The sequence below is a fragment of the Streptomyces sp. NPDC059816 genome (genome assembly GCF_042732055.1).
In the GTDB taxonomy this organism is placed as follows: Bacteria; Actinomycetota; Actinomycetes; order Streptomycetales; family Streptomycetaceae; genus Streptomyces.
On record NZ_JBHWIQ010000037.1, the window covers coordinates 6,019 to 61,286 of the forward strand.

A 55,268-nucleotide genomic window follows, 5' to 3' on the forward strand; every position below is an offset into this window, starting at 1 on the left:
GCTCCTGCGCGACGCACTGACCCGCCACGGCGTCACCAGCGTCCGCGTGGACAAGCCGTGGCCGTCGCTGCCGAACGAGTACCTTGTGGCCGAGGTGCCCGGCCGGGCACCGGTGTGGATACACGCCGCCTCGTGTAACGGCGCCACCCACTACGACATCCCGCGCGGTGAGCTGATGGCCGTGGCCGCCGTCGTCACCGACGAGACGAGCACCCGCTTCGTGTACGACGGGTTCTCCGACAAGAACCCGCGGCCGGCGGCACAGGCCGAGACGTGCGCGGAAGCCGTCGCCGCATTCCTGGGCATCCAGACCCCAGAGCCGGCCCGCGAGTGCCTGCACTGCGAACGCCGCATCGAGTGGATCGAGGCCGACGGCCAGGGCGCCTGGTACGACGCGTCGAACGCGACCGGATGCGTGGACAGCACACACCTGCACGCCCCGGCGCCACTGTGCTGGTCCTGCGAGGACACCGGCGTCATCGAGATCTTCCACGCGTCCACCGACCTGACCGGTCACCGGCCGTGCGAGGACCAGCCGTGTGCGAAGCGGCGCACGAAGGCGGCAGCCAAGGCCGAGGCCGAGCGGGCCCGCGCCGACGCCGAGGCGGAAGCACACGCGGCCCTCTGCACGCCGCAGTGCTGCCCGCCCTTCTAGAGCATCACTCACCCCCCAGCTGGTGTGCGGCCCGATCAAGTCGGGCCGCGGAGCACTCAACCGCACGCACTCGCAAGATCACCTCACCACCTGGAAGGAACGACCGGTGACCGACCCCACTGGCCCCACGCTCACGAAGAAGACCCGCGCGTTCGTCACGCCAGGCTGCCCCTTCGACACCACCGAGGACGTCACCGGACACGACTTCGAAGCCCACGGCGTCACCCTGTTCGTTCACACGATGCTGTCTCTTCCTCTGTCCGGCGGGGGGATGCGGCGCCGCTGGGTCGTCCGCTACGCCAAGACCACGGCCACCACGAAGGCCGGGACGTTCCTCGTGCTCCGCGCCGACAACGTCACCAGCCGTACGGAAGCGGTCGCGGTGGCCGTGCGGAGGATCAAGGTGCAGCAGGAGGCCGAGGCGGCGCCCGCCCCGCGCACGGCCGCCGAACAGGCGGAAGACCAGGCGTGCGAGCGGGACCGCAAGGCGGAGGAGCGTACGCGACCGACCAGCGCGCACGTGCACGTTTCCCCCCTCTCGGGGCGCGCGACCCTGCATCTGATCGGCACCGACGGGGGCCAGAACCACGCGCCCATCAAGCTGGACGGCAACCACCGCAGCCCGCAGGACACCGGAGCGCACGCAGCGGCGATCACGGCCCTGGGCCAAGCCGGTTTCCGGTGCGCGCCGGGTGCCTACTGGCGCCAGCACGCCACCCAGCAGGACATGGCGGTACTGGCGATCGTGCCGACCCGCGCCTACCTCGCCTACAACGAGCGCCGGTTCGGACCGCGCCCGGTGATACCCGCAGTCGCGGACACCACCATCAAGGCCCGCCCCCAACGGGGATGGTGGGACGTCGTCACCGCCGACGGCGAACGGTACGCGCTCACGTGGTCCCCGCAGATCACCGGTGACCGGTGGACGCTGTGGGGCGGACCCCAGTACACCCAGCTGATCCGTTCCGGCAGCCAGAACAAGGTCCTGTTCGTCCTCAAGCACCCCGCACACGCCCGCGCCACCTGCACCCGAGACTGACGACCACACCAGTGCGGCCCGGACGGGCGAACAACCCCCGGGCCGCACACGGCCCCCAGCTCACAGCCGGCCACCCCGCGACCCGGCCCAGGCCGCGGCACCGCCGCGCGTCCTCAACTTCGCCCAGGCAGTCGAAGACGAAGACGCCCTCACCGCCGAGCACCGCCCCCGCGTGACGCGGCCCGCGCCCGGCACGACGCCCTGCTCGCCCACCCGACCCGGAGGCAACGCCTGATGACCGCGCATCTCACCGACGCGGGGATCGACGAGATCACCCGCGAGTTCAGCCTCACCGAAGACGACCTGGACGAGCTTGTCCACGACGCGTGCAGCAGCACCGCCTCGAACAAGGTCAACGGCGACCGAGACGGTCTGGACTTCCTCGCCGCCTACGACCAGTTCCACGACGAGGCCGAACAGCGCGCCAGCAGCATCAACAACAGCGGCACCTCCGGACAGCTTCGCTTCCTCGCCGCCTTCTGCGGCACAACGCAGGCGCTGCGATCCCTGCTCCAGGACCGGCACCCCTAAGCCCGCGCCGAGCGACCGCCACCGCGGCGTGGCTCCGTCCCCGCCCGGCCATGCCGCCCGCACCCATCAACGACTCAACGACAGGAACAACCCATGCTCAGCCACGATCACCTGCCCGCCCTCCAGCTCACCATCCATGCCACCACCAGCACCGACCTCCCCGCCCTCCTGCACGCCCTCAACACCCACCACCTCGCAACCGACTTCACCGCCGACACCACCCACCCCCTCACCGCCCTCCAGACCGGCCACACCTACGTCACCCGCGCCGGCGCCGACACCGCCGAACACCTCGCCACCGCCCTCATCACCACCGCCCCGAACACCGCCTTCGAACTCGCAAACGACCCCGCCGAAACCCAAGACGGCGTCTTCATCGCCTACCACCCCGACACCGGCCTCTTCCGCGCCCAGTGCAACGCCGACGGCACCCCCCTCATCCCGACCGAAGAAGTCCGCCACGCCCTCGCCCAAGCCCCCGTAGACATGAGGGTCGGCATCTGGCTCGCCCTCTACGCCCCCGCACTCCTCGGCACCCGCGTACGCGCCGCCCTCGCCCGCACCAGCGCCCACCCGCAGCACGCGTTCCGGCACACCGACCAGACGCCCGACCACGGCCAGGACGCCCGCTGCGCCGCCTGCGGCACCGGCATCACCTGGTACTACGACGACCCCGAAGCGGGCACCCCCTACGGCCACTGGCTCGACTCCGAAGACCGCGACCTGTGCCCGGTCACCGACGAGGACGCCGACGACCCCGGCCACGCCCCCGCACCCACCCCGGCCGACTTCCACCAGGCCGCGCTCTACCTCCCGCCCGACCCCGCCGACCGCGACCACTCCTTCCCCGTCACCGCCCTGGCCGGACTCCGTATCGGCGCGTACATCGACGACACTTACACCCTGACCCTCGGCATCCTCGACGACACCGCACACCCCGCGCTGCGCACCGCCCCCGACGGGCAGCTCGCCGTCAACCTCCACATCGGCTCCCGCCCCGTCAGCCCCTCCTTGTGCCATGCCCAGCAGCCCAGCCCGAGCGGAATCAGCGTCGGCTTCGACGACGACAGCGTCAGCCTCCTCGACGGAAGCGAGGAACTGGTGCTGTGGACCCAGCAGGAATGGATCGAAGACCCCAACGTCATCTTCGCCATCCTCAACGCAGCCATGCCCGGCTTCACCCACGGCCCCGACGCCGTACGGGCCCGGCTCCACCAGCCCACCCCGCCTACCACTGAGCCCCACACGGTCTCCGACGACCGGCCCTCCCGCCCCCTCGGAGACGAAGCCCACGGCCCCGCCCGGCACCACCCGGGCCAGCCCGAAGACCCGGAGTGGACCGTCATCGGCGTGCGCTGGAACGAGTCGACCGCGGACGTCGACGCGCTGACCGTGCTGCCCGGAACGCACGAGCCCGCCGGCCACAAGGTCTCCGACCAACTGAGTGGATGGGTGCGCCACCTGCGCGCGCCCGACCCCGACACCGCGCTGCTCCTCGCGCAAGCATCCGCAGCCTCACCCGAAGCCGCCGCTGCCTTCCGCGCCGACGACCACTGACCACCACCTTCCTCGAAAGGGTCCCACGATGACCGACGCCCACTCCATCCACCCGCCCGCCACGGCGGACCAGCTCCGCACCCGCGCCGAGGCCCTCTCCCGCCACATCGACGCCCTCACCACCCTGCGCACGGCAGCCGAGGACCCCGAGATAGGCCGCGCCCTGGCCGCGCTGCTCCCCGAACGACTCGGCCACGCCTCCTTCACCCCCCAGGGCCTGGCCGAGCAGATCACCGACGCCCAGCGCGAGGAGACCAACCTCAACCACCAGGCAACGCATCTCGAACACGGCCAGCACACCCCGCGCCCCGGAACCCGGTTCCCCACCGACCTCCTCCCGGCCGTCCCCGCAGACCACTGGAACACCGAGAAGGTCGCCGACACCACCGTCGACGACGACGGCCAGACCGCCACCACCGTCTACACCCTCGACGCCTCCACCGCCGACGAAGCGGAACGCCGACTCCTGGCCTGGATCAGCCACGGCTTCCCCGACGACCTCAACGACGCCACCGCCACCGCCACCCGCCCCAGCCAGCCCGGCCACTACACCGTCTACCTCACCCAGCCCGTCCGCCACTGACCAACCCGCGAACCCGCCCCACGGGCCCCGGCACCCAGCGTGCCGGGGCCCTTTCGCGTCCCCGCGCACACTCCCTTCCCGCCCCACGGGACGCACCCCCCGCACCTCCCACGCCGCAGGTACCGTCACCCCTCACAGACCACCCGCACCCTGAGGGAGGGGACCACCAGTGACCACCGCACCGCAGCCCAACCGGCCCGCCGACACCAGCACCACCGTCGCCGAACTCGCCACCATCCTCGACACCGTCGCCCTCATCCGGTTCACCGAACCACGCGAGGCCCGATCCGGCCGCAACGCGGACGCCATGACCCACTGGCTCACAGGCGTCAACCGCATCTCCGAGATCCCCACCCGCGAGGGCACCACGACGTACGAGATCGCCAACTCCGGCTTCTCTCGCCACCTCCCGGGCGACCACAGCGTCGAGGTCTGGTTCACACCCACTCCCGCCCCGGCCCCCGCGCCCTACGCCGCGCCCGCCCCGGCCGTCCAGCAGTACGCCGCAACCCCCCAGCCCCAGTACGCCCAGCCCGCCGCCCCCGCACCCGCCCCGGCCGCCCAGCCCCAGTACGTTCCCCAGCCGGCCGCCCCCCAGCCGACCGGCGAACGCACCGCCGCGCCCTGGATGACCCCCCACCCCCAGGCCCCCGCCACACCCCAGCAGCCCCAGGCACCCCAGCAGCAGCCTGCCGCACCCGGCTACCCCGGCCAGGGCCATTACCCCCAGCAGCCCCAGCAAGGCGGCGCCGCGCCCGGCATGCGCTGACCGCCGCCCAGGGACACAGGGACACCCAGGGACACACTTCCCGGCATTCCCCACGAGACCGGCCCCCGAGCCCCCGCACAGGCCCCAGGGACACGCAGGGACACACCTCCCGCCTTCACCACCCGAACCGCCCCTACACCGCCCCGGCCCCCTCAGCCCCGCCCCCCTCCACCGTGACCGTGTTCCCCACCGGCCGCGGTCCGCCCGGACCACCGGAGGCCACCGGCCGGACCTCCTGCCGGACCCCGCCCGCCGCACCCGCCGCACCCGCAGCGCTCCCCGCCCCGCTGCGCCCCGGGACCCCGACGCCCGGCCCCGCCACCGGCCGTACCTCCCCGCCCCGGCCACCCGACCCCTGCACCGGCTCCTGCTCCTGTTCCTGCTCCCGGACCAGCCGCCGCAGCTCCTGCACATCGGTCCGCCGCAGCCCTAGCCGCTCCGCGACCGCCCCCACCGGCTCGTCCTCACCCAGCATCGCCACCACCGCAGCCCCGGCCTCCACCCGCGCCGCCTCCACCTGCTCCACCACCCGCTCCCGGACCGCCCGGATCTCCCGCTCCCCCTCCTCCCGCGCCAGATCCTGACGCTCGGTCGCCAAGAAGAAGTCCGTCGCCCGCTCCACCAGCCGCTGCTGCCGCGCCATCGGCGCCATCGCCAACTGATGCGCCCGCTCCCGCGCCGCCACCACGTTCGCCGCAGCCGACGCCTTCGCCTTCCTCACCATCTCAACTCCGAACGGCCCCGAACCGTGGGCTGCGCCCGGACGGCACCCTGCCGCCCTCCCCGGGAACCCGCACAGGCAGCCTCACCCGCCGCCCGGCCCGATCGAAGCGCTCGCCCGACCGAGCTGCCCGCGCTCCCGTCCCACGGGCCACGACCATGTTTTCTGCCCACCCAGCGGGAGGAGGGAAAAGTCGTCTCACCCCCGTTCTCCGGACAACCTCCCCACCCCGCTGCTCCTTGCTGCTGATGTCTTTGCAGGTCACCGGTTTGTAAGAGGGAGGCAGAGGGAGGGGACAGGAGAACGGAATGACATCTCTTGCAACTCTGATCGCCTCGTAGCGTCGATGCCGTGGCAGTGGAGCTTCGCAAGCTGACGGCGGCCGCGGGGTACCGGTATCTGCTCGCGCAGACGGTCCGTGCGGAGTCTTTGCCTGCCGCCGACGGCTCCCTGAACGCCGGCGCCCCACCGGGGGTGTGGATGGGACGAGCCGCCGAGGTCCTCCAAGTGGCTGGGCAGGAGGTGCTGCGGGCACAAGCGGAATCCCTGTTCGGTCTCGGCCGGCATCCGCGTGCGGCTGAGATAGCCGCCGATCGGATCGCTGCCGGAGAAAGCGAGAAGAAGGCCTGGCGGGCCGGGAAACTCGGCGCCGCCTACTCCCAGTTCAGCGACCCGACCGCCACCGACCCGCTGCTGGAGCGCATCGAGGAGGCCCTCGCGGAGGCCACCGCGCGCAGCGGAGGATCGCTCACCGACGCCCAGCGCCGGGCGATCCGCCGACACGTCGCGGCCCAGTACTTCCGTGCAGAGTTCCACCGCGGCCCGGCCTCCGTGGAGGAGCTCGACGGGTACCTGAGGATGCATACCCAGCCGGTGCGCCAGCCCTGCCTGGGCTGGAGCTTCGTGGCCGCCCCGCAAGGCTCGCTGCAGGCCCTGCGGATCCTGGGAGGGGAGGAGACACGCGAGGTCATCGACGCGGCGCACACCGAGGCGCTCGAGACGGCCCTGGCCTGGATCGAGGACCATGTGCTGGCCACCCGCGCCTCCAGCAAGGGCAGCATCGCCCAGGAGCAGGTGACCTCCGGCCTGGTCGCCGCCCGGTGGCGGCACTACACCGCGCGCGGGGATCCGGGTGACCCCCATCTGCACGATCACATCATCGTCGCCAACCGGGTCCAGGGCCCGGACGGGAAGTGGCGCACGATCGACGCGCGGCCGCTGCTCGCGCACGGAGTGACCATCAGCGAGCTCTACAACACCACTGTCATGCGGCTGGTGTCCGAGCGCCTGGGGCTCGCGGTCCGCGAGCGAGTCACCGCCCCCGGCCGGCGGCCGATCCTCGAGATCGCGGGCCTGCCCGACGAGCTGATCGACGCGTTCTCCACCCGCGGCAAGACGGTGCGGGCCGAGTTGGAACGCCTGGTCGCCGACTACTACACCCGCCACCAGCGCACCCCGCCCCCGGCGGTCTGGTACGCGCTCGCGCAGCAGGCCGCAGTCACCAACCGGCCCGAACTCAGCGCCGCACGGCCGCTGCGCACCCTGCAGAAGATCTGGTTCACCGCCGCCCGCGCGGCCCTCGGCGACGTCGACGCACGGCCCGACGAAGTCCTCACCCAGGCGTTGCTGGACGCCGTGCGCCAGGTCGCTGCCGACGCCGAACCGGCTCCCCAGGGGGTCGATCCGGACACCTTCGAGCGGCAGATCGCCATCGCAGCGCTGGCCGAAGTTGCCGAACACCGCGGCGTGTTCGCTGCCCAGCACGTGCGCGCCGAGGTGCTGCGCCAGCTCGGCTACCACCTCGCCCGTGGCCCCCTGACCCAGGACCTGGTCCTGGGTCAGGCGACCGAGCGCATCACCGCCCGCGCACTGTCCGACCTCACCCTTGATGACCCCGTCGTCGGCCTGCGCCCGCCCTCCCTGGTCGACCTGCACCCCGAGCAGCAGCGCCCCGACGGCAGCAGCGTCTTTCTGCGCGTCGAGGCCCCCGCCTACACCACTCGCCGGCTCATGGCTGCCGAGGACGACCTCCTGGCAGCCGCCGACACCCTGGTCATTCCCGCCGCCGAAGAGGCCGACTTCGCACGGGCAGCCCGCCGCCATCCGCACCTGGGCGCCGCCCAGTTGGCCCTCGCCCGCTCCTTCGCATGCGGTGACAAACTGCTGTTGACCGGCATCGGCCCGGCCGGATCCGGCAAGACGTCCGCGATGAAGCTGGTGGCCGACACCCTGGCCGCCTCCGGGCGCCGCCTGGTCGCCCTGGCCCCCTCCTCCCGCGCCGCCCAGGCTCTCGCTGATGACCTCGGTGCGCCCGCCACCACCCTGCATGCCTGGCTGCACCACCGCGACCAGCACGCCAAAGGCCTGGCCGACCAGCGCTTCCCCCTCGCCCGTGGCGACGTGATCGTCGTCGACGAGATGGGCATGGGCGGCACCCTCAACCTCCAGCGGATCCTGGCCCAGGCGCGCGCCGCAGGCGCCCACGTCCGGCTCCTGGGCGATCCGCTGCAGCTGTCCGCCGTTGACGCGGGAGGCGTTCCGCGCCTGCTCGACCGCCATCCCGACACGGTGCGCCTGGACGAACTGCACCGCTTCACCACCCCGGGCGAAGGCGCGGCCACCCTGGTACTGCGCGACGGCGACCCGGCCGACGTCTTCATCTTCCACCGCCAGCACCGGCGCATCCGCTCCGGGGACCCGGCCGACATGCTCGACGCCGTCTACGCCGCGTGGAGCACGGACATCGCCGCCGGGCTGAGCAGCGTCATGATGGCCCCCGACGCGGCCACCGTGCGCGAACTCAACGCCCGCGCCCAGACGGCCGCCGCCGCCCGCGGACTGCTCGACGTCACCGCCCACCGCCAACTGCGCGACGGCACCCGCGCCCACGCCGGCGACACCATCGTCACCCGCCGCAACAACCGCGCCCTGCCGGTCCTGAAGGGCCGGGACTTCGTGAAGAACGGCGATGCCTGGCGGGTGCTGACAGTCCACCCGGACGGCTCCCTGACTGTTAGAAACACCGCCCATCACGCCACGATCACCCTGCCCGCCGACTACACCGCCGCCCACGTCGAGCTCGGATACGCGGCCACCGTCCACCGCGCACAGGGCATGACCGTCGACACAGCCCACGCCTACGCCACCGCCTCCTCCTCCCGCGAAAGCGTCTACGTCCAGCTCACCCGCGGACGTCGCAGTAACAAGCTCTACCTCGGCATCAGCGAACCCACCGAGGACCCACTGGCCGACGAGGCCGCCGCCCTGCACCAGATCGCCCACGCCCGCCGCGCCGCGACCTCCGCCCACCAACTCCTGCGCGACCTGCAGGACGAGTCCACCAGCCCGGCCCTCCACGCCGCCCAGTACGCCGACACCGCCGCCCGCGCCGCCACCGCCCGCGCCCGGGCGCTGCTGGCCGAGATCCTGCCCGCCCTGGCCGACCAGACCTACACCGACGAAGGCTGGCCCAAGCTGCTGGCCGCCCTCACCGCAGCCGAACTGGCTGGCCACAGCACCCGCCGCACCCTCACCCGGATCAGCAACGAACCGGTCGACGACAGCGCCGACGACGACACCGCCTCCGTCCTGGCCGACCGCATCTACCAACTCGTCGCCACCACCCCGCGCCCCACTGCTGACCGGCCGCTGGCCGCCTACAGCGACACCCAACTCGCCCGCCTGACCGCCCTCGCACTCACCCATCGCGCCCACCTCCAACGCCGCGCCCCCACCCCCAAGGAGCGCTACCGTCAGGGCCGTTCCCGCGCCCGCGCCAGCCGCTTCGTCGAGCTCATCAGCGCCGAGCGTGACCTGCGCGCACGCCTGCCCGACCGCACCCCCCACGCCGCCCGCCACAGCGGTCCGGTCCCCGACTGGGTCGCCGACGCCCGCCTCGAACACGACCCGGACACCCCCGCTGACTGGCGCGGCCACCTCACCGAACGCCGTCACGTCCTGGGCCAACTGCTCGCTGCCCGGGGCCTGCAACTGGCCCAGGAACCTCCCCCGTGGACCACCGTGCTCGGGCCCGTCCCACCCCCGGACACCTGGCAGCGCCATGCCTGGCAGACCACCGCCGCGCTCGTCGAGACCTGGCGACACCGCACCGCATCCCTGCCCGACACAGACGGCACCGGTCCGCTGCCCCGCCCCACCAGCGGCCACGACGTGCCCGCCTACAACGACCTCGCCACCCGCATCCGCACCCTCACCCGCCCAGCCACCCAGGAGATTGCCACCTGGCCCACCGCCACCACCGCCTGGCAGAGCGCACTCGGCGGAGCCCCGCCACCCGCCGCCTGGATGGGGCAGATCCCCCCGCCACGCCCCGGCGACAGCGCCCACCGGGCGCGCTGGTGCGCCCTGTTCACCCGACTCGCCGCCTGGCACCAACACCGCCCCGAACTTGGCGCACAGCTACTCGGACCGCCGTCCGGCGACCCTGCCGACACCCGCACCTGGCGGCAGCTGCACACCGAACTCACCGCGCTGAGCACCACCGCCCCACCCGCACAGCAGTCCGCCGCCATCGCCCCGACCACCCCGAGACGGCCCGCCCGGTGAACCGCCACCACCCCACAACGCCCCGCGCACCGGCCGAGCTGCGGGCCCGCTGGCGCGATCTTCCGCGCCACGCCGCACTGCTGCAGCGCCGCCTGGGACCGCCCGCCCGCACCCGCGCATCCCACGCCGCCGGCGCCACACTGTGGCTGCTCCAACTCATCTACGCCCGCGCACAGGGACGGCTCCTCGCCCACGGGGGAGCGGTCCTGACCGTCCGCGGGCCGGCCATTGCGCCCGCCCGCGCCCTGGCCGCGACCGGCGCTCTGCTGCTGGCCGAGCTCGCCCTCACCGCAGGCCTGCTGCTGCCGACCGCGCTCGGCGCGGCAGCCGAGGCCGCTGGTGCCCCCGCCCCTTGGACGCGGTGGAGCGCGACGGGCGCCACCGCCCTGATCACCGCCTTGCTGCTGCTCGGCCTCATCCGCCAACTCGCCTCAGCCCGCACCGCTCGGGCAGTGGAGTCCTGCCGTCGCGCACGGCGCCGCACCGGCGGAACCTGGTGGACGGTCGGCAACCTGGCCTGCCGCGAAGACGACCCTCTCTCCGCCTCCTACCTGGTCCACGCAGCCCTCGCCTACGCCGACGGCCACGACGTCGGCGCCATCGCCACAGCCCGGACACCAGCGCTGCACCGCACCTACCTGCGCTACGGCTTCGCCCCCGACCTCGGCCACCCATCCGTCCTGGTCCGGCCGCCGCGAACGGGCCGCCCCGCTCCACGCCGCCGGACCAATCCCGCCCCCGTCTCCGGCCGAACACGAGGCGCGCCCGGCCGGGTCCGGACCCGGCCGCGCCCCCGCAGCCGTCCAAGAGCCGAGCGGACACGGCGCTGAACAGCACACGTCCCCGCGCGGCACGGACCGACTGCGCCCGGCGGCGGCGCAGTCGGACAGGCGGTGCGCGACGGATCCCGTCAGGGAGTGCGGCGACGCATGGCGATCACGGTGCAGTCGTCGCGGTACCCGTCGGCGTCCTCCTCGGCGGCCGCCACCAAGGCGTCCGCCAGGGCCTGCGGGTCCGTCTCATGGAGATGGCACAGCCGCTTCCAGGTGCCCTGGTCCACGTGGTCCGAGACACCGTCCGAGACGAGAAGGAGCAGCGGGATCTCCTCCGGAATCTCCACGAGCCGGCAGGTCGCCCACCCTGCCTGCGCGAGGCCGAGCCGGGCGTAGTCGTCGTACTCCTCGACGAGCTCCGGCGCGTATCCGCGTCGTCCGCACAGATAGATCCCCATCGTCATGTCGGTGCTCCACAGTGTGAGTTCGCCGTTCCCGTAGCCGTAGGCACGTGCATCGCCGATCCAGTGCACCGCACTCGGCCGGCCCGGCTCCACAGAGGCGTACACAGCGCTGGCATGCGGGGGAACGTCGTACGCGTACGCCATCCGCCCACCCGTGACCAGACCGGCCAAGCAGCCCTCGACCATACCCATCTGCGTGATCACCGCAGGCACCGTCGCGACATAACGCACGACCTCCGCACCGTGCCCAGCACCATCGACGACGACGGCGCACACACGGCTGCCGCGACGCTGGAAGTCCGCTCCGTCAGCGCACGGCGACTCGGTGCCCGGCCGTTGCGCCAGCCCCACCGTCACCATCTCGGACGCCTGCGTGAGCATCGTGTCCATCTGTTCCTCCTTCGGGTCCGGGCCCCCGACGGGCCCGCCACCTATACGCCGCCGGGCAACTACTTGGCGGTAAAGAGGGTTAGACAGCGAAGTTGAGGCGGGTGGGACGCGTGGGACGAAGCCGCCCGCGGCCGCATCAGGCGTGAGCCGACGGCGGCCCGGGGCATGCGCGCCGGCCCAGTCCTCCAGCCAGGAACACAGGACGCAACCCGGGTGGGACGGACGAGTCGTGGCCAGCAACCGGTGCGGGGTGGCGGCCGCCCCTTCCGTCGTGGTGCCCGGCACCAGCCGACGTCGTGGTGACGCAGAACACACCGATGCTTCCAAGATTCTTTGTCGGTTTCGCCGCCCGCCGCGCCCGAAGAGTGAAGGCGCGCCACCCCATACGCAGTCGGAGGACTCGATGATCCCGCCCCAGACGTCTCCCCAGACCAAGACCTGCCACGCGCAGGCCACGCTGACGGCCCAGGAGACGCGCTACCTCAACGCCCTGCCCGACACCGACTTCACGGCCGACGCACACCCGCTCGGCTGCGACTTCGCGGCGCACCCGCGAGAGGCCCGGCACGCGGTCTGCGTACAGATGCAGTACACCGGCGCCGGAGAACTGGTGTTGTGGTGGCTGCTGTGGGGCGAAGACGGCCACCGCGAGATCCGCACGGCTCCGGGGTGCCGCAGGCAGGTCGTCGACGAGACATGCCTCCTCATCAAGGACCATCCCAGCGCCTGCGATCAGGACTGTGGCTGGAGCCGTGAAGAACTGAAGAAGGTGTGGAAAGCGACCATGCCGCCCACGGCCTGACGGACTCAAGCCGGAGGGCGGACTGGCCCCGGGCGTCTTCGCTACTGCGGCGGGCCCGGGTAGCCGGGCTGCGCCGGGTACCCCCCGGCGCTGGCCGGACCGCCGGGCCACGCGTCCTGGGGATGGCCCGGGTGGCCGCCCGCCGGGGCGGTCCGCCGCGGCTGGGAAAACCCCTCGGCGACCAGGGCGCACAGGGTCAGGTAGGCCTCGCGGACCTTGGGCCGCATCAGGCCGAGGTCGATCTCGGCGCCGGCTGACAGATGCTCGTCGAAGGGGACCGCGACAACCCCGCGGCAGCGCTCGCTGAAGTGCGCCACGATGTCCTCCACCTTGATCATCCTGCCCTTCTCCCGTACCCCGGAGACCACCGTGAGGCTGCGCCGCACCAGGTCGCCGTAGCCGTGGGCATTGAGCCAGTCCAGCGTGGTGCTCGCGCTGGACGCGCCGTCCACCGAGGGCGTGGCGACGACGATCAGCTGGTCGGCCAGGTCCAGGACGCCGCGCATCGCGCTGTAGAGCAGACCGGTGCCCGAGTCCGTCAGGATGATCGGGTACTGGGCTCCCAGGACGCCGATCGCCCGCCGATAGTCCTCGTCGTTGAAAGTGGTGGAGATGGCCGGGTCGACATCGTTGGCGACGATCTCCAGACCGGACGATGCCTGTGAGGTGAAGGCCCGGATGTCGTGGTACGTACGCAGAGTTGGGATCGCCTGCACCAGGTCGCGGATGGTGGCTCCGGTCTCGCGGCGCACGCGCCGGCCGAGCGTTCCGGCGTCCGGGTTCGCGTCGATCGCCAGGACTCGGTCCGCCCGTTCGCTGGCCAAGGTGGAGCCCAAGGCGGTGGTCACGGTCGTCTTGCCGACACCGCCCTTGAGACTGATCACGGCAATCCGGTAGCAGCCGCGCACCGGTGTGCGGATCACCTCGAGCTTGTGCTGCAGCGCGGCGTCCTCCTTCGCACCGCCGAGCCGGAACCGCGAGGGCCGGGCGCCCGGGCGGCTGCTGCGGGCCTTGCTCCGGCCGCCGCGCAGCAGCCGATCCGAGGACAGCTCGGTCGCCGCGCTGTGTCCCAGCGGTGCCGCCGAGGCAGCGGTGTGCCCGACCGGGGGAGCAGTCGAAGAGGCGGCCGTGGGGTAGGAGAAGGGCGCCGCAACAGGGCCCGGAGCAACCGGTGCCGCAGGGGAGTAGCCCGGCGCCGCGGTCTGTCCCGGATACGCCGGATGAGCCGGGGCGGATCCCGCAGCCGGGTATCCGGGCACGGCCGCCGGGGCCACCGGCGGGGGATACCCGTAGCTCGGGCCTGCCCCGGCAGGCACGGCGGGCGGATACCCATAAGTGGGCGCGGCCACAGGCGCTGGGCCGGGCGGGCGGGGCGGGACGTACGGCGCGCCGCCCTGCGGCCCGGGCTCCGGCGCCGGAGCATACCCCTCGGGCGCCGGGACCTGCCCGGCCGGGAAGGCCGCAGCCGCGGATGGAGCGGCGGCTACGAGGGCCGGGCCAGGGGCGGAGGCAGGGGCCGCTTGGGCAGCGGCGCTCTGCACGTCGGCGAACAAGGCAGGCGGAGCGGGGAACACCCCACCGTCGGCGCCGTGGACCACCCCTGCGGGGGCGGAAACCGTCTGCTGCACCGGTGGCTCAGGCGCGGGGACCGGCGGCGGTGCGGCTACTTCGGCCGAGCGCGCAGGAGCGGGAGCCGCCGTAGGACCGGCGAGCGACTGGGTGTACCAGCCCGCCGGCGAGGTGTACGGGAAGTCGGAATCCCCACTGGCTCCGGCCCAGCCCACGCCGGCTCCGGGCCAGGCCGTGGCCGCATCCTGGTCGCTGTGCACGCTGCCTCCTGATGGATCGACACCGCCTCGCGCCGAGAGGCGCACACGGATCTGCTGCCGCGCGGGCGCGCGGCACGGACAAGCCGCGGGCCGCCAGCCGGGGGGAGGGGCGGCGGCCCGCGGGGTCAGAGGGAGGTCATGCCGAACGGCCGGACGGGCCACGGCGCTTGGCCCGCCGCTCCGCCTTCTCGGCGTCGGCGGCCCGCTGCAGCGCCCGGAAGGTACGCCCTCCCTGGCGGGACCTGAGATGGGGGATGTTATTGGCTGCTAATCCGAGCGTCTCCGGTCCGTATACCGCACGCAGATCCGAGGGAGTCTGCGAGGTGTAACCGGCGTCCTCGAGCGAGATCTCGTCGGGAAAGACATCGGCGTGGTGATGCAACAGCGGGTCGATCAAACCGTCCTGCGTGCCGCCGTAGCTGTATCGCCAGCGGAAGTTGGCAGGCGGATCGGGGCGCACCCACCGTTCGAACAGGGCGATCTGCTTGGTGTAGCTGTAAAAGACCACGTGCTCGGCGGACCGGAAGACGCGCAGCCATGCCTGGAGGTACGGCAGCGACCAGTAGTCGCCCGCGTCGTGGACCCGCACGTGCACGGGCTGGTCGTCGGCGGAGCGGTAGCGCCGGTGCTGCAACTCGGCGGTCATCTGCTCTTCCCAGCCCTGCAGATCATCGATGACGTACTGCATATTGCGCTGGTGCGCGGCGAGTACGTTGCGGAACTTGTAGGTCCCAGCCCGCGCGTAACACAGGTCAGCGCAGACGCCGGCGGTCGGGCAGGCGTTGTACTCACGACCGTCGGGAAGCGTGCCTTCGTGGGCGGGCAGCGTCCATCGGTAGATGCGCTCGGACGCGCAGCCAGAGCGCATCACGGTCAGTAGGAACCGGGGCCTTGAGGGTGCCGGATTCTCCCGGGCAGCCGGTATCGGTGCGTCCGTCACAGAGACCTCCCGAAGGACGAGGGCGAACTAGAGCTGAAGTCTGTGCCGGACCACCACCCCGCTTCGGCCGGGAAACCGCCTGGAGGGCAGCACACCCCGAGCGCTCCCGGCTCACGGGCGAAGAAGCCTGCTCCGGTGACCGCCACACGACCCGCGCCTCTGCCCGCCCTGCGGACCGTTGGCGAACAAATCGGCCGCCAGACGGGAAGCGGACCACTGCGCGCTTGCCCCCCGCCCATAGTGATCACCGGCGCCGCCGGTCGCGGCCGCGCCCCGACTCACACGAAAGGGACAGCGCTCATGAGCACCCTCCAGCGCACCCCCGGCCGCCAGTGGACCGTCCGCGTCACCGGGAGGGCCGACCGACAGGCACAGCTGTCCTGCAGCCACGCCTGCGACCTGCCCGAGCGCTCCCGCGACCTGCGCCACCTAGCCCAGGCAGCCATCAACCACCTGGCGGACCACGCGAACACGGCCCGCGCGCCCCAGCCGGCCCGCTACTGCGCCTGCCAGTGCGCCACCTGGCACCGGGACGTCAAGACCGCCAGTTGCGCCGGAGAGATCGCCCTGGTGCTGGTCTGCTCGATGCCGGGCCGGGTCTGGCACCTGGCCGAAGTGTGCACCTCCTGCTCCCGCCACATATCCGGCGGGCGCATCGTGCGCACCACGAAGCGCCCGGCCCGCACCACCGCCCCCGCCTCCGCTTCTGGCGACCCGGCCCGTGCCCCCCGCCCGGTTCCCGGAGGCTTTGCCGCAGCCTGACCCCGCGCACCCACCGCCACCCCAGCCCGCTCCGGAGGGACCGACCATGTGCGCAGACCGCGACCGCACCACCCCGCGTAGCCCCCAGCTGAGCGGACCGCTGGGATGGGTGGCCAACCCTCTTCCGCGTCGCGGGCTGCGCATCCCCGCATACGCCGCCATCTCCCTGGCCCTCGTGGCTCTCTCCGGCCTCGCCGCCTTCCTGCTGCTACAGCTCGCCTCAGCAGCCCCGCTTCCGGCACCACTGTCCGTGCTGGCCGGCCTGAGCGGCAGCGCCCTCGCCGTCGCCGCCTGGCTGGGCGGTGCGGCGCTGCTGCTGACCGCCCCGTTCTGGATCACGGCCAGCGTCCTGGACCACGGCAGGCGGCAACGCCGCCCCCACCCCGGCCGCCGCCGGGTGCCCGCCGTACGGGCGGGTAACGAAACCCGCTGCCCTCCAGCCGGGACACCGGCCCCACGCAGCCTCTCCGAGCCTTGTGGCGCGGAACCCGCCTCGCCCAACCTCGACGGGCGCCGCCCCCCTGCCCCCCTTTCCCCGGAGCTGCCATGCCCGCCGCCGCCCTCGACGACGCCACCACCTACCTGCTCGCCTCAGGCGAGCTGACGCTGACCCGCCTGGCCCGGGCCGACGACCTCGACCAGATCAACGCCCTGCACGCCCGCTGCACCCTCGCAACGCGCTTCAGCCGCTACCAGGCCGCCCGCCGCGACCTGCGCCCCGCCGAGTGGCGCCAACTGACCGACCCGGCCCGCGGCACGACCTGGATCACAGCCCTCGCGGGAGATCCCGAACAGGCCGTCGCCGTCACCCACTTGATGCGTACCGACCGCGACGGCGTACGCGAACTGGGCCTGCTCATCGAGGACAGCCGACAGCGCCAACGGCTGGGCACCCAGCTCACCGGCCACGCCATCGCGGTCATGACGGGCGCCGACAACCGGGCCATGCTCACCATCGCCCGCAACCGGGGCGCGGTTCTCCCACTCCCCACCTCGTCCACCGTCGACCTCGACATCCCGGTTGCGGGATGAGCCGTGGACCACACCCCCGACCGCCCCGGCAACCTGCCCCCGCCCTCCGGCCACCACTACCTTCCCCGCCCCGACGGCGCCCGACTGGCGCTCTACACCGACGGGCCCGACGCCGCCCCAGTGACCGTCGTCCTCGCCCACGGCTGGTGCGCCACCGCAAGCATCTGGCACGACCATGCCCGCCACCTCGCCGCCCGCGGCATCCGTGTCATCCGCTACGACCAGCGCGGCCACGGCGCGTCTTTGAGCGGCACCAGCACCGCCTTCACCCGACTGCTCGCCGACGACCTGGCGGCCGTGCTGCGTCACACCCGCCGCCGTACCAGGGTCGTGGTCGCCGGGCACAGCATGGGCGGCATGGGCGTCCTGCAACTCGCGGCCCACCACCCCACTGTCGCGGCCAGGCTGTCCGGAGTCCTGCTGGTCGCCACCAGTTCCGGGCAGATGGACCTGACCGGAGCCCAACACCCTCCGCTGGAACGCCTGGTGGGCAGGGCTCGCCACACCATCGCAGCCCTGTGTCTGCGGCTGCCCGGAGCGACACAGACTGTCCGCGACCTCCTGTCACCCACCAGCGACCCCAGACCACCGATTGACGTCGCGGCCGACTGGTACCGGGCGGTCACCGCGCACCACATCGAGCCAGGAGCCCTCGCCTCCCTGTCCGGCGTCCCTGTACACGTCATGGAGGGAGAACACGACCGCCTCGTGTCCGCCGTACACGCGCTGCGCCTGGTCTCCGAACTTCCGCACGCCCGGCTTCACGTGGTCCCCGACGGTCGACACGGCCTGCCCAGCGAGCAGCCTGCCCAGGTCCGCGCCGTGCTCGAGAGGCTGTGCGGACTGTACCGGACCCAGCCACTTCGACGGCGCCTGCGCAACGCCTGAGGCACACCCGCCCCGCAGGAGCGCCCCGGAGGAATCCGGGGCGCCCGGCGGGCTCCGGCGCGTCGGGTGCCCGCCTCATGGGCCCAGCGCCCCTCCCTCCACCAGTCCCATGACGAGGCTGTCGCCGATAGCGCCCTGCCACCGGCCGGGCAACGAATCGCACAGTCAGGAGAGACATGAGCAGGGCGCCGCATCACCGCCGTAGCCACCGCCGCCACCGCGATATCGGCAGGCCTGCTGGCCCTGCCGTCCACTGCCAGCGCGGCGGCCCCGGTCGGCTCCTGCGGAAGCAGCTACAGCAAGGTCGGCTCGTATCCGGTCACCCGCTCCTGGGAGAGCACCGCCGGGCACATCGACGTCTACTACTCGCGGTCCACCGGGAAGAACTGTGCCATCACCCGGCCCGTCGCCTCCCGGGCGGGCAAGGCGGGCAACATCTGGGTTTGCATCGAGCAGACCAAGGGCTACGCCCGCGACTGCGACGGCCCGGTCTACGTGTTCGGGCGCGGCCAGTGCATCAACGTCTCCGGCGGCCTCAACCGCACGCCCGGCGACAACCAGCCCTTCAACGGCGGCGCCCAGAAGGTCCACTGCGGCTGATCCGCCGCTCGTGCGCCCGCCGGGCGGGAGCGCCCAGAAGGAATCCCGGGCGCCCTGCGGGAACCTCCGCCTCGTGTGCCCGCCCGCCGGGCACACGGCCCCGGCGCCCCCACCTCTCATCCCAGGCTGTACCCCGCCCTGGCCGCTGACGCCGGTGGGCGCCAGGTACCAGGCGCCGGTCGGCGCAGCGCCATCCCAGCCGCGATGAAGGGAACCCCATGAAGTTTCGCGCTCCCGCCCGCTTGGCCGCCTCGGCCATGCTCGCCCTGGCGGTGACCGCCGGCCTGGCGGTGACCACCGCCCCGGCCGCCAGCGCGGCCGAGATGCCCTGCAAACCGCGCGTCTACTACGAGGTCTATCAGGCGAACGGCGTGAACTTCCGCAGCGGCGCCGGCACCGGCTACGCCTCCAAGGGCCTGCTCTACAAGGGCGACTGGGGCAAGAAGATCGCCACCAAGGGCTCCTGGATCAAGCTCCAGCTCGGCCAGAAGTCCAAGAGCGGACTGGCCAAGAACAGCACCGGCTGGGTCGCCAGCACGTACCTGTCCGACTGCGTGCCCATGCAGCTCGACTGACCCGTCCACCGAGCCGCTCCGCCCCGCAACAGGTCCTGCGCCACAGGCGCCGGTGCGGCTCACGGCAACTCGACCGATCCCCCCACCTGCACCTGAAGGAGCACCTGCGTGATAATTCAGCGCACCAAACGCGCCATCCTGGCGACCACGATGGGTCTGGCCGTCGCCGCTGGCGGCCTGGCCACCGCCTCAACGGCACAGGCCGCCGACACCGGACACACGAAGATCAGCTGTAGCGCGGTCAAGATCCGCAAGGCCCCCGCGAAGACCGCCACGATCATGGGCGTCGGCTACCGGGGCGACAAGATCGCCTACGACCAGTGGGCCTACAAGAAGGCCGAGCGGAAGTGGTACACCCGCAGCACGGTGACCCGGAAGTCGGACGGCAAGAAGGTCCGCGGCTACGTCGTCTACCAGTGTGCCAACCCGTACGGGGGGTGGCCCGCGCCCACGCCGCCGATCCCGAAGTAGAGCGCCGCCCTGGCCCGCAGCCAATGCGATCCCGTCACCAACCCGCTTGCGGGCACCGTCATTTCCACGCCCCGCCCTGAGAGAGGCATCCCCATGATCCGTCGCATCACGATCCGCGCCGTCGCCCCCGCGTTCCTGGCGATGGCGGCCGCCGCCACCCTGACCGTGATCACCGCCCCGGCCGCGCACGCCGTCGGCGAGAACAAGCAGTGCACCGTCAACTGGAGCAACGCGGCCGGCAAGGTGAAGAGCAACGGCTGGAACCTGCGCACCGGTCCGAGCACGGGCTACACCTCCCGCGGCTACCTCTACAACGGTGACCGCCTCAACATCCTGTGCAGCAGGGGGAGCTGGGACTACACCGAGCTCAGCGCCCGCTCCAAGTCCGGACTGCCGAAGGGGACCCGGGGCTGGGTCCGCAGCGACGGCCTGTACGGACTGGCCGGCTGACCCGAGGACGACGAGGCCCCGCCCCACCGCGGCACCCGGCGAGCCGGGTGCCCGCCGTCAACTTGGGTGCCGCCGTCAACTTGGGTGCCCATCAGGCCAGCCGGGCTGGGTCCGTCACGAGCGTCCAGCGATGGCCTGGCGGGCTGAAACGATCCCCTTCGGCCCGCCTGCCGACCCTCTCAGCGCACTGCCTGCCCGCCGGGCGGGAGGCAGAGGAGCCGCCTCGCCAGACCGCCTTGGCACCGGCCCCTCGTGCTGCTGGGATTGATCCCGCACCACCCCACGACACCGTCAACCCACGAGGAGTCCTCATGAACCGCCCCCGTAAGTCCGTCCGTCCGGCCCTCTCCGCGCGTCCCGCGTTCCTGGCCGAGCGCCCGCGTCTCGCGGAGCGCCCGTTCCGCCCGGAGTCGGAGCTCGCCGCCCGGCCGTAGCGGCCCCCCGGCCCCCCCGGCCGACCCGATGCGCCCGCCCGGTGCCATGAGCCCGGGCGGGCGCACTCGCGTCCGCCCGCGGCGGACCACGCACGACGAGCCGGCCAGACGGGATCCCCGCACATCCGCAGCCCGCGTGCCGGGCCGTCGGCGACATAGAGCCCGCCACCTCTTGCTGCTCACTCCCCGACCCAGCCAGGCTCCACGGCACCGTCTGCCAAAGGAGCTGTGGCGTGCGCCCTTCCCCCGACCTCGCAGCCAAGATCGAACGCGCCGAGGCGGCCGTCAACGCGTTCTCGCAGGCCCGCTCCCGCATGGAGGAGTTCGAGACCGTGGCCCGAGCGGTACGCCGCTACCCTGGCCTCGACGAGGAGAGCCGCACCCGCCGTGACGGAGTACGCCGCGACTATGCGGCCATCGTCCTGCGCGACCTGCTGGCCGACCTGGCGCTGTGGGAGGACGCCCACGGACACGGCGGCCAGGAGATGCTCCGCGAAGTGCGCGCCCGGTGGAACCGGCACCCTACGGAGAACTCGACGGCCCGGCCCGGCATCTCGCCGCCGCGCTCGTGTCCTTCGCCGGCGAACACAACGCCTCTCTGCGTGATGCGGCTGACAGAGCCCTGGAGACCCACAACGAGGAATGGCTGGACGCGGAGTTCCACTGGCAGCAGCACGCCGCCCCGCCCGCAACCGGACTGCGGTACTCCCTTCACCTCGCAGCCCGCCAGACGGCTGAAGACTTGTACCTCCCCACCGCGATGGCGGCGCTCGGCGCCCTCCTCGCCCACGATCGCCCCGGCCACCCGGCCCAGATCATCCAGTTGCTGAGCGATGGCAGCCACCGGCCGGTGGACCAGGCGGCGTTGTGGCAGGACGTCCTGGAGGAGAACGGGACACCGGGGGAGTGGCGCCCTACCCGCGCCGCGCGGCTCAAGCAGGCGGACCTGACCTGGAAGGAGGCAGCACATCGCGCCGATCCGACCTATCTTGAGCCAGTGCGCGAGGAGATGCGCGAAGAGAGTGCCCACTCACCAGTGATGCTCTTCAGCCTCGTGGCGGCGCTCAAGGCGAGAGACGGGTTCGAGTTCCAGCAGGAGGAGTACGTTCGCTCGCCCGCCCAGGCCCTGGACGAGGCGCTACAGCGTTTCCTGGACCGGACGGGTCTGCCGTACGCGCCCGCTGCGGAGACCGCCGCCGCACTCCTGGCCCGTCTTGCCCTGACCCTCGACACCCAGGGGCTGCCCGGTCGTCTGCTCCTCCAGCCTCAGGACACCACCGCGCCCGCCTGGCCCGAGCAGACCGGGACGGCCGGCCGGATGGCGGCGCTGCTGGAAGAGTGGATCCGCGGCACCGAGGTGCCTTTCGCAGCCGTCCTCCAGCAGGCCCAGGTCACCTATGACACCCACTGGAGCACCGAACACGACTACCGCGCCGAGCAGGGCCGCAGCGGTATCCGGGAGCTACGAAGCCCCGTGCGCTACCGGCTGTCCGGACCCGCCCTCACGTCGATCCCTGCCTATGAACAGTCCTGCCCCAACGCCGCTGTGGCGTGGATGGAGTTCCTGCAGCACGACAGCCCGCAGCGCCCCGTGGAGATCACCGCTGACCTCGCCCACGGCCGTCAGGTCCCGGTCGAGCCGGCCGCCCTTGCCCGGGACGCGCACGTCGAGCTCCACCATGATGACGCGTGGAACGAGCACGACTGGCCGATGTCCACCGACCGGGCAGCACGCGAGGACCAGGCCCGGGCTCTGTGGCTGCGGCGGCAACTCGCCAACGCTTCCGCCCGGCCCGACCGGGCCGCCCCCCCCGGCGAGTCTTCGGTTCCGCCGACCAGGCGCTGGCCTTCCTCCGGGACCAGAGTGGGCATGCCACTCCTGCGGCATCGCTGCGCGAGGCAGCGGCGCTGCAGCGGGCGGAGGCGGCTCTGACTCGCCTGTTTGCCCGGGTGCCCGAGGCGGGCAGAGCCGACCGGCTTAGCGACGCCGTCCTGGCGTTCATCGCCGAGTCGGCGGCACGGCGAGAGGAACTTATCGCCGTGCGGCCGCCTCCCAGCGCGCCTCCCGCTGCCATGGAACAGACCAGCCGGACTCAGCACCAGCAGCCGGAAGGCCAGGGAACCGGGAGCACCGCGCCGGTAGCGGCACGGCCGCTCACCGTCCGGGAAGCCACTGGAGGTCCAGAGCGAGCCCGGACGCCGAGGCCGGTCCGCCGCGCCCGACTGCGACCCGGGCCACCCAACTGGCCACGAGCTTTCGGCGGGTGGACATCGGCATCTGGTGACGCCACTGATACAGGGCATGCCGCAGAGACACCGGCGCAGGCATGGCCGGCTCGCTGCCGCAAGCCACCAGGACCTCCTGCAGCCGAGCCAGCCCGGCCAGCGCCCCGTCCGTGTACACGTGAGGCAGGAGACGCTGCGCGACTTCCTCCTCCAGGACCGACGCGTCCACCGGCGTGAAGCAGTCCCTGGGGCACCGGTAGACCGGACCCCACTCATAGACCATGGCCGACCGGCAGACCGCACAGTGGGCGATGTCCGTCAGGACGGCCTCCGACCACTGCGCGGAGTCCAGGTCCTGGCCGGGCAGCAGCAGGGGCTCGACGTGGAGGGCGATCTGCCGCAGGTCCGGGCGCCGGGCCGGTACGGACACGAACAGGGAGACCATCTGATACGGCCCGCTGTCCATACGCCACACCAGGTCAAGGCCGTCTACGTCAGGGACCTCGGCCGCGCCGCGCACCCGCAGGTCTGCCCCGATCTCCTCGTACAGGGACCTCAGATCCGGATCGGAGGGAGTCAGAGCGAGCGCCTCGCGCAGTACGGCCGCGAACGTCCCGGCGACATCGGCTGCGTTGACCAACCGACGGCGGGCCTCGGACGAGCACAGGATCCAGCGCAGCAGGCTCCAGCCCGGCCGCCCCAGCTCGGGCAGCAGTCTGGTCGCTTCCTGGTTGCCCCCCACTATGCGCCAGGCATGGTCCACCACGATGGCCGGCACCGTGAACCCCTTCAGCGTGGCGGCGATGGCGGTGCCAAGAGGCCGTCCGCAGAAGTTCAGACCGGAGCGGCTGCGCGCCTCGGCGGGGATCTGCAGGGCGTCGATGGCTGCGGTGAATGCCTGGTTGCCTGGCCAGCCAGTACCTGATTCGAGGGCCTCGTACTGGCGGGCGCTGATCCCTGCCGCCTGCGCGATGTCTCTGGCGGACCTGCCGGACCGGGTGCGATAGGTACGCAGGGTCTGTCCGACCGTCGCACTGAACATGACCTGTAGTCCTTTTCCCGGCGCTGCCCCCTGCCCGAGGCCTGATGGCGCACAACCATAAGCGCCCATGCCACGCTCAGTCACCAGGGGGAGGGAGAATTGGGGTGTGCGACAGGTCATGACCTCGTGTTGGTCTGGACCGCTCCGCCCAGACGAAGCACTGATTCAGTCTTAAAGTAACGGTCCGTCACCATCTGCTGGGGCTCCCGCCTCTCGGCCGAACAGGCGCCTCAAAGACCCGACCGGAGCGGCTGGCAGGCATTGGAGCCGCGCCCGGCTACCGTGAGATGGGATGCAACCTCGAGGCCTCCCGCCGGGGCCCGCTAGCCCTTCGCGTAGGGGCGGGCCCGCATCGGCGGGACGCGTCGCTCGGCGTCAGGGACGTCGGGAACATCGAGCAGACCGGCCTGAGCCAGCTTCCAACCCAACTGCAGCCGGCTGTTGCTGCCGCCGACCGCATCGCTCAGCTTGACGATGTGGTTGCGCACCGTCCGTTCGTTGAGGCCGAAGCGCTTGGCGATGATCGCATCGGTATGGCCGTCGACCAGCAACTGGGCGATGGCCCGCTGGCGATCGGTGACTCCGTCGACGCTCGGCTCAGGCGGCGCGTACAACGGAGTCGCGGTGGACCACAGCCGTTCGAAGACCCCGGCCAGGTAGTCGATGAGCGCCGGCTGGCGGACCTCGAGGGCGACCTGGCGGTCCTCCCGCGCCGGGATGATGGCCACGCTCCGGTCGAACAACAGCAGCCGTTCGGGCAGCTCGTCCAGGATCCGTGCCTCGGCCATGTCCTCAAGGGCGGTGAAGTACTCCAGTAAGCCGCGGCCGTAGCGTGCGGAGGGCTGGTAGAGAGTGCGCATCTGCACCTTGCGCTCCGCCAGCTTGAGCGAACGGGGGAGCGCGTCGGCCAGTGCGGACTCGGAGCGGATCCCGCCGGGCTGAATGGCCAGCATCCGTTCCTGCGCGTTGTTCGCGGCTTCGTCGATGGCGGCCTCGATCCGAGCCGGGCCCTCCAGGATCGTGAACGGGCCGCCCTGGACGGGCTCCGCCACATCCAGGCGCATCATCGGGTTGAGTAGGTCCGCCAGGCGGGCGCCGCGCTCGCGCTCGACCGCCACCCGGCGCTCCATCGTGTCCAGCAGCCGGGGCAGCACCACGGCGGCCTCCACGGCGAGGAAGACGTCCTGCCGGTCGGGAGCGGGGTGGAGCAGGCCCAGATCGATCAGACACGGCGCCCGCTCTGCCTCGGCTCGGGAGGCGGATCCTCCCGACCGCAGAGCGCGCTCATAGATTTCGGCCCCTTCTGCACAGACATCCTCGTGCTCGGGGTGCTGATGCGGCGCTACGCCCCCTATCACTACTGCCCCTCTCACCTGGGTTGATCAGGTTGAACGCGGAATCCTACGGTCCGACAGGACATGTAATCGAACTGGTTCTCGGTCCCAGGGTGCAGTGAGCCTATCGGCACGCTGCGTATCCGGACAGCTCGCGACAGACGCGATCCCGTGGGAGCCCTCGCACCCTGCGGCGTCTGCGCGCGCGAAGGGTCCGGGACGGCTGTCCTCGGTCGGTCTTCAGTTGTCTCGTGGAGACTTCTTCGCCCCCAACCTCGGCCGTGGCGAGGAAGTGCCCGCCAGTACGCCGACGCAGGAGGCGCTCGTGAGGAGCCCTTCGTGATCCTGCGGGTATACCGTAGCGGTATAGGTCCCGACGAGGGGGAGAGGGTCGTGTCCGTCCAAGATCCGATGACAGTCGTTCCGGCCGCATGGCTGCTGCAGCGGGCCCGCACAGAACCTTCAACGCAGACAGTGCTGGCCCGGTTCCTCGGTGTGACCCAGCCTTCGGTGCACCGCTACTTCACGGGAGAACGCGAACCCACCTTCGCCGATCTGCAGCGGTTGATCGCAGGCATGGGATGCAGACTGGAGCTGCTGGTATGGAGAGAACCCCAGCCTGCCTTCTCCTTCCAGCAAGACCGGATCACTGCCCGCCAGCCCTACCGGGTCATGGAACCCGTGCTGGCTCGTCTGCTGCCTCCCTCCCTGCAGCGTGACTACGGCGGCTTCCCCGCCGACGTCCCCGACGGTCCCACTCCCGGCGAGGCGCTGGGATGGCTCTACGAACTGCGCGCCCTCACCCGGCAGGCTGCTGGCCCCCGACGTCGGCTGGAGGCCCTGGGCGATCGCCGCCCCCACCCGCACGACGAGCGGCTCCTGCGCCGCCTCAAGCCGGTCGGATCCGGTGTCCGCCAGGCCGTCACGGCGCTCGCCTGCGCCATCGACCACGCGGCACTACGAGCGGGCCGTGAAGAACGCCGGCCGCGTCGCAGCCGTCGCGAGATCCCCGGCCACCTGGGGCGACAGACCTGGGCACACGCCGTGGCCTGCGTACGCGCCGAAGCGACCATCTGCGCTGACCTTGCCCGCACCCTGCCCGCCGAGGACCGCTACCTCGCCGCAGAACTCGACGAACTCGCCCAGCAGAGCACTGTCTTGTACCGACAGGCCGCGGCCACCGTCCCGTTCACAGCCTGGCGCGCTGAACTGGACGACCCGCACTACCTCGACTGGCTCGACGGAGGACTCCAGGACTGACAGTGAGGATGTGACGTGGCTTCTCCGACGGGTCTGACTCACGGACTGACCGACGTCTCGACTGTCTTGTTTGGGATTTGTCGATCCGCTCGGAGGAGCCGCCTCGCACGCGACCGGACGGGCGACCGTGACCTGATAGCGCCTCTGTGTGTCAAGCGGCTTGAGCGAGGTGGTGGTTCCGTTGGTCTCGTTTCATGATTCGGTAGACCACGTTGGACAGGCGCCGCTTCAGGGCCCGCCGGGCTTCGGACGGTGTCTTCCCTTCGCTGATCTTGCGGAGGTAGTAGTCCTGCCCGCGCCAGCCGTCGCGGATCTGACAGATCGCGATCGTGTGCAGGACCGAGTTCAGTGCCCGGTTGCCACCGGTGTTGAGCCAGTGGCGCACGTTGTTGCCGCTGGAGGCGTCCAGGGGTGCGCTGCCGGTGTAGCTGGCGAAGTGGTGCTCGGTCGGGAAGCGAGTGACGTCGCCGACGTGGCCGAGGACTTTGGCGGCCAGGACGGTGCCCAGGCCCGGCAGGCGGGTGAGCGTGGTGCGTGTGGCGGCCGGCGCCTCGCGCATCTGGATCTCGTTGTCCTTGACCAGTCGGTCCAGGCGCCGCAGGTCAGCCAGCAGGACACGGGCTATGTCGCGGCGGCAGTTGTCCGTGGCGGTGACGGGGCGGATGCCCTTCATCGCGGCGGCGGCCTTGTCGGCGGACAGACCGGTGGCCACGCCGCCGGGCAGCAGGTCCCTCAGGAGGGCGTGGAGTCGGTTCAGGACACGGGTGCGCTCGTGGACCAGGTCGTCACGCCGCTCGGTCAACAGCCGCAGGATCGTGGTCTGATCCTCGGCGGCGACCTGTCGCAGGTCGGGGCGGAACAGGGCGACCTGGGCGACGTGGCGGGCATCGGCCTCGTCGGTCTTGCGGTTGCCGCCGGTGGCCAGCACCCGGGCCCGCGCCGAGAGCGTGGCCGGCACATCGACCACGTGCTCGCCCGCGGCGGCCAGCTGCTGGGCGAGGGAACTCGGCCTGGCCGGGGTGGCCGCGGAGCACCAGGGAACGACCGAGGTCGACGTAGGGCTGCGAGGGCACACAGCCGTCGTGGCCGCCGAGCTCCCTCCACAGTGGCTGGTCCCACCACTCGGCCGTCGCAGACACCAAGACCCCCACCACATCGCCGTCCAGGCCGCCCGCCACCCCGGAGCGGCCCCAGCCTCCCGCCGAGCAGCCGCCCGCCCCCTCGGGACAGCTGGCCCACACCGGCGGCGGCAACATCACCTGGGCCCTGGGTGCCGGAGCTGGGCTCCTGGCCGGCGGCGGCGCGACGATCTGGGCCGCTCGGCGGCGCAAGCGCCCCGACACCTCCGCCTCCTGAAGCCCGCCCACCCGACCCCACCCGGTACCCGGCCGCCGCCACTGACAAACAGGAGCAGCATGCAGCAGCACCGCTTGGACCCCGCCCCGTCAGAACCGATCCGTCGACAGCGGGAGGCAGAGGTCTTCGGCAACCGGTTCGGCAGCCTGTTCAACGACGAGGTCGTCTTCCCCAACGGATCGCAGGGCAGCTACCTGCGATGGCAGTGGAGGCAGCAAGGCGTGGTCGTTGTCCCCGTGGGCCCGGGCGGGCTGGCCCTGGTTCCTACGTACCGGTACCCCATCGGGGCCGCCTCCCTGGAGTTTCCACGCGGCGGCTGCGAGCCCGGGGAAGACCTCCGTGAGGCCGCGGCGCGGGAACTGGAGGAGGAAACAGGGCTGAGAGCAACCTCCGTGCGGACCATAGGCCAGTTCCACACCGACACCGGGCTCATCGAGACCGGCGCGAAGGTGTGCCTCGTGGTGGTACAGCCGGGCGCGGGGGAGGCCCGGCCCGAGGCGGCGGAGTCGGTGGCCGATCCCCACTGGATGTCGCAGGACGCGTTGCTGGAATCGATCCAGCACGGGCGTATCACCTGCGGGGTCACCCTGGCCGCATTCGCAGTGGCCCTGTCCGAACTGGGCAAGTCCGCCGCGACGCACGAGGACGCCCACCAGGCCCCGGCCCCCTGGGCTCGCTGCCGCCACGGTGGCGACCTCCCTCCGGGTTCCGCAGGGGATTGGGCAGACGCAGACGTGAGAAGCAGCGCACCCGTCGTGCGCCTTCCGGGACGGGAGATGGCCAAGGAGCCCTTTTCGGAGCGCCTGATCGACGCCACCGAGTCGTTCGTGCTGGCCAGGATCACGCCCCACGTGTCCCGCGAACCCGCCACCGACATCGAGCGAATGGGTTCGCATCTGCTGCGTGGAGCACGGCTGCACGCCATGCATGCCCGCCTCGACGCGCGGGCGGTCGGACTCCGAGAGGCATGACTCTCCTGGCGCCATCTGGCCGATCTGGCACGGGCGTTCAGCGGTCACCCGGACTACGACGAGGACTTCGGACGCGCGATCTGGGAGTTCCCCCGCCCGAGCCCGGCCCGAGCCCAGATCCGGCTCGCCTGCGGGCACCGCCACACCCCTATGGCCACAGGCCCGCACCCCGCACTCACCCGTGACGCTCTCGACGACGACCCCTTCAGGCGCCTGCGGACCGCCGGCCGGCTGAGGGCCACCGGTGACTTCACCGAGCACAGCGACGGCAGCTACACCGAGCAATGGCAGCTGCTGGCGATCTGTTCTGCATGCGTCTGCACCGTGCGCCCCCGGCTGCCGTGCGCACCCTCGCCGCATCCGGCAGCCACGATCACGACCTCAAGGAAGCGACCGCGTGAAGCCCATCAGCCGCCGCCTGGCCCGCGCGGCCGTCGCCGCGCTCATCGCCAACGAACTGCAGTGGGGTGCCCTCAGGGACGAGATTCTCACGCAGCTTGGCCCCGTGCCCATCCTGCGGGCCGATGCCGCCGCCGAGATGGACCGCCTGCGCCGCCGAGGGCTGAGCGCTCTGCGGCAGGGCATGTCCAGTGATCTCGCCCCGTTCTTCTCGAAGATCCAAGGCGCCGAGCGGGCGGCCGAGCGCGTGCTGAGCCCGCGCATCATCATGCCCGCCCGGCGCGGACCGGGGCTGCCCACCGGGTGGGGCAAGACGAGCGTGGCCGACCTCGCGGCAGCGCGGCTCACGGCGCTCGGCAACCGTGCCGGCGGGGAGCCGGGCAGGCGCGGCAGGAGCCTGCTGAGCTGGCGCCGCAGGCAGTCGCACCCCGGCCAGGCCTGATCGCGATCAAGGGACACATTCTGCTTGTGTCCCTCGGCTGCCCCTGCAAACGAGGACGCTATGCACTGTTCTGTGGCTATTTGAGGGTGGGGAGAGGGGCACACAGGGACGGATTTCTCGGTACTGCGTACGAAACCCGCCCTGCGTGCGATCAGCGGACGGTGGGCGCCTGCGACGGGGCGGGGGGAAGGGCAGCCCGCTGGGTGGCATCGAGCCCCCGGTCCGCCCGCGCGGGCGGCAGCGGCGACGGGCCGGACTGCGCCGGAGCGGAGCCGGCTCGAAGATCGTGCACCCGAGACGTCGCCTGGCCCCTGGTGGCTTCGGCCGCGGCCTGGAGAAGGAAGGCTGCGGAGGCATCGTGGGCGGCGGACGCCGCCTCCTCCCGGACCGTGTTGGGATAGTCGGCATACAAGGGCTCCCGCGCCTGGTAACCGACAGCCCGTTCCGCCGCCCGGAGCAGCTCGTGTGCGCTGGAGGGATGCTCCCGCAGCCGCTGTGGGAGCGCCGCGAGCGTGGAGGTGCTCACCTGCGGCGCGTTCTCGGGATCGGCGACCTGCCTGAAGGAGTCCAAGAGATTGCCGCGGCCCAGATCCCTGGACAGGAGCCACAACCTCGCCGCGTTCTGCCTTAGCCCCTGCCGGTCGCCGCCCGGTGCGCCCTGGTCGTCACTGATCAGCCGGTCCAGCGCGGCCCGGGCGTGCGACCGGGCCTGCTCGATCTCCACCGAGGCCGCGGCCAGCACCCTGAAGTGTGCCTGCAACGTCTCCGGTGAGCCGGTGCCCTCCGTGCCAGCGGTCCGCAGGGCGCGCAGCATCTCCACCTCACCGTCCACCACCGCGCGGGCCGCCGCCGGCTCCAGGCGGCCGGTCACCTGCGGCGGCAGACTCTCGCCGACCCGCACGCGCCAGGCCCAACCCGCCTGCCGCCAGGCCGCCGGGTCGGGCTCGTCCCCGGCACGTACGGCGACGGACCGACGTGCCTGGTCCAGCCAACCGGCCATGGCCTCCGCCAGCCGCGCCTCCTGGCCGTTCCCGCTCCGCAGGGCCTGCGCCAGCAGTTCGCCGACCGGGATCTCGGTGCTCTCGGACGACTCAGCGATCCCGGTGAGGATGACGTACTGCTGCACCGGCCGGTCGCGCTGCGCCCACTGCACCACGGCCTCGAGCGGGTCCGCCGTCAACGTCCCCCACGCGGTGTCGTTGCCGGCGACCCGAATCGAGTACCACCGGCGCAGGCCGTCCGCCTCGAGCGGGCCGCGCCCCTCCAGCAGCGGGAACAGCTCATCCCACACCTGGCCGGCCTGCTGCGCGTACACGGTCGGGTCCAGCTCACCGGTTCGCGCCTGCTCGACCAGCTCGTACAGCTCCAGCTGACGATCGGCGCGCTCCTCGGACCGCCGTGCCATCTCCCATGCCCGCCCGGCGGTCTCCAGCGCCGTCCGCTGCGCCGTCCCGGTTCCCTCGGCCGCCGCCAGTGCCCGGCCGGCGGGCGAGGTCAGCTCCGTGAACAGCACGTCCGTGTCGGTGAGGCGGCTGCTGGCGAGCGTGTAGGGGGAGGGGAATCCGCCGTCGGAGTAGACGATGACCGCGTGCCGGGGCGGCCGGGTGAACTCCGCGTGCGCATAGCGGGTGTTACCGATCGTCGCTGAGGCCAGGATGGTGGCCCGCGGCGGGGGTACGGGCCGCGCACCCAGCTCGTCGCCTGTCTGCCCGGGATAGAACGCCTCGAGCTCGGCGTCGTCCATCGCCGCCAGCGCGGCAGCCTCCTCCCGCTCGCCCGCAGGCCGGTAGACGGCCCGCCGCTGGCGGGTGAAGTCGAGCGCCCAGTCGATCATGGCCCGCTCCTCGGCGGCGCCCTGCTGGATCCGGACCAGTACATCCGCGCTCGCATCCGCCCCGGAAAGCCGCAGCACCCAGGCCAGGACCGGGCCCCGCGGCGGCACCTCGCCCAAGTACCTGCTCCAGCGCGCGCCCATCTCCTCCGGGTGCAGCCCCTCGGGTTCGTCGGCCAGTAGCCACAACGCCAGCTCCCGGTCCACCTCCCAGTGCTCATCAGGTCCCGATGCGGTGCTGCGGACCTGTTCGACCAGGCTGCGTGGGGTGCGCTCGCGCCACCGGCCGCCCGCCGTGCTCTCTTCGATCCGGGCCGGGTTCGCGGGGAACAGGGTGTCCGGCCCGGGCCGGTGCCGCTGAGTCCAGACCGACAGGGCCTTCCTCGGATCGGCGGTCACCGCGTACGGGCCGCCGTCGGGCCCGACGCGCAGTAGCGCCGGCTCCGGGGCCGGGGCCGTCCCGGGCTCCTGGTCGGGCTCCGACTGGTTCCAGGTCAGGGCCCGCAACGCTTCCTCGACCCGGCCCAGCGCCATCCACACCTGCCCGTGCTGGCCCAGCTCGTAGGTCTGATCGGGGGCCTCCGGCACGTCGAGCAGCGCATCGAGCGCGCCGAGCTGGAGAGCCACGTCCCGGCGGGCCTGCTGTTCGCTGGGGAACGCCGCCCGCAGTAGGCGGCGGGCCTGGGCCACCACACCCTCGCCCGCACCTGCCGGGGCCCGGGTGGTGATCTCCTCATGGCGCTCGGCGAGAAACGCGAAGGCCGCGTACTGGGCGCTCTCCTGCTCCTCGGCGGCGGTCCAGTAGGTCTGGCTGTTCTGCCAGTACTCCCGCTGGGCCTCCTCGGCGTCCGGCAGGTAGTCGGCTGAGCGGGTGCGCTGCCGCTCGCGCGGCCAGCGCTCCGCCCAGGCCTGTTCCTCCTCGGTCAGCGGATCGGCGTCCGGAGTGAAGCTGGCATACAGCTGGTCCGCCTCCTCGACCTGCTCGGGGGTGGACAGGTAGGCGACCCGTGCCCACTGTTCGAGGCCGGGGTGATCCGTTCCCAGGAAGCCGGCGACGCGCCCCGCCCGCGTATCCCGGTCCAGGGCCATACCGAGGAAGAAGTCCGCCGTGCTCCTCAGAGCGGGTGCCTGCCTGGCGGCCTCGTTCAGCTGCCGCCACGCCTGCTGGTAGTCCCGGGCCGCCCACTCCTGCCGTGAGGCGTGCTCCGGGAAACGCCACTGGCTCTCGTGCTCCAGCAGCGGCAGCAACTCGTCCACCCGTGAGCGCAGGCGCTCCCGGTCGGGTCCGGAGAGATCAGCGAGTTCCGGGTGTTCCTCGATGCCGTCCGGGAGCGGAGCGCGGAAGACCGCCGACCACTGGGCCGCCGCCCCCTGGGTGTCAGGCCCCCAGGGCGACTCGAGAGCGTTCGGAAGGTCCAGGTGGTAGCGCAGCCAGGACGCCTGGGCGTTGCGCCACATGTCGGCCACGAAGCCGGAGGAGGGCGCGGGAGCGGCGAGTCCGGCCAGCGACGCCGTGCGCGCCCCCCGCTCGTCGACCGTGAAGACCTGGAAGGCCTCTCCCCGCCGATCTGCCCGCAGGACGTGCAGGGCAGCGTCCAGAGGGTGCTGGCTGACGTACTCCGTGCTCTCCCCGCCCGGACCGGTGGTGATCACGAAGTAGATGGGATCGTCCGCCATTGCGCCTCCTCCGGCTGCTGCTCGAAGGGCACAGCGTGCCCGCGCCAGAGCGCAGGCAGGGGCGCCGCGTGCGAACTTTGTGCACCGCTCCCGCCCCACGCAACACCATCGCGTTTTCCGTCCCGCCCCACGGTTCGCCCGCCCGCCACCGATCTTGCGGCCGGCCTCTGCACGACCAGGCTGATCCTCGGGGGCGCACGAGCCGCCGGGTTGCCGAGGAACGGCACGGCCGTGGGACACGGACGACAGCGGGCCCGCCCCGCGGGCCCCGTGCAGGGGTTTCCTCCCGCAGGGAGGGAGCGCGCAAAGCGCCTGGCCAGCGGGCATTGTCGCGGGCCGAACGTGCGTGATCAGGGTGGAGCGAGCCGCTTCCAGAACATGGACCAAGGAGCCCCGATCATGCCAGCGCGCCCTTCTCCCACCCGACGTATGCACATCGGGACGGCGGCCGCCGCAACCGGGCTCGTCCTGGTCCTGGGCGACTGCAGTACCGATTCCTCCGCGCCCCAGCCCTCGCGAACCACCACGCCCGCCCCGTCACCCACCCAGGCCAAGCCGCTGCTCACCGTCCAGCAGGCAGACCAGCTCGTCGACCGCTACCAGCAGGTCAACAACGCCGCCAACGCCAAGCAGAACGCCGCCCAACTCGGCACGGTGGAGGACGGCGCGACCTACGAGCAGAGCCGGGCCGACTTCAAGCAGTGGCCCACCTACAGCGAGAAGGAGAAGAAGGAGTACACCGACGCCTGGACCTACGCCCAGCGCACCTACTTCATCCCCGAGCAAGGCAAGGCCAGTTGGTTCCTGATGCGCGCCTACACCGACCACGGCGGGAAGATCAGCAAGGAGCCGTCGCTGGTGGTCTTCGACAACCCCGATGGCGCGGGCTTCAAGCTGACGGCCTCCGTCCACGGCCTGGACACCGAGCCGCCCCTTTCGCAGACCAGCCCCGACGGGCTGGCCCTGCTCGCCGACCCGGCGGCCAAGAGCGGACCGCTGGCACCCGTTGACGTCACGGCCGCCTTCGAGGACCTGTACGCCACCGGCGGCCAGGACAAGAGCACCGGCCTGGACCGCACCACCGAGTCCGCCAAGGTGCCGCTCGCACACACGATGGAGGTGATGGTGACCCGCCCGGGCCTGCAGGTCGACCCCAGCCCGGCGGAATCCCTCCTCGGCGCCAAGACGGGCCCCGTCATCACCGACGAGTTCCGCGGACAGGCCGCCGCCTACCTGTCCGCCCAAGGCAGCGCCCAAGTCCTGGGCTTCGGCTACACCGTCACCGGCGCCCACTGACCGGAGACGATCTCGATGACTGCCCCCGCCGCCCTCACGCACCTTCACCGCACTCTGGCCGACTCCCTTGCCGACGCCGCCCACGACACCGGGCATCGAGCCGAGCCCGATACTCCCCTGCCCGGGACGAACTGGGCCGCCGACGTCCTGGTGACATCCCCGAACGGGCGCCGCACCGTCCTGCAGATCCCTCCGCTCGCGGCCCGCGGCCAGGAGATCCGCGAGCGGACCGCGCACGCGCACCAACGCGGCCTGAACATCGTGTGGTTCACCCCAGACGCGCAGGATCCGCCGTGGCTGACGATGGTGCCCGCAGTACGCGTTGCGCCCCCAACTCACCCCGGCGCCCCGTGGACCGCACCCGCCGCCGTGCAGACACTGACGCGGCAGGCATGCCCCTGCGGACCGGACTGGGACCACGGCGTTCACTGCACCTGGGCGCCACCCGAACCGCTCCCCGTGCCCGCCCTGCTGGCGGACCTGCTGACCGGCCGCCTGGTCCACACCACCGTCCAGGCCGAACTGCCGGGTCACCGCTTCACCGGCTGGGCTCACGGTAAGGACGTGCGCGCCGAAGCAGAACACCTGCGGACACTGGCCGCCACCGACGGCGCCCTCACCGAAGCCGCCCGCGCCTCGACCCCCTACACCCCGCGCCCGGACGGGCGGACCGCCGCCCCTCTGGGACGGCTGCTGGAGGCCGCCCGCCGCTGGGGCCACCAGCACACCGGCGTGGTCTGCCACATCGAGACGGCGAGCGCCGACTGGATGGCCGGCGGTCTCGTGGTCACCCCCAGCCGCCGCCCGCCCGGCCGCCCGCTGCCCGAGGTCACCGCGGTGGTGCGCCCGCTGCCCAGCAAGATCGACTGGAACGGCCCGCTGAGCACCGTACCGGTGCTGGTCGGCTCGCCCGAGGAGTACTTCACCCTCCGGCGCACCGCCCCCAAGGCCGCCCAACTCCTCATCCTGTGACCCGTCAGAGCTCCCTCCCCTCCCGCCTGTTCCCCCTGCCTGCGAAGGAGCCTCCGGGCGTACCGACCGCGACCGCACCGAGCCAGTCCCCGGACAGAACGACGCCACCGCGCTCGGCGGGCACAGACACCGAGGACCCCTCCGCGGGCGGGCGGCTGCGCCGCATGGGCCAGGGGCTGGCGCTACCGATCGCCGCCATGCCCGCTGCCGGTCTGCTGCTGCGCCTGGGCCAGGACGACCTGCTCGGCCGTTTCGACTCCTGGCACCGGGTGGCGGCCATGCTCTCGGCGGCGGGCGGCGCGATCATGGATTTCTTGCCGTTGCTGTTCGCCGCCGGCATCGCACTGGGCGCCGCCCGCGGCCGGTCCGCCTCCGAAGCCGCGGGCCCGGTCCTCGCCGCCATCATCAGCTACCTGGTGATCGCGCGCACCGTACTGGTGTGGCATCCGCTGGACGGCCCGGCCACAGCGAGCATGGCCCCCGCCCGCTGGCCCTACGGCGCACTGACCGGCATCCTCGCCGGACTGCTGGCCGTTGCCGTGTGGAGGTGGGCGGTCGACCGACGCCGCCTGCCCGCCTTCGCCGGGTACGCAGTCATCCTCGCCGCGGCCCTGACCGGCGGGGCTCTGCTCGGCCTCGTCTACCCCTGGGTGGACCGCGGCCTGACCGGATTCGCCGAGGCGATATCCGCCAACAGCGTGCTGGGCGGGGGCCTGTTCGGGTTCGTCAACCGGGCACTTCTGCCGCTGGGCCTGCACCACATCCCCAACACCCTGGTCTGGTACGTCGCCGGCCGGTGCCAGGGAGGGGTCACCGGCGACATCCCGTGCTTCTTCACGGCCCACGACCCACAGGCGGGCCTGTTCATGTCGGGCTTCTTCCCCGTAGCGATCTTCGGGCTGCCCGCCGCCGCACTGGCGATGTGGCACTCGACTCCCCGTGACCGCAAAGCGACCGCCTCGCTGCTGCTGTCCGGCGCGCTGCTGTCGGCAGCCTTCGGGATCACCGAACCGTTGGAGCTGAGCTTCGCGTTCACCGCAGTGCGGCTCTACCTCGCCCACGCGATCCTGACCGGCCTGAGCCTGGCCATCACCAACTTCCTTGGCGTGCACGCCGGATTCCTGTTCTCCGCTGGTCTGCTCGACCTCGGCTTCAACTGGTCCATCTCCACCCGGCCCGTCCTGCTGCTGGTCGTGGGCGCCGTCTACGCCGTCATCTACTACTCCCTCTTCCGCTTCGCGATCACCCGATTCGACCTGGCCACACCCGGCCGCACCCCCTCGGCCCCCGACCCGAAAGAACCAGCTCCCCATGCCACTCCTGTATAGGCCGGTCCAGGCCGCCCACTACGGGCTCGGCGCGATCTTCCCGGTCCTCGTGCTCGCCCCCGGCGGCTGGCACACCCCCGGCCCCGGGCTGCCGCGCCGCACCCGCGGGGCGGGCGAGACGCTCTCGCTGCGCTGGTGCGGCCCAGCCGCCGACGAGGACATGGCACCGCACCAGGCTGGCCGCCGGACATCACTGAGGAGCAGCTCGCCGCCTTCGCCGACCAACTCCCCGCCAACCTGCGGGTGATCGCGCTGCGGCCCCCGGCCCTCATCGGCGACTGGTCCACCCGCCCCGGCGCGCCCCGACCGCCCCTGAAGACCGTCGTCCTCACCCCATCCCGCCCTCTGACCTGGAGCTGACCCCGCCGTGTCCCGCACCCCACAGATCAGCGTCATCACCCCCACCCGCCTGCTGCCCAACCGGCTGCCCTACTTGGAGCTCTTCCACGCGAGCCTCGCCGCCCAGACGGTCGAGTGGGAGCTCGTCCTGGCGCTCGACGGAGCAGATCCAGACCAAGTGCCCCGCTCGCTGGCCACGGACCGGCGGGTGAAGATCCTGGAACTGCCCAAGGTCGGTGCCGCCGGCGCCAGAAATCTCGCGCTCAACCTGGCCGAAGGCGACTGGGTCCAATACGCCGACGATGACGACGCCTTCACCGCAGAGGCCTTCGCGCTGCGCCACGACTACGCCCTCGAACACGACCTGGGCTGGGTGGCAGGTTGGTCGGCTGACCTTTTCCCCGACGGTTCGACCCGTGTTTGGCGATGCCCCACACCGCCCGGCATCCACGAAGCCGGCGCGGTGTGGACGTACTGGCCGACCCCTCAGGACACCATCCCGCTCGGGCAGACCCAGATGATCGCCCGCCGTGAGCTCGTGCAGGCCGCCTGCGGACACGGCGGTCTGCCGCAGGGCGAGGACTTCATCTACGTCTGCGCGCTGACCGCGCTCAGCGCCGGCGCACTGCTGCCGGTGGTGACGTACCACTACCGCCAGCACGGAGAACAGATGACTCGCTCCCCGCACCATGATCGATTGGAAGGAGCCGCACGGCAGTTCGCCTGGCAGAGCGGTCGGCAACTTCGCGCCCACCTGGAGGACCACCGCTTGGTGAGAGCCGGGGTTTCGTAAGCCCCCGCGAGCCCGCCGCCGCTGGGCGGAGCCGGATGAGGGTGCCGAGCGTTCCCGTGCCTCCCGCCTGACGGGACCAAGGCCAACAAGTCCACCGCCAGGCGGGAGCAGAGAGGCCCCCTCGGCCAGATGCCTCGCCCCGGCCCGGGCCCGCTCCACAGACTGGCTGCGCGCCCCGACCTGACGCGAGCGCACTGGCGGGGGGGGGGGGGGGGGCGGGGCCCCCCCCCCGCCCCCCCCCGCCCCACGCCCCATCGCCCGAGAGAGCTCTGATGACCGTCGCTTCGCCGTCCTCCCCCGTCCGCGCCCGTTGGCATCGCAGCATCGCCTCGTTGCCCGAGGACCGGCCCGCCGTCACCCCCTTCCACAGCCGACAGTGGGCAGCGGCCTGGCAGAGCCCACAGGTTGAATCAGTGCTGGCGCACCGGCACTTGCTGCTCTCTGACGGCCAGCGCACCCACCGGCTCTCCTACCAGCTCTCCGACAGCAGCCCGCTGTGGAAGGCCCTGGAGAGCGACACCCACCGCCGCACCCCCGTGTTCTCCGGCCCCGTGGTGTACGCGCCCAGCCTCTACAGCCAGTACGGCGGACTACCTGGGGCCTCCGCCCTGGTCCTGGCCGAGGCCGTGGACCGAGGCCGCCAACTCGCTCAGGAATGCGACGCCCAGGCCCTTCTGGTGCCCAACCTGGCACCCGTCGAGCTGGAGCAGTGGACACGGATCCGGCCCCCCGACGCCCAGGCACGGCTCTTCTCCGCCCACCGCACCCCGATCGGCGCCGGTCTCGCGGAGTTCACCGCCCGCATCCCCACCAGCCAGGCCCGCGCCGAACTCCAGCGGCAGCACAGCCGCGGCACCGACGCCGGACTGGTCCTGCGCACGGTGACCGGTGCCGCGCTCCCACCGGTCCTGCCCGCCATCCACGCCCTCCACCAAGACGAGACCCGAAGGCAGAGCCGCCCCACCCTGTACAGCCTGGCGATGCTCACCGCCCTGCCCCGCATCCCCGGCGCCCTCGCCCTGCTGGCCGAGGAAGCCGACGGCACCCTCGCCGGCGCCTTCCTGGGATTCCGCCACGGCACCACGCTCTACCTGTGGGCCGAGACCGTCGCGCACGGCCGACGAGGGGATCACACCCTGGGATGGCTGCTGGCCGAGAGCATCCACCACGCCGCCGCCACCGGCGCCCGCGTCCTGGACACCGGACGCGGCCACTACCAGTTCAAGCGCCGGATGGGCTTCACCCCCGTCCCGCTGACCACGGCCGTCTACCTCACCACCCCCCACCCCGGGTCATCAGCAGCCTGCGGGAACTGAACACCGCGCTCGACGCCTTCGGCCGCCCCTGACCCCGAGGAAGTGCACATGACCGCACACGAGGCCACCCCCGAGGATGCCCCGGCCATGCTCCTGATCGGCACCGGGGAGAGGCACTACCGGCAGGACGCGCTCAAGTCCCTGGCCGCCCGCTACCGCATCCTCCTCATCGACGACACCGCCCCCACCTGGCAACAGCCCTTCCTGACCGACCACCAGGTGAGCGACCTTGGAGACACCGCCGCGCTGAACGCCGCCGCCAGTAGCCTGGCGGTCGCCCACGACATCGGGGGAGTGCTCACCTGGAACCCGGCTGCCACCGCCCCCGCCGCGGCCATAGCCCAGCTGCTCGGAACCGCAGGACTGGACCCGGTGGCCGTACGCGCCAGCCGCCACCAGGCGGCGGCCCACGCCGTGCTCGACGCCCATGGAGTGGCCTCGGCCCGATGGGTCCCAGTCGGCAAGATCGGCCAGCTCCGGATCGCCGCAGAGCACCTCGGCTACCCCCTCGTCCTCAAGCCCGCCATCGCGGGCAGCGGCAGCGGCAGTGGCCGCGTGGGCGCGGTCCGGGTGGGCGGGCCCGCACAGCTCGATGCCGCCTACGCGTTCACCGCGCGGGCCGCCGCCCGCCACGGCACCCAGAGCGCGGGCCTGCTCGCCGAGGAGTACCACCACGGCCCCGAGGTCGGCGTCGAAGTGGTCTCCGTCCCCGGCCGCCATGTCGTGGCCGCCATCACTCACACCCAGCGGGGCGAGGCCTTCGAGGTGACCGACCGGCTCGTCGCGCCCGCGCTGTGCTCCCCGGTCACCGACACAGCCGAAGCGACCGCGGTCGAGGCTCTTGAGGCGCTCGGCATCACCCACGGCGTCTCCCACGTCACGGTACGGCTGACCACCTCCGGGCCGAAGGTCACCACCGTCACACCATGCCTGGCCGACGACCTGATCCCGCACCTGGTCCGTCTCGCCACGGGCATCGACCTGGTGGCCGCCGCCGCCGACCTGGCCATGGGGCTCGAGCCCGACCTGCGCCCCGGCCATCTGCGCGCGGCCGCGATCGGCTTCCGCTACCCCCACGCCGCCGGAGAGCTGGGGTCATTGACCATGGACCGCACTCTGCCCTCCCGCATCTGGTGCGATCGGGCCGTGCTCGAGCAGCAGCCCGGAGTCAGCCTCGCCGCCCCGGCCGACGGTGACACCGCACGCCTGGCGCACCTGGTGGTGACCGCCGACACGCCGGCTCTGTGCCGCAGATACCTGGACCGGGCGCTCTCCACCGTTCACGCCACCATCGGCGAGGCAGACGACCGGGCCGCCGCCTGATGCCCGTCCACCCGCCGCACGCCCCCGGCCGCGCGGCACTGGCGCTCGACGCCGCCTTCCGCGCTCGCGGCCCGCTGCTGGCCGCCTACCTTCCGGCCGGGTACCCCGACCGTGCCACCAGCCTGGACCTCCTGCACCAACTTGCCCTCGCATCAGACGTCGTGGAGGTGGGTTGGCCTTACACCGATCCGATGATGGACGGTCCCATCATCCAGCAGGCCGGGGCCCAGGCGCTGGCCGCCGGGTTCACCGTCCGCCACCTCATGGAAACCGTCCGATCCCTCGCGCCCGTCACGCACGTGCTGGTGATGGGCTACTACCAGCCCCTGTACCGCTACGGCCTGCGGCGTGCGGCGAAGGAACTCGCCGCGGCCGGCGCAGCAGGAGTGATCCTGCCCGATCTGAACATCGACGAGGCCGGCCCCTGGCTCGCCGAGGCACGCCGGGTCGGACTGCACACGGTCTTCGTCGTCGCGCCAACGGCCAGTGACGAGCGGCTACGTCGCATCGCGGCGGGCGCAGGCGGCATGCTCTACGCCCCGGCCACTTCCGGAGTTACCGGTACAACTGGCTCCTTGAGCGCGTCGCTGCCGTCCTTCGTCCACCGGCTACGGACACTGACCAGCCTGCCGGTTGGTGCCGGGATTGGTGTTTCACGGCCCGAGCAAGCCGCCCGTCTCCGGCAGTTCGCAGACGCGGCCATCGTGGGCTCTGCCTTCATCCGGGCCGTACAGGACAACCCGGGACGTGCGGGCATTGCCGCAGCCGCCCAGTTGGCGGGTGAACTCCGACAGGCTCTGCGTCTTCCGGCCGTGGCTGCGGCCTGACCGGCGCCCTACGCGCGGACGCCGTCCTCGCAGGCCGTCGGTCATCGCGTGACAGCGCCCGATCGTCCCTGCTGAGGGGAGTGATCAGAGGTGTGCCGCACGGATGCTTGTTCCGGGATAAGCGGTCCGGCCACCGGAGACGCTGCGGCGGCGGCCGGGGCCGGCCGGTCGGCGTCCATCGACTTCACACGCTCAGCCGATTCGCGGGCAAGCCCCCACAGTGCCGCGGTTTGGGCATGGTTCAGACGCACCGCCCCCTTCCCGAAGAGCTGACCCGCTTCGGGCAGCGCCTGCGCCCGCTCCGCCACCTCGGTGCTGTAGGCCTGGTGGTCGGCACGCAGGGGCGCCATGCGCCGGTGTGCCTGGGCCTCAAGCGTCTCCGGTCTGCCGCTGTACAGCCCGGCGGCGGCCGCCATCGTGTGGAGAAACTGCAGCGCGGGCTGCGAGACACCCTGACCTGAATCGAGGCCCGATTGCACCGTGGCCGCGACGTTCGCCACTGCCTGCAGCTGCCACAGCTGTGCGCTGTGGGGGGTCATGATCCGCTGCTCCAACGGCCAGGTACTCAAGGCGTAGTACCCCTTCGCCGCCTGCAGGTCGCTGGTCAGCACGGGACACACGAAGTAGGGCCGCTGCGAGACCTGGTGCGAATTGCGCTCGCCCTCGCGGAGCGACCGCATGCTGCCCACGGCCAGATCGTCATCATGGAACGCCCCGTAGGCCTGGGAGAGAAGGGTGGGGCTGGCCGGTGTACCGAGAACGAGCAGGGCTGCATGCACCTTCTCTCGCACGGTGCGCGGTGCCTGACTGCCGGACTCGACGGCCCGCTCGGTGAGAGGGGCGGGTTGCTCGACAGTCCGGTGCAGTGCGAGGGACGTCTCGATCCTCCACTGGTTGAAGGCTCGCTCGGACTCGTCGCGCAGTGCCTGGACTTCTTTTTGCCCAGCTCCGTCGGCCACCGCACGGCGGGTGGCCGCCAGGAGCCGGACGAGCTCCTCTTCGCGGGCCTGGAGATCCTCGGACATGCTGGCACGCTGCCACGGGAGAGCGCGGCCGCCCGGACGCTGCCCGCCGCTCGGGCGTGGCAGGCCGGGACGGCCCGCCGGGCAGGAAGGCCGGCAGATATTCGACCGTGGGACGGGAGGCCCCGGCGGCGGCGTGCCCGCGCCTTTCATGCTCGGCAGGGATGTCAGGTGCATCCCACAGGGGAGGGCGGGTGGACGGCAACACGGATCTGCTGGTGGTCGGCTTCGACCTGCACACCGGCCGCGAGGTCCATGTCTCCGAACAGCCGGCGCAGTACTGGCGCACCCGCGGCTATCCGTACGGCGACTCCACCCTCATTTGCTGCTACTGCTTCCGCGGCATCGACGCTCCTCAGGGCACCCGGATCCCGCTCGTGGTCCGGGGCCGCCTGGGAGGGCAGGTCCGCACGCACTTCGCACACCCCCCTGGTCAGGCCCCGGTCGCGGGACACCATCCCGAGAGCGTGTGGCACCTGAACTCCAAGCACGTACTGGCACGGTGGGCCCACGACGTGCCCGGTGTCGAGGCCGTCCAGATCGAGCAGTGGACGCCCCGGCGTGAACGTCGCGCCGATGTGCTGGTCACTCTCACCGACGGCAGCCGCGTAGCCCTGGAAGTACAGAAGGAACTGCTCACGGACGGTCAGTTCCAGGCTCGGCATCACGACTACGCCGCCCAGAACATCCACGACGCTTGGTTCTGGCGGCCCGGCCTCCCGGTGCCGCACGCGGTTCTCGCCGAAGGGCTGCCCGTGTGGTTCCTCGACGCCTCCGCCCCTCAGGTCACCACGCTGGTCGCCCGGCCCCACGTACGCCCCTACCAGTGGTGGCGCTTCCCCGACTTCGCGCTTTTCGCCCCGCACCATCCGCCCTGCGCGCTGGATGCCACGGAGAAGACGAGCTTCCCACTGCAAGTCCTCGGTCTTGACCGGCGCGGCGCCTCGTTGCCCCAGGCGCTCCAGGAGCAGCTACGCGAGGCTGACCGCAAGATCGGGGAACTTGCTCGCCAGCGTGCCAACGAAGCAGGCCGCGCTGCGCTGGAGCGCTTCGCTCGCCAAGGCCGGTCCGACCGTCAGGCACCACGCCTTCCCGGCCGGTCCGTGCAGCGCCGTCCTCGGTCCACAGCAACCACAGCTCCGACACTCAAGCCGCCCAAGCCGCAGTGCGAGGTCTGCAACAGGCCTCTCCACCCCAACCTCGTCCCCTACCGCCGCCACCTCCTGTGCTGACCCGTCCCCGCGCGTCTTGCCGGGGCTGGCGCCCGTGAGCCGGGGCGGGGTGGCTGAGTAGGCTTCGCGTGCGGCGCCGTGGTCGCGTGCGGGCCGTGGACAGCACCAGCGGAGCTGCGTCCCGGGTGGCGCGGACCGTGACGGACAAAGACATCGCAGCGTGGCTGATACCGGGACGGGGGCCGCCGTTCGGCCGTGGCCGGCCGCCCGGCTCCGTACCTCCGGACGCCCCCACGCCGCTGCGGCGCCGTGGGGGCTGGCGTTCGCCGGCTGAGGATCACAGGCCGGGGACAGCGAGGCTGGGTCGACACGCGCGACGCGCCGGGGCGCGCGATGGAAATGCTGAACGGATTGACGGATCAGCGCCCCCTGGCTCTGCAGCTCCTGTACAGCAAGGAGAGAGGGACACGCCCTCACCTGGCCTGACCTGCTGTTTTCGCTGGACGATACGGCTCCCAAGATCGGATATGCCGCTTCCGGAACCGCGTTATGCCGCTCCAGGGACCGTGTTATCCCGCTCTTGGAGTCTGGATATCCGGCTCCTCTGAACGGTAAGAATGAACTATGAGTACATGTCGTGGGAGTTCAGGGATCCTGACCCGGGCTAGGGTGTGCATGTACTCATAGTTCATGTAGCCCGAAGACCGGAGAGAAGGTATGGCGCGCTCTGCGCAGCAACCGGGGGAGAGCGGTGCCCATGGCCGGGAACCGCATACGCGCTTCGGCTACATCGGCGGCTACAGCACGATCGACAACGAACGCCTGGAAGCGCTGGCAGCCGTCCCCAAAGAGGAGGGAGGGCTGACCGACCGCGAATTCCGCATCTTCATGTGGTTCGTCGGCGCCACGCTCTGCCCGGGGGAGCCGGTCATGAAGACCACCGCGTACATCGGCCAACGGACGGGGACCTCTCCGGACGCCCTGGGCCGCATAGTCCGCAAGCTGGTCAGCCGACGGCTCCTCTTCTTTGCGGATGAGTTCGGCCGCCAGCGGTTCTACAAGGTCAGCCCGTACTTCGCGAGCCAGCTGACCTCAGTGGAGCAGCGCGAGGCGATCCGGGCCTACAACCCGCCGGACATCCCAGGGCTTCGGGAACTGCAGCGGCCCAGGTTCGTAAAGGGGGACCAGTGACGACCAACGGTGACCCGGTAGCGCGCGAAGTCCTGCGGCGCACCAAGGGCCTCAAGCCCAATCAGCGGCTCATCATGCAGCTCTACGCCGTCATGCCCAAGGAGTTCACCGGCGCCGTCAAACAGACCGCCACCAGCTTGGCCGGTGAGCTAGGGATGACACCGACCCTGTTCAGCCGGGTGCGAGGGCAACTCGCCAAGGAGGGCTGGCTCGAAGAAGTCGACCGGATCTCCAACAGCCCCATCTTCCGCCTGGGCGAGAAGGCCACCGGTGAACGCACCGTCATCCCGCTGCGCTCGGCCTGACCCGATCCGGCTGCCCGTCCGACAGGGCGGGTAGCGACGGAAGAAGCCGCCACCTCGAACCGTCCTTCCTCTCAGCAGGGCTGGGACGGGCGGACCGGATGCGCCTGTCAGACACCCCATGTCGTTTGGTGTCAAGTGGCATGGGGGTGGGCGTGGTGTGACCAGGCGGTCGCTTCGTCGTAGTGGGTGCGGCTTTTGAGGCAGCCGTGGAGGATGCCGACAAGGCGGTTGCCGAGCTGGCGGAGGGCGGGGTTGTAGCCGGCCTCGCGTGCGCGTTGTTTGTCGTAGTAGCGGCGGGCGCCGGGCGAGCGCAGGGCAGCGAATGCCTGGGTCTGGAGGGCGTTGGCGAGCCGGTTGTTGCGGACGTAACGGGCCTGGACGGTGTGGCTCTTGCCGGAGGCCCTGGTGATGGGGCTGGTGCCGGCATAGTTCTTGCGTGCCTTCGCGGAGGTATAGCGGGTGGGGTCGTCTCCGAACTCGGCGAGCACCCGAGCGCCGACGATCTCACCGATGCCGGGCATCGAGAGGTAGATCTCAGCGTCCGGGTGCGCCAGAAAATGCGCCCTCACCTGCTCTTCCATCACGGCGATCTGCTCGTTCAACGCGATGATCAGATAGGCGTGAGCGGTGGCGGCAGCCGCGTAGGCGGCGGTGACCGGCTCGGGAAGGCCAAGCTGCCGCTCACGCAGCGCGCCCTGGATGGTGGCCGCTTTCGCGTCCCGGTTGCGGCGGCGGTGACGGGTCAGGACGGCAGTGATCTGGGTGTGGGTCAGCTTCGCCGCCGCGGCCGGGGCGGGTGCCTTGATCAGCAGTTCCAGCGCGTCCGTGCTGGTCAAGGCTAGATCCGAGTAGGCGTTCAAAGCTCCGGGGAAGTACTCGCGCAGTGTGGACCGCAGCCGCTGGAAGGTGCGGGTGCGTTCCCAGATCAAGCTCTGGTGGGCGCGGGCGACAACCTTGACGGCCTGGGCCCGCTCACTGTCCCCGGCCACCGGCCGCAGCTGGGCGCGGTCGATACGGACCATGTCAGCCAGTGCGTGCGCGTCGCTCTTGGCCCCGGAGGTGCCATACCGCTCCTTGAAGCGGTTGACCTGCCGGGGGTTGATTGCGAACACCTGGTAGCCGGAGGCGATCAGGGCCTGCACCCACGAGCCGCGGTCGGTCTCGATCCCGACCACCACCTTCCCCGGGTCCAAGCCCTCGCCGCCGTGGCGGGCAACGAGTTCGTGCAGTTTCGCGATGCCCGCCACTCCTTCGGGCAGGTTCGCGGTGGCCAGCTTCCGGCCGCTCTCGTCCTGGACCTCGACATCGTGGTGGGGTCGGCATGGAGCGCGGTTCCGGGATTACTCCCGTCCCGTTTCTCCATGCCGCCCTCCCGAACCGGACGTGCGAGTTGGCCCCGCATCCGGCTCTCCACAAGCCCCGTTGGGCGGTCGTGTTCCTCAGCTTGGGCTGGGCCACGGAGATGGGATGGTCGTCCCGCGAGGCCGGTAGCGCGTCGTGGCTACCGACCCGGGGTTGAACAGGACGACTTCTCCGTCGTGTGGCCACCATCCGCCGCCGCAGTAGCGCTGTTCGCCCGTCCACTCCCGGGGTCTTGCGACCAGCATTGACCTCCGTCACGCGCCGCACGCTCAACAGCGTGTTGGCCCGGGAACGGAGCATCAGTTTCTGCAGGTTGCGAACCCGTTTGAGGTCGCCTGCCTGCGATGCCGTGAAGATCCTCTGCCTCAGACGCCGTACTTCGTCCTCGACGACACGCCAGTCGATCTCGTGCCAGCCGGGGACGTTGTCCTCCGGTCCGTTCGCCATCACCTCCGCACGGGCGTGCGCCCGCGTGTTGGTCATGGCGTCCAACTTGTCCATCGGTTCCAGTGTCTTCCTCTTCGTCTCTGCACAGGCTCACCTGGCCCACGTCAGCACCCTTTCGGGTCCGGGCATCGGCCCGTATCCGACCGGTTATGCGAGGCGACCGGCGGAGGAGCCGGCCTGGATGCCTCGGTTTCCCGTTGCCTTTCGGCGGTCGGCATTGGCTTTTTGGGCCATCCTGCTCCCGCTGGAGGATCGGGCCTTCCTTGCGGTCGGCTTGCCGCGGACGCCTTCGCGCCCCGGACTCCAACGGGGTTTTCACGTTCCGCACGAGTGAGGTGCGGCCGGGTCGGGTGCCCCCTATACCCCGAGGACGGCGGTGTTCTCCCGACCGGCTTCGAGTCTTCCGGTCGGCGCCTGCCGCTTTCCAGCGACCAGTCCTTGACCTCGCTGCTGCAACCCATCTGCGAGGCTTCCGATGACGAGGCATCATCAGGGGTTCACGGTTGTTCACCCTGTCGGCCTTCCCCGTGACCTGTAGCTCCCGGATGGAACGGGGGCCCTTGGGCCTGGAGACCTGAGCTTCGCACCCCGCCGTTACCAGCGACGCACGTCAGGCCCGGGGACAGATCCTCGAACACTGATCCGTAACTACACCTTCGGCATCAGCCGACCTCCTTCGATGAAGCTCACTCAACTCGTGCGACTTTCGTGTCGCACCCCGGCCTCGGACTACTACGGAGCCTCCGCCCCGCCCGGCGCCAACAGCAGACGACGCGCCTGTCCCTGCACCGCGCTGGCTGCACGGGGTCAGGACGACACCGGACGGTTCCCACGTTCACTTGAGAGTCGATCGACGGGTGAGGTGCCCAGTTCTACCCCTGCGGCATCGCCACGGTTACGCCGCAGACATTCACCGTGGCCTCCCGGCCGGTAATCACATGCCGACCCAGGAGTTCCCCACCGCCCGAGGGCAGCGGGTGCGCGCCGCGACCAGCCCATATCCGCCAGGTTGGAGCTGGTGGGCCGTTAAGGGGCGTCAGACACCGGTTCCTCTCGTACACCTTCCCGTCTCGCTTGCCGGACCCGCACCATCTGGCAGTACTGGCACGTCCCGGCGTTGTCAGGGCTGCTCCCACCCTCCCCGGCGTCTCCCGGATCAGGCTGCCCTCAGCTTCACCCAGCCGCTGCGACGGCCAGGAGTCGAAGGTCTTTCACCTCCGCTCGACTTCAAGCGCCTCGTGGCGCACGTGATCCTCGGCCCAGTCATCACCGATCAACAGCAACAGACCCTCCCCAGCTCCGTACCCGGCACAGCGGTGCAGCCTGCGGAAGGCACGGCACGCGGCCTAATGGATCCAGTGCTCACGCCCCATGGGGCGGACACGCCACCCCATCAGCGGTCTGGCCTCCCGGCCACCAGCAGGGGCACGATCTGACAGCAGAACTCGAAGGCTCCGGCGGCAATAGTGCTCACCTGATGGCGGCTACGGAATCAAGCATTCCCCGACTCTGTAGCTCCCATTAGGCGGGAACGCCGCCCATCTGGCTGCCCGCCTGGTGGGAAGATCACGCCTCGACGCTCGAACTCGCTGGCTGCGGCCGCGCGGCACCGTGCAACGTGGACTTGGCCGGAAGGCCCCCTGTCTATGACCGGCGCCGGGCCCAGCCACGAGGAGACCGTCATTTCCGCCATACGCAAGACCCTGACCGCCACCGCCGTCGCCACCGCGGTCCTGACGGGTGCCGTCGCATGCGGCACGGCGGAAAACCTGTCCGCCGGCCAGAAACTCGACCGGGCCTTCGACAAGCTCGGCAAGGAGCACTCGGCTTCCTTCGAGCTGGACCTGGACGCCGACGCCACGACCCTCAAGTCTCTGGACAAGGGAGCCGCGCCCGGCGACGAGATGCCCGACCAGGTCGCCAAGCTCCTCGCCGACGCCAGGATCTCCCTCTCCGTGCAGTCCAAGAAGCCCCTGGACGAGTCCGGTGAGAAGGACATCACCGGGATGACGGTGAAGGTCAGCAGCACGGACGCCGACCTGATCGAGTACCGGATCGTCGGCGACTACGCCTACCTGCACGCCAACGCCAACGCCAACGCCAACGCCAACGCCAACGCCAACGCGAGCGCGAGCGCGAGCGCGATGGCCGCGCAGACCGGCAGCCCGCTTCCGGCCGCCGAGGACCTGCCCGAGAGCGCGACCGCGTTCAAGCACCTCCTCAACGGCAAATGGATCAAGGTCCCCGCGAAGGACCTCAAGAGCAGCGTCACCGGCCCCCAGACGTCGCAGACCACGCCGGACGCCGACACCCAGAGCAAGCTCAGCAAGGCGCTGCGAGGCGTCATCACCCGCCAGGTCGAGCTGAAGAACGTGGGCGAGAAGGACGGCGTTGACCACATCACCGCCACGGCCTCCGTGCGGACGCTGCTCAGCGAACTCCTCAAGGAGGTCCGCCCGTTCACGAAGGGCCTCCCGCCGGGCGCCGCGCTGCCCAGCGACGACGACCTCAAGAAGGTGCCGGACCAGAAGGTGACCGCCGACTTCGCTCTGAAGAACGGCAAGCTGAGCGAGGTATCCCTGGATCTCGCCAAGTTCACGCAGAACGCGAAGGTCACCAAGCTCGCCCTCGTGCTGCGGGTGGCCAAGGCTGAACCCACCACCGCCCCGGCCGGAGCCGTCGAGGTGCCGATGGCTGAGCTGGTCCAGGGATTCACCGGCGCCCCCGCGCCCGACGGGCAGAGCCCCGCGCTCTGAGTGCCTGGCGCTGTCGGGGATCTTGGTATCCGGGGTTGTTTCTCGATCTCCAGTCTCGTGGGCGACTCCGTGGAAGGATGGGGCCATGACCCCGGAGGAGGCTCGGCGGGCGGCCCGCCGTTTGCAGGATGGCGCTCTGATCGCTGAGGCCGAGTCGGTTGCCGAGGGTTGGCACTTCCTGACGGTCGATGGGGTCACAGTCGAAGATCAGCCCAGCGCGGACCTGTATGAGCAGGTGATCACTGTGTTCCGGCAGGTTGTGGGAACCGGGCGTCAGGGGCGGCACTTCAGGACGTCGTCCGGTCTCACCTTCGGGATTCACAGTGCGGATGCCGAGGAGCGCGTCCAGATGCTGCGTGAGCGACTGGACATGCTCAACCCGACCGGCTCTGCGGGCGAGCGACGGTGGACGCTGCGCGAGGGCATGCGGTAGGAGCTGGCGAGGCGGTGGGAGCAGGTGAAGGTGGCAACTACCGCCTTCATGTCAGCCTGCGGGGTGGGTGGCGGCGCGCCAGGACCTGGGCCGCGGGATGTGCTGCCAGTCGAGGAAGCCCTGGAGCGCGGTTGGGTTCCGGGGCCGGCCAGCGGCGCCCTGCGGGCGAGTTCCACCAGGGCGGCACGCATGGCCTCGGTGACCAGCTCCAATCGGGTCAGGTCCGGACCGCGGCGAGGCCGTGGGTGGAGTCCGTGCGCTGTCGGCCCCGCTCGCGGACCAGGCCGACGGCCCGGATCTTCTCCAGCGCGAGATCGAGCAGCTTGTCGGCCCGGTCTTCCTCGGTCAGGCGCTCGTGGTGGAAGTCGGGGTCTTCCAGCTCCATAGCAGGGCGTACTTGAAGTCGATGCGGTTCCGCACGGACTCGGCGGGCCTGCTGGTCGGACAGCTCCAGCAGGACTGCAGACCGACACCATCGCCAACTGGGCAGGTGGCAGACCGGGCCTGCCACCCCGCGGGTGCCACTCCTCGAAATCCTCATCGCTCCACGGACCGTTGAGGTGGTCGCGGGATGGCCATGGCCGTGGGGCCCTGCGGGTTGCACGCCCGCGCCACTCGCGCCGTCAGCTCGGGAACCACACAGCCGGTACGGGAGCGGACACACATCTCGGACCTCAGAAATCGCGGGCGCCAACCATCCCATCCGCCCGGATCACGAAGGCTGCGGTTCCCCGAGCGGCTACCACGAACGGGTGAACGTCCTCAACGCACAAGTCACGACAGCAACTCCAACACCAGAGAGCACGAACGATGCGTTCGCCCAACGGTCACCAGACCACAGCCACGTTCTCCATCGTTCGCCGACGTGTTCGCCGGCTCTCTGAACAGCGGAAATGGATCGCTCGCCCGGCATCGCCCTCATGATCGACAACCTTGGAAACCAAGATCCCCGACAGCGTCAGGTACTGACGCTCCAGCCGGTGGAGGGCAGGCAGGGACACAGAGGGACACATCTGCTGGCAACACGAACCAAGCCGACCACCGGGCGGGCGCCGCGCCTCCCTGCCCCACCCACCAGACGGGAGAGACGAAGGTACCTGCCCGCCCCATGGGCCGCGTGGCCTCCGCCTTCTGTTCCTTCGCGATCGTGAGATCCCTATGCCAGGCGCACGAGGACGCGCCAGCAGCCATAGGGGAGTGAGGGTGGAGCAGGGACATGTCGGTTATCCCGCCCACACAGTCCCAGCACCTGTTCAGAGGAGAGCCCGTGACACACGGCACTGTCTGGATCTACACCGAGGGCTACAGGGAAGGGAACAGCGCCGCGCGCCTACTCCGCGCGGACAAGGCCAATGAGATCTTCCAGCTGGACGCCGCAGCCGTGCTCGTCAACGGGACCGATACCGTCTGGAACCCGCGCACGCCCCCCTCACGGCCCGAGGACCTCCCGCCGCAGTTCCTGATCGCCCTGGCCAAGGCAGTGCAGGCGGCCCGCCATGCAAGCGGCGACGGATACGACCGGGTCGTGACCCCCCGGCACAGCGCGAGCGACGGATGGCGGTGGCACGTCTGCCGCCTGGAGGAGATTCCGGATCCGCCCCAGCCCGACCCCCTGCCGCCGGCCCTCACCGCCGCGACACGGGCGGCTTGGGGTATCCGCCTGCCCACAGAACCCGAAGCGGGCAGCCCAGCGGCCTAGGAGCGCCGCCCGGAGCCCCGTAAACGGCGAGTCCGCGAGAGCGGCATGTGATGGACTACCGGCTGAGTAGGCACTGCTCACGGTCGAGGGGGGAACGTGGACCGCTGCATCGTCCTGGTGGACGCCGGATATCTCCTGGGCGCGGCCGCGACCCTGTTGACGGGTGACGCGGCACGGTCGCGGCTGTCCGTCGACCACGGGCGGCTGATCGAACAGATACGCCAGCGCGCCGAGGCCGATACCGGGCAGCCGCTCCTGCGTATCTACTGGTTCGACGGGGCCCCCGAACGAGTGCCCCAGCCCGAGCACCGTCGCCTGCGGGTGATGCCCCGGGTCACGGTGCGCCTGGGCCTACTCACCCAGGTCGAAGGACGGTTCCAGCAGAAAGGCGTGGACGCGGCCATGCACGCCCAGCTGACCGAGCTCGCCCGCAACCACGCCTGCAGCGACATCATCCTGATCACCGGCGACGGAGACCTCCTGCCCGGGGTGATGGCGGCCAAGGATCACGGTGTGGCCATCCACCTGTGGGCCGTCCAAGCCGCCGACGGCGAGTACAACCAGTCCGAAGACCTGGTGGCGGAGGCCGACGAGCGGCATCTGCTGGATCGCGCCTGGCTGACACAGGCCATCAAGGCCGCCGGTTCACCCGCGGCCCGACAGGAGACCAACAGTCCAGCCCAACCCTCGCGCGAATACGCCGGGCCGGACGGCGAGCCCGACTCTCTCCCGGCTGCGCCCCGGATCCCCACCCCGATGGCGCTGGCCCACCGCCCGGCACCGCCCCCGGCCGCCGCCTTGCGCTGGTCCTCGGACACCGGCTGGGTCGACCCCGACGTCGGGCTTCCGCTCCTGAGCGATCTCACCACCTCCGAACAGGAATGGGCGGACCGCGAGTACGACATGACCCAGGTCACCGGCGAGCCCAGAGAAGTCGGCCGCATTTTCGCCACTCGCTGGACCCAGCGACTGCCGCACGACCAGGCCGCAGAGCTCATCGACAGGCTCGCCGAGGCCAACCCCCGCATCCCCCGCTCCCTCGACGGCGAACTCCTGCGCTACGCCGCCCGCTTCGGCATGATCGGCAACGAGGAAATCAGCGAAGAACACCGAGTCCACCTGCGCGCGGGATTCTGGGACGGCGTCGCGCCAGCCGACCGGCTGACTCCCGCCCGCTGAGAACCACCGGACCTAGGCGGGCGCGGGGCGGCAGCGCATTCGATCACGGCCGTTCTACTCGCGCAGCGTCACACCGGGGAAGTGCCGGATCCCGTTGCTCTTGACCAAGGCGCCTACTTCCAGCACCTCCAGGACCTGCTGGGTCATCACGCGGGAAGGCACGGGCCGCAGGCCGTTCTGCTCACACCAGCCGGCATACGCGGCGCGGAGTTGGGGCTGGCCTGTCCGGCCGGCGGTGTCCTTCACACAGCGCTCCTCCAGGAACTGGCCGATCGGGTCGGCGAGATATGAGGGCGCAGGAGCGGGCAGCGCCGCGAGAGGAGCGGGGCCGCCGGCCTGGTGACGCTCGATGTACCGGCGGGCCCCGGCCAGCATCCACTGGAGAACGCCCGGCCCCTCCTCGTGGACCACACGGCGACCCAGCCCCGGGTCGAGCTGGCGAGGGGATTGCGTGAAGAGGATGGGCCGGAGCCGAGCCTGCATGCTCGCAGTCTGCAAGCCGATGTCACGTGCGATGAGACAGACATGATGATCGAGGCGGATCTGGAAGGACGCAGCCAGCCCCGGGCGCCGCACCACATGAATGCCGTCCGGCAACATGGGCAACCGAGACGGCGGTTCCTCGACACTGATCAGGCGAGCACCCCGCAGGCCGGCCAGATATGCTGCCCCGGAGTCGTCGAGCGACCGCCCGGGACCATGTGCGGCATAGGACCCCATGACCTCGGCCACGATGCCCAGCAAGGTCGACTTACCCTGGCCGGGGCCCGTCAGGAGAGGAAGCACCCGGCCGCTGACGTCGCCGGTGAGGGAGTAGCCCAGCAGAATCTGCAGGTAATCCCGAGTCTGCTCACCGTCCAGGCCGTCGCCGAGGACGTCGAGGAGGAAGCGGTCCCAGAGCGGAGTCGGCCGACCGTCGGGGACGACGCTGGTGCATCGGGTGGCGAAGTCCCGGCGCGGATCCGCCGGGCGTCGGCTCCCAGATGCCAGATCGACCAGACCGTCTGGGGTGCACAGCACAAAGGGGTCCGAGTCGAGCGCGAGAGGATCGACCGTGATCCCTACTGTCGCAGCAGCCAGGGCCAGCAGCTCTCGCCACGCGGTCGCTGAACCGTCCCACCACTGCTCATCGGGTGAATCGTCCACAACCTGCCGGGTCAGCTCCTCGAGGAACTCGGCGGCCGCGAGCCGGGGCAGCTTGTCATCGGCCAGGATCTCCCACCGGTGTCCGGTGAAGGACAGCCATCCCAGCCCCGTCGCATGACGAAACCGAGTGCGGTAGCGCTCCGCGAAAAGATGCGCGGTACTGAGAGGCGTGAGGGGCCGTTCCGCGAGGCCAACTGGACTCGCCGTCCGGCCCGCAGGTTCGACAGGGGGGAGGCCGTAGGCCAGGGCCTGAGCTGCCTCCTGGATGCCGGCCCGATCCAGAACGGCCGGGAGCAGCCCCAACTCATGAGCCTGCGTGACTCGCCGCAGGGCCTCCTGGCGACCGATCTGAGGGGCGAGCTTCCTCAACTCGCGCGCGATGCGCTGCTGGTGGGTCAGGTTGGACGTTCGGGACCTGGGCGGGGTCATGATCAGCTCCTGTACAGCCCAGCGAGGCCGCCCCATCACGACCGACGCCAGGGCGTACGGAACATACAGACTGCGCCGATGATCTCCCCGTCTCCCGAGCGGCGGCTCGGTTCACCACCGGCAGGTGATGGGCCCGCCGCGGCACGTATGACGGATACGTTGGGAGGAAGAGTATCCCGCTCCACAACGTCCGCACGGCACCCCGGCTGCCGGTCACTCACCGCTTTCATGCAGGGCGAGCCAGGTCACTCCACGTCAGCAAAGGCTCGCGCCACGGCCACTCTCCGGGCGGTACCGGCGCCAACCCGAGACGTTCGCGTACGGCCTCGTCCTGCCCGCATGGCCCACAGACACTGATGTCGCGCTCCACCACGATCCGGGACCGGCTCCCGGAGTCTTCCGGGAAAGCGCGAAGAGGGCCAGCACAGCGTGGGCACGCATCGGTCTGTTCAGCTTCCATGCCCTCAGACTAGTAGTACTTCGTTAGGTTGCGCCCGGCGGGTGGTCGTCTGTTTGAGCCGGGGGCGGTAGGTCTCGGTGGCAGGTGGGGCATGCGCCGGTCCA

Annotated in this window: 48 protein-coding genes and 2 pseudogenes; 37 read left to right on the plus strand and 13 right to left on the minus strand. The window is 71.2% G+C overall.

What is annotated here, in order from left to right; all coding sequences use genetic code 11:
* From ACFV88_RS32800 to ACFV88_RS32825, 6 genes are all read left to right on the plus strand, one after another.
* Positions 1 to 655, plus strand: a 655-nt coding sequence (locus ACFV88_RS32800; protein ID WP_385495767.1) for a hypothetical protein, incomplete at its 5' end; no start/stop codon positions are given.
* Between the two features lie 106 nt (positions 656 to 761).
* Positions 762 to 1,694 (plus strand): hypothetical protein, encoded by a 933-nt coding sequence (locus ACFV88_RS32805; protein ID WP_385495768.1) that lies wholly within the window; start codon positions 762 to 764, stop codon positions 1,692 to 1,694.
* 234 nt (positions 1,695 to 1,928) lie between these two features.
* Positions 1,929 to 2,225, plus strand: a complete 297-nt coding sequence (locus ACFV88_RS32810; protein ID WP_385495769.1) for a hypothetical protein — start codon at positions 1,929 to 1,931, stop codon at positions 2,223 to 2,225.
* Between the two features lie 93 nt (positions 2,226 to 2,318).
* On the plus strand, positions 2,319 to 3,782 hold the full coding sequence (locus tag ACFV88_RS32815) for a DUF3145 family protein (protein ID WP_385495770.1): 1,464 nt from the start codon (positions 2,319 to 2,321) through the stop codon (positions 3,780 to 3,782).
* Positions 3,783 to 3,810: 28 nt separating this feature from the next.
* Positions 3,811 to 4,365 carry a hypothetical protein gene (locus ACFV88_RS32820; protein ID WP_385495771.1) on the plus strand — a complete coding sequence of 185 codons (555 nt, stop codon included), beginning with the start codon at positions 3,811 to 3,813 and terminating at the stop codon, positions 4,363 to 4,365.
* A gap of 169 nt (positions 4,366 to 4,534) precedes the next feature.
* Entirely contained in the window at positions 4,535 to 5,134 is a 600-nt protein-coding gene (locus ACFV88_RS32825; protein WP_385495772.1) for a hypothetical protein, read from the plus strand.
* A gap of 133 nt (positions 5,135 to 5,267) precedes the next feature.
* Here the strand turns inward: ACFV88_RS32825 and ACFV88_RS32830 are convergent, their stop codons facing one another.
* Positions 5,268 to 5,858 (minus strand): hypothetical protein, encoded by a 591-nt coding sequence (locus tag ACFV88_RS32830; protein ID WP_385495773.1) that lies wholly within the window; start codon positions 5,856 to 5,858, stop codon positions 5,268 to 5,270.
* A 348-nt stretch (positions 5,859 to 6,206) separates the two neighbouring features.
* Here ACFV88_RS32830 and mobF point away from each other — a divergent pair, with 348 nt between their 5' ends.
* Both mobF and ACFV88_RS32840 read left to right on the plus strand, forming a co-directional pair.
* Entirely contained in the window at positions 6,207 to 10,421 is a 4,215-nt protein-coding gene (mobF, locus tag ACFV88_RS32835) for a MobF family relaxase (protein ID WP_385495774.1), read from the plus strand.
* Positions 10,418 to 11,251 carry a hypothetical protein gene (locus tag ACFV88_RS32840; RefSeq protein ID WP_385495775.1) on the plus strand — a complete coding sequence of 278 codons (834 nt, stop codon included), beginning with the start codon at positions 10,418 to 10,420 and terminating at the stop codon, positions 11,249 to 11,251. The genes mobF and ACFV88_RS32840 overlap by 4 nt, the downstream gene beginning before the upstream one ends.
* Positions 11,252 to 11,331: 80 nt before the next feature.
* Here ACFV88_RS32840 and ACFV88_RS32845 read toward each other — a convergent pair whose 3' ends face one another.
* Positions 11,332 to 12,048 (minus strand): hypothetical protein, encoded by a 717-nt coding sequence (locus ACFV88_RS32845; RefSeq protein ID WP_385495776.1) that lies wholly within the window; start codon positions 12,046 to 12,048, stop codon positions 11,332 to 11,334.
* Between the two features lie 403 nt (positions 12,049 to 12,451).
* On the opposite strand from ACFV88_RS32845, the gene ACFV88_RS32850 reads away from it, so the two are divergent.
* Positions 12,452 to 12,850, plus strand: coding sequence for a hypothetical protein (locus tag ACFV88_RS32850; protein ID WP_385495777.1), 399 nt, complete (start codon positions 12,452 to 12,454; stop codon positions 12,848 to 12,850).
* A gap of 41 nt (positions 12,851 to 12,891) precedes the next feature.
* On the opposite strand, the gene ACFV88_RS32855 is transcribed toward ACFV88_RS32850, so the two are convergent.
* Positions 12,892 to 13,734 carry a MinD/ParA family protein gene (locus tag ACFV88_RS32855; RefSeq protein WP_385495778.1) on the minus strand — a complete coding sequence of 281 codons (843 nt, stop codon included), beginning with the start codon at positions 13,732 to 13,734 and terminating at the stop codon, positions 12,892 to 12,894.
* Between the two features lie 1,081 nt (positions 13,735 to 14,815).
* A complete protein-coding gene (locus tag ACFV88_RS32860) occupies positions 14,816 to 15,547 on the minus strand; it encodes a hypothetical protein (RefSeq protein ID WP_385495780.1) in 732 nt (243 codons plus the stop codon).
* Positions 15,548 to 15,919: 372 nt separating this feature from the next.
* On the opposite strand from ACFV88_RS32860, the gene ACFV88_RS32865 reads away from it, so the two are divergent.
* The 9 genes from ACFV88_RS32865 (at position 15,920) to ACFV88_RS32905 (ending at position 22,764) form a co-directional block, all read left to right on the plus strand.
* Positions 15,920 to 16,381 (plus strand): hypothetical protein, encoded by a 462-nt coding sequence (locus ACFV88_RS32865; protein WP_385495781.1) that lies wholly within the window; start codon positions 15,920 to 15,922, stop codon positions 16,379 to 16,381.
* A 46-nt stretch (positions 16,382 to 16,427) separates the two neighbouring features.
* The gene (locus ACFV88_RS32870) at positions 16,428 to 16,985 is read left to right on the plus strand and encodes a hypothetical protein (protein ID WP_385495782.1); all 558 of its coding nucleotides are present in this window, start codon (positions 16,428 to 16,430) and stop codon (positions 16,983 to 16,985) included.
* Complete coding sequence (locus ACFV88_RS32875; protein ID WP_385495784.1) at positions 16,928 to 17,413, plus strand: GNAT family N-acetyltransferase; 486 nt, start codon at positions 16,928 to 16,930, stop codon at positions 17,411 to 17,413. Before ACFV88_RS32870 ends, ACFV88_RS32875 begins: the two co-directional genes overlap by 58 nt.
* A gap of 3 nt (positions 17,414 to 17,416) precedes the next feature.
* Positions 17,417 to 18,301 (plus strand): alpha/beta fold hydrolase, encoded by an 885-nt coding sequence (locus ACFV88_RS32880; RefSeq protein WP_385495785.1) that lies wholly within the window; start codon positions 17,417 to 17,419, stop codon positions 18,299 to 18,301.
* 818 nt (positions 18,302 to 19,119) lie between these two features.
* Positions 19,120 to 19,476 carry an SH3 domain-containing protein gene (locus ACFV88_RS32885; protein WP_385495786.1) on the plus strand — a complete coding sequence of 119 codons (357 nt, stop codon included), beginning with the start codon at positions 19,120 to 19,122 and terminating at the stop codon, positions 19,474 to 19,476.
* 108 nt (positions 19,477 to 19,584) lie between these two features.
* Positions 19,585 to 19,947 (plus strand): hypothetical protein, encoded by a 363-nt coding sequence (locus tag ACFV88_RS32890; RefSeq protein ID WP_385495787.1) that lies wholly within the window; start codon positions 19,585 to 19,587, stop codon positions 19,945 to 19,947.
* Positions 19,948 to 20,040: 93 nt separating this feature from the next.
* Positions 20,041 to 20,397 (plus strand): SH3 domain-containing protein, encoded by a 357-nt coding sequence (locus tag ACFV88_RS32895; RefSeq protein ID WP_385495788.1) that lies wholly within the window; start codon positions 20,041 to 20,043, stop codon positions 20,395 to 20,397.
* A 311-nt stretch (positions 20,398 to 20,708) separates the two neighbouring features.
* The gene (locus ACFV88_RS32900; RefSeq protein ID WP_325749223.1) at positions 20,709 to 20,831 is read left to right on the plus strand and encodes a hypothetical protein; all 123 of its coding nucleotides are present in this window, start codon (positions 20,709 to 20,711) and stop codon (positions 20,829 to 20,831) included.
* 508 nt (positions 20,832 to 21,339) lie between these two features.
* Positions 21,340 to 22,764 carry a hypothetical protein gene (locus tag ACFV88_RS32905; RefSeq protein ID WP_385495789.1) on the plus strand — a complete coding sequence of 475 codons (1,425 nt, stop codon included), beginning with the start codon at positions 21,340 to 21,342 and terminating at the stop codon, positions 22,762 to 22,764.
* A 222-nt stretch (positions 22,765 to 22,986) separates the two neighbouring features.
* Here the strand turns inward: ACFV88_RS32905 and ACFV88_RS32910 are convergent, their stop codons facing one another.
* Entirely contained in the window at positions 22,987 to 24,099 is a 1,113-nt protein-coding gene (locus tag ACFV88_RS32910; protein WP_385495790.1) for a helix-turn-helix domain-containing protein, read from the minus strand.
* Between the two features lie 323 nt (positions 24,100 to 24,422).
* A complete protein-coding gene (locus tag ACFV88_RS32915; RefSeq protein ID WP_385495791.1) occupies positions 24,423 to 25,457 on the minus strand; it encodes a hypothetical protein in 1,035 nt (344 codons plus the stop codon).
* A gap of 387 nt (positions 25,458 to 25,844) precedes the next feature.
* On the opposite strand from ACFV88_RS32915, the gene ACFV88_RS32920 reads away from it, so the two are divergent.
* The gene (locus ACFV88_RS32920) at positions 25,845 to 26,693 is read left to right on the plus strand and encodes a helix-turn-helix domain-containing protein (RefSeq protein ID WP_385495792.1); all 849 of its coding nucleotides are present in this window, start codon (positions 25,845 to 25,847) and stop codon (positions 26,691 to 26,693) included.
* 151 nt (positions 26,694 to 26,844) lie between these two features.
* On the opposite strand, the gene ACFV88_RS32925 is transcribed toward ACFV88_RS32920, so the two are convergent.
* Positions 26,845 to 27,849, minus strand: a complete 1,005-nt coding sequence (locus ACFV88_RS32925) for a transposase (protein ID WP_385495793.1) — start codon at positions 27,847 to 27,849, stop codon at positions 26,845 to 26,847.
* A 74-nt stretch (positions 27,850 to 27,923) separates the two neighbouring features.
* Here ACFV88_RS32925 and ACFV88_RS32930 point away from each other — a divergent pair, with 74 nt between their 5' ends.
* The 3 genes from ACFV88_RS32930 (at position 27,924) to ACFV88_RS32940 (ending at position 29,861) form a co-directional block, all read left to right on the plus strand.
* On the plus strand, positions 27,924 to 28,049 hold the full coding sequence (locus tag ACFV88_RS32930) for an LPXTG cell wall anchor domain-containing protein (protein ID WP_385495816.1): 126 nt from the start codon (positions 27,924 to 27,926) through the stop codon (positions 28,047 to 28,049).
* A 59-nt stretch (positions 28,050 to 28,108) separates the two neighbouring features.
* Positions 28,109 to 29,020 (plus strand): NUDIX domain-containing protein, encoded by a 912-nt coding sequence (locus ACFV88_RS32935; RefSeq protein WP_385495794.1) that lies wholly within the window; start codon positions 28,109 to 28,111, stop codon positions 29,018 to 29,020.
* 397 nt (positions 29,021 to 29,417) lie between these two features.
* Positions 29,418 to 29,861, plus strand: coding sequence for a hypothetical protein (locus tag ACFV88_RS32940; protein WP_385495795.1), 444 nt, complete (start codon positions 29,418 to 29,420; stop codon positions 29,859 to 29,861).
* Positions 29,862 to 30,012: 151 nt separating this feature from the next.
* On the opposite strand, the gene ACFV88_RS32945 is transcribed toward ACFV88_RS32940, so the two are convergent.
* Positions 30,013 to 33,369 (minus strand): hypothetical protein, encoded by a 3,357-nt coding sequence (locus ACFV88_RS32945; protein ID WP_385495796.1) that lies wholly within the window; start codon positions 33,367 to 33,369, stop codon positions 30,013 to 30,015.
* A 399-nt stretch (positions 33,370 to 33,768) separates the two neighbouring features.
* Here ACFV88_RS32945 and ACFV88_RS32950 point away from each other — a divergent pair, with 399 nt between their 5' ends.
* The 8 genes from ACFV88_RS32950 to trpA all read left to right on the plus strand — a co-directional run bounded on the left by ACFV88_RS32950 (position 33,769) and on the right by trpA (position 41,563).
* Positions 33,769 to 34,665: a hypothetical protein gene (locus ACFV88_RS32950; RefSeq protein ID WP_385495797.1), complete on the plus strand. Its 897-nt coding sequence runs from the start codon at positions 33,769 to 33,771 to the stop codon at positions 34,663 to 34,665.
* Positions 34,666 to 34,680: 15 nt separating this feature from the next.
* The gene (locus ACFV88_RS32955) at positions 34,681 to 35,637 is read left to right on the plus strand and encodes a hypothetical protein (RefSeq protein ID WP_385495798.1); all 957 of its coding nucleotides are present in this window, start codon (positions 34,681 to 34,683) and stop codon (positions 35,635 to 35,637) included.
* Positions 35,634 to 36,965, plus strand: a complete 1,332-nt coding sequence (locus ACFV88_RS32960) for a PTS transporter subunit EIIC (RefSeq protein WP_385495799.1) — start codon at positions 35,634 to 35,636, stop codon at positions 36,963 to 36,965. Before ACFV88_RS32955 ends, ACFV88_RS32960 begins: the two co-directional genes overlap by 4 nt.
* Positions 36,966 to 37,100: 135 nt before the next feature.
* A complete protein-coding gene (locus ACFV88_RS32965; RefSeq protein WP_385495800.1) occupies positions 37,101 to 37,325 on the plus strand; it encodes a hypothetical protein in 225 nt (74 codons plus the stop codon).
* Positions 37,326 to 37,332: 7 nt separating this feature from the next.
* Positions 37,333 to 38,097 carry a glycosyltransferase family 2 protein gene (locus tag ACFV88_RS32970; protein ID WP_385495801.1) on the plus strand — a complete coding sequence of 255 codons (765 nt, stop codon included), beginning with the start codon at positions 37,333 to 37,335 and terminating at the stop codon, positions 38,095 to 38,097.
* A 272-nt stretch (positions 38,098 to 38,369) separates the two neighbouring features.
* Positions 38,370 to 39,413, plus strand: coding sequence for a GNAT family N-acetyltransferase (locus ACFV88_RS32975; RefSeq protein ID WP_385495802.1), 1,044 nt, complete (start codon positions 38,370 to 38,372; stop codon positions 39,411 to 39,413).
* A gap of 48 nt (positions 39,414 to 39,461) precedes the next feature.
* Positions 39,462 to 40,736 (plus strand): acetyl-CoA carboxylase biotin carboxylase subunit family protein, encoded by a 1,275-nt coding sequence (locus ACFV88_RS32980; protein WP_385495803.1) that lies wholly within the window; start codon positions 39,462 to 39,464, stop codon positions 40,734 to 40,736.
* Positions 40,736 to 41,563, plus strand: a complete 828-nt coding sequence (gene trpA / locus ACFV88_RS32985; protein ID WP_385495805.1) for a tryptophan synthase subunit alpha — start codon at positions 40,736 to 40,738, stop codon at positions 41,561 to 41,563. Before ACFV88_RS32980 ends, trpA begins: the two co-directional genes overlap by 1 nt.
* A gap of 41 nt (positions 41,564 to 41,604) precedes the next feature.
* Here trpA and ACFV88_RS32990 read toward each other — a convergent pair whose 3' ends face one another.
* Positions 41,605 to 42,588 (minus strand): hypothetical protein, encoded by a 984-nt coding sequence (locus tag ACFV88_RS32990; RefSeq protein ID WP_385495806.1) that lies wholly within the window; start codon positions 42,586 to 42,588, stop codon positions 41,605 to 41,607.
* 191 nt (positions 42,589 to 42,779) lie between these two features.
* Here ACFV88_RS32990 and ACFV88_RS32995 point away from each other — a divergent pair, with 191 nt between their 5' ends.
* The 3 genes from ACFV88_RS32995 to ACFV88_RS33005 all read left to right on the plus strand — a co-directional run bounded on the left by ACFV88_RS32995 (position 42,780) and on the right by ACFV88_RS33005 (position 45,253).
* Positions 42,780 to 43,817: a competence protein CoiA family protein gene (locus tag ACFV88_RS32995; protein WP_385495807.1), complete on the plus strand. Its 1,038-nt coding sequence runs from the start codon at positions 42,780 to 42,782 to the stop codon at positions 43,815 to 43,817.
* A 657-nt stretch (positions 43,818 to 44,474) separates the two neighbouring features.
* Positions 44,475 to 44,948 (plus strand): MarR family transcriptional regulator, encoded by a 474-nt coding sequence (locus ACFV88_RS33000; protein ID WP_385495808.1) that lies wholly within the window; start codon positions 44,475 to 44,477, stop codon positions 44,946 to 44,948.
* A complete protein-coding gene (locus tag ACFV88_RS33005; RefSeq protein WP_325750504.1) occupies positions 44,945 to 45,253 on the plus strand; it encodes a replication initiation protein, RepL2 in 309 nt (102 codons plus the stop codon). Before ACFV88_RS33000 ends, ACFV88_RS33005 begins: the two co-directional genes overlap by 4 nt.
* A gap of 131 nt (positions 45,254 to 45,384) precedes the next feature.
* Here ACFV88_RS33005 and ACFV88_RS33010 read toward each other — a convergent pair.
* Positions 45,385 to 46,566 (minus strand): annotated as a pseudogene (locus ACFV88_RS33010) (IS110 family transposase); the annotation flags it as partial.
* 307 nt (positions 46,567 to 46,873) lie between these two features.
* A pseudogene (locus ACFV88_RS33015) lies at positions 46,874 to 47,116 on the minus strand (reverse transcriptase N-terminal domain-containing protein); the annotation flags it as partial.
* Between the two features lie 1,592 nt (positions 47,117 to 48,708).
* Between ACFV88_RS33015 and ACFV88_RS33020 the strand changes: the two are divergent.
* Together ACFV88_RS33020 and ACFV88_RS33025 are read left to right on the plus strand one after the other, a co-directional pair.
* Positions 48,709 to 49,818, plus strand: coding sequence for a hypothetical protein (locus ACFV88_RS33020; RefSeq protein ID WP_385495809.1), 1,110 nt, complete (start codon positions 48,709 to 48,711; stop codon positions 49,816 to 49,818).
* A gap of 85 nt (positions 49,819 to 49,903) precedes the next feature.
* Complete coding sequence (locus ACFV88_RS33025; RefSeq protein WP_385495810.1) at positions 49,904 to 50,251, plus strand: hypothetical protein; 348 nt, start codon at positions 49,904 to 49,906, stop codon at positions 50,249 to 50,251.
* 217 nt (positions 50,252 to 50,468) lie between these two features.
* Here the strand turns inward: ACFV88_RS33025 and ACFV88_RS33030 are convergent, their stop codons facing one another.
* Entirely contained in the window at positions 50,469 to 50,636 is a 168-nt protein-coding gene (locus ACFV88_RS33030; RefSeq protein ID WP_385495811.1) for a hypothetical protein, read from the minus strand.
* A gap of 882 nt (positions 50,637 to 51,518) precedes the next feature.
* On the opposite strand from ACFV88_RS33030, the gene ACFV88_RS33035 reads away from it, so the two are divergent.
* Together ACFV88_RS33035 and ACFV88_RS33040 are read left to right on the plus strand one after the other, a co-directional pair.
* A complete protein-coding gene (locus tag ACFV88_RS33035) occupies positions 51,519 to 51,950 on the plus strand; it encodes a hypothetical protein (RefSeq protein ID WP_385495812.1) in 432 nt (143 codons plus the stop codon).
* A 96-nt stretch (positions 51,951 to 52,046) separates the two neighbouring features.
* Positions 52,047 to 53,129 (plus strand): NYN domain-containing protein, encoded by a 1,083-nt coding sequence (locus tag ACFV88_RS33040; protein WP_385495813.1) that lies wholly within the window; start codon positions 52,047 to 52,049, stop codon positions 53,127 to 53,129.
* Between the two features lie 54 nt (positions 53,130 to 53,183).
* Here the strand turns inward: ACFV88_RS33040 and ACFV88_RS33045 are convergent, their stop codons facing one another.
* Positions 53,184 to 54,704 carry a hypothetical protein gene (locus tag ACFV88_RS33045; RefSeq protein WP_385495814.1) on the minus strand — a complete coding sequence of 507 codons (1,521 nt, stop codon included), beginning with the start codon at positions 54,702 to 54,704 and terminating at the stop codon, positions 53,184 to 53,186.
* Between the last annotated feature and the right edge of the window lie 564 nt (positions 54,705 to 55,268).

Excerpts from the sequence above, each read along its gene's own strand:
- ACFV88_RS32810 (WP_385495769.1), top strand. The coding sequence starts at position 1,929 with ATGACCGCGCATCTCACCGACGCGGGGATCGACGAGATCACCCGCGAG.
- ACFV88_RS32845 (WP_385495776.1), bottom strand. The coding sequence starts at position 12,048 with ATGGACACGATGCTCACGCAGGCGTCCGAGATGGTGACGGTGGGGCTG.
- ACFV88_RS32860 (WP_385495780.1), bottom strand. The coding sequence starts at position 15,547 with ATGCGCTCTGGCTGCGCGTCCGAGCGCATCTACCGATGGACGCTGCCC.
- ACFV88_RS32815 (WP_385495770.1), top strand. The coding sequence starts at position 2,319 with ATGCTCAGCCACGATCACCTGCCCGCCCTCCAGCTCACCATCCATGCC.
- ACFV88_RS32990 (WP_385495806.1), bottom strand. The coding sequence starts at position 42,588 with ATGTCCGAGGATCTCCAGGCCCGCGAAGAGGAGCTCGTCCGGCTCCTG.
- ACFV88_RS32920 (WP_385495792.1), top strand. The coding sequence starts at position 25,845 with ATGACAGTCGTTCCGGCCGCATGGCTGCTGCAGCGGGCCCGCACAGAA.
- ACFV88_RS32900 (WP_325749223.1), top strand. The coding sequence starts at position 20,709 with ATGAACCGCCCCCGTAAGTCCGTCCGTCCGGCCCTCTCCGCGCGTCCC.
- ACFV88_RS32820 (WP_385495771.1), top strand. The coding sequence starts at position 3,811 with ATGACCGACGCCCACTCCATCCACCCGCCCGCCACGGCGGACCAGCTC.
- ACFV88_RS32910 (WP_385495790.1), bottom strand. The coding sequence starts at position 24,099 with ATGTTCAGTGCGACGGTCGGACAGACCCTGCGTACCTATCGCACCCGG.
- ACFV88_RS33030 (WP_385495811.1), bottom strand. The coding sequence starts at position 50,636 with ATGGAGCTGGAAGACCCCGACTTCCACCACGAGCGCCTGACCGAGGAA.
- ACFV88_RS32955 (WP_385495798.1), top strand. The coding sequence starts at position 34,681 with ATGACTGCCCCCGCCGCCCTCACGCACCTTCACCGCACTCTGGCCGAC.
- ACFV88_RS32830 (WP_385495773.1), bottom strand. The coding sequence starts at position 5,858 with ATGGTGAGGAAGGCGAAGGCGTCGGCTGCGGCGAACGTGGTGGCGGCG.
- ACFV88_RS32925 (WP_385495793.1), bottom strand. The coding sequence starts at position 27,849 with ATGTGGTGGGGGTCTTGGTGTCTGCGACGGCCGAGTGGTGGGACCAGC.
- ACFV88_RS32850 (WP_385495777.1), top strand. The coding sequence starts at position 12,452 with ATGATCCCGCCCCAGACGTCTCCCCAGACCAAGACCTGCCACGCGCAG.
- ACFV88_RS33045 (WP_385495814.1), bottom strand. The coding sequence starts at position 54,704 with ATGACCCCGCCCAGGTCCCGAACGTCCAACCTGACCCACCAGCAGCGC.
- ACFV88_RS32885 (WP_385495786.1), top strand. The coding sequence starts at position 19,120 with ATGAAGTTTCGCGCTCCCGCCCGCTTGGCCGCCTCGGCCATGCTCGCC.
- ACFV88_RS32980 (WP_385495803.1), top strand. The coding sequence starts at position 39,462 with ATGACCGCACACGAGGCCACCCCCGAGGATGCCCCGGCCATGCTCCTG.
- ACFV88_RS32950 (WP_385495797.1), top strand. The coding sequence starts at position 33,769 with ATGCCAGCGCGCCCTTCTCCCACCCGACGTATGCACATCGGGACGGCG.
- ACFV88_RS33000 (WP_385495808.1), top strand. The coding sequence starts at position 44,475 with ATGGCGCGCTCTGCGCAGCAACCGGGGGAGAGCGGTGCCCATGGCCGG.
- trpA (WP_385495805.1), top strand. The coding sequence starts at position 40,736 with ATGCCCGTCCACCCGCCGCACGCCCCCGGCCGCGCGGCACTGGCGCTC.
- ACFV88_RS32875 (WP_385495784.1), top strand. The coding sequence starts at position 16,928 with ATGCCCGCCGCCGCCCTCGACGACGCCACCACCTACCTGCTCGCCTCA.
- ACFV88_RS32865 (WP_385495781.1), top strand. The coding sequence starts at position 15,920 with ATGAGCACCCTCCAGCGCACCCCCGGCCGCCAGTGGACCGTCCGCGTC.
- ACFV88_RS32870 (WP_385495782.1), top strand. The coding sequence starts at position 16,428 with ATGTGCGCAGACCGCGACCGCACCACCCCGCGTAGCCCCCAGCTGAGC.
- ACFV88_RS32975 (WP_385495802.1), top strand. The coding sequence starts at position 38,370 with ATGACCGTCGCTTCGCCGTCCTCCCCCGTCCGCGCCCGTTGGCATCGC.
- ACFV88_RS33020 (WP_385495809.1), top strand. The coding sequence starts at position 48,709 with ATGACCGGCGCCGGGCCCAGCCACGAGGAGACCGTCATTTCCGCCATA.
- ACFV88_RS32945 (WP_385495796.1), bottom strand. The coding sequence starts at position 33,369 with ATGGCGGACGATCCCATCTACTTCGTGATCACCACCGGTCCGGGCGGG.
- ACFV88_RS32895 (WP_385495788.1), top strand. The coding sequence starts at position 20,041 with ATGATCCGTCGCATCACGATCCGCGCCGTCGCCCCCGCGTTCCTGGCG.
- ACFV88_RS33025 (WP_385495810.1), top strand. The coding sequence starts at position 49,904 with ATGACCCCGGAGGAGGCTCGGCGGGCGGCCCGCCGTTTGCAGGATGGC.
- ACFV88_RS32935 (WP_385495794.1), top strand. The coding sequence starts at position 28,109 with ATGCAGCAGCACCGCTTGGACCCCGCCCCGTCAGAACCGATCCGTCGA.